Origin of the sequence: Allocoprobacillus halotolerans (assembly GCF_024399475.1) — a bacterium.
Taxonomy (GTDB): domain Bacteria; phylum Bacillota_I; class Bacilli_A; order Erysipelotrichales; family Coprobacillaceae; genus Allocoprobacillus; species Allocoprobacillus halotolerans.
Window position 1 is genome coordinate 1,436,373 of the sequence record NZ_CP101620.1, and the last position, 57,671, is coordinate 1,494,043.

Annotated in this window: 61 protein-coding genes, 2 pseudogenes and 1 other annotated feature (2 of these 64 cut by a window edge); of the genes and pseudogenes, 51 read left to right on the forward strand and 12 right to left on the reverse strand. The window is 30.7% G+C overall.

Features of this window, described 5'->3' with window-relative positions:
- The 3 genes from NMU03_RS08485 to NMU03_RS08495 all read left to right on the forward strand — a co-directional run.
- Positions 1-1,242, forward strand: the 3' portion of a protein-coding gene (locus NMU03_RS08485; RefSeq protein ID WP_290142230.1) for a DEAD/DEAH box helicase. It extends 1,083 nt beyond the left edge of the window; only the last 1,242 of its 2,325 coding nucleotides appear in the window; its start codon lies beyond the left edge, outside the window; it ends in the stop codon at positions 1,240-1,242.
- A 62-nt stretch (positions 1,243-1,304) separates the two neighbouring features.
- On the forward strand, positions 1,305-1,631 hold the full coding sequence (locus tag NMU03_RS08490; RefSeq protein ID WP_290142231.1) for a DUF5684 domain-containing protein: 327 nt from the start codon (positions 1,305-1,307) through the stop codon (positions 1,629-1,631).
- A 79-nt stretch (positions 1,632-1,710) separates the two neighbouring features.
- Positions 1,711-3,150 carry a glycoside hydrolase family 1 protein gene (locus NMU03_RS08495; protein WP_290142232.1) on the forward strand — a complete coding sequence of 480 codons (1,440 nt, stop codon included), beginning with the start codon at positions 1,711-1,713 and terminating at the stop codon, positions 3,148-3,150.
- Between the two features lie 73 nt (positions 3,151-3,223).
- Here NMU03_RS08495 and NMU03_RS08500 read toward each other — a convergent pair whose 3' ends face one another.
- Together NMU03_RS08500 and NMU03_RS08505 are read right to left on the reverse strand one after the other, a co-directional pair.
- On the reverse strand, positions 3,224-3,670 hold the full coding sequence (locus NMU03_RS08500) for a hypothetical protein (protein WP_290142233.1): 447 nt from the start codon (positions 3,668-3,670) through the stop codon (positions 3,224-3,226).
- 149 nt (positions 3,671-3,819) lie between these two features.
- On the reverse strand, positions 3,820-4,725 hold the full coding sequence (locus tag NMU03_RS08505; RefSeq protein ID WP_290142234.1) for a hypothetical protein: 906 nt from the start codon (positions 4,723-4,725) through the stop codon (positions 3,820-3,822).
- Positions 4,726-4,981: 256 nt separating this feature from the next.
- Here NMU03_RS08505 and NMU03_RS08510 point away from each other — a divergent pair, with 256 nt between their 5' ends.
- From NMU03_RS08510 to NMU03_RS08575, 14 genes are all read left to right on the forward strand, one after another.
- Complete coding sequence (locus NMU03_RS08510) at positions 4,982-5,473, forward strand: YfbM family protein (protein ID WP_290142235.1); 492 nt, start codon at positions 4,982-4,984, stop codon at positions 5,471-5,473.
- A gap of 168 nt (positions 5,474-5,641) precedes the next feature.
- Positions 5,642-6,469 carry a helix-turn-helix transcriptional regulator gene (locus NMU03_RS08515; RefSeq protein ID WP_290142236.1) on the forward strand — a complete coding sequence of 276 codons (828 nt, stop codon included), beginning with the start codon at positions 5,642-5,644 and terminating at the stop codon, positions 6,467-6,469.
- A gap of 70 nt (positions 6,470-6,539) precedes the next feature.
- The gene (locus NMU03_RS08520; RefSeq protein WP_290142237.1) at positions 6,540-7,241 is read left to right on the forward strand and encodes an alpha/beta hydrolase; all 702 of its coding nucleotides are present in this window, start codon (positions 6,540-6,542) and stop codon (positions 7,239-7,241) included.
- Positions 7,160-7,597, forward strand: coding sequence for an alpha/beta hydrolase fold domain-containing protein (locus NMU03_RS08525; protein ID WP_290142238.1), 438 nt, complete (start codon positions 7,160-7,162; stop codon positions 7,595-7,597). The genes NMU03_RS08520 and NMU03_RS08525 overlap by 82 nt, the downstream gene beginning before the upstream one ends.
- A 10-nt stretch (positions 7,598-7,607) precedes the next feature.
- The gene (locus NMU03_RS08530) at positions 7,608-7,943 is read left to right on the forward strand and encodes an ROK family protein (protein WP_290142239.1); all 336 of its coding nucleotides are present in this window, start codon (positions 7,608-7,610) and stop codon (positions 7,941-7,943) included.
- Complete coding sequence (locus NMU03_RS08535) at positions 7,943-8,806, forward strand: phosphatase PAP2 family protein (RefSeq protein ID WP_290142240.1); 864 nt, start codon at positions 7,943-7,945, stop codon at positions 8,804-8,806. The genes NMU03_RS08530 and NMU03_RS08535 overlap by 1 nt, the downstream gene beginning before the upstream one ends.
- Before the next feature lie 67 nt (positions 8,807-8,873).
- Complete coding sequence (locus NMU03_RS08540) at positions 8,874-9,293, forward strand: GNAT family N-acetyltransferase (protein ID WP_290142241.1); 420 nt, start codon at positions 8,874-8,876, stop codon at positions 9,291-9,293.
- Positions 9,294-9,566: 273 nt separating this feature from the next.
- A complete protein-coding gene (locus tag NMU03_RS08545; RefSeq protein ID WP_290142242.1) occupies positions 9,567-9,782 on the forward strand; it encodes a hypothetical protein in 216 nt (71 codons plus the stop codon).
- Positions 9,783-9,929: 147 nt separating this feature from the next.
- Positions 9,930-10,202 carry a hypothetical protein gene (locus NMU03_RS08550; protein ID WP_290142243.1) on the forward strand — a complete coding sequence of 91 codons (273 nt, stop codon included), beginning with the start codon at positions 9,930-9,932 and terminating at the stop codon, positions 10,200-10,202.
- Positions 10,203-10,225: 23 nt separating this feature from the next.
- Positions 10,226-10,537 (forward strand): response regulator, encoded by a 312-nt coding sequence (locus NMU03_RS08555; RefSeq protein ID WP_290142244.1) that lies wholly within the window; start codon positions 10,226-10,228, stop codon positions 10,535-10,537.
- A 107-nt stretch (positions 10,538-10,644) separates the two neighbouring features.
- The gene (locus NMU03_RS08560) at positions 10,645-11,016 is read left to right on the forward strand and encodes a GntR family transcriptional regulator (RefSeq protein ID WP_290142245.1); all 372 of its coding nucleotides are present in this window, start codon (positions 10,645-10,647) and stop codon (positions 11,014-11,016) included.
- Between the two features lie 2 nt (positions 11,017-11,018).
- Positions 11,019-11,864 carry an ABC transporter ATP-binding protein gene (locus NMU03_RS08565; RefSeq protein ID WP_290142246.1) on the forward strand — a complete coding sequence of 282 codons (846 nt, stop codon included), beginning with the start codon at positions 11,019-11,021 and terminating at the stop codon, positions 11,862-11,864.
- Between the two features lie 2 nt (positions 11,865-11,866).
- Positions 11,867-12,523, forward strand: a complete 657-nt coding sequence (locus tag NMU03_RS08570; RefSeq protein WP_290142247.1) for an ABC-2 transporter permease — start codon at positions 11,867-11,869, stop codon at positions 12,521-12,523.
- Positions 12,524-13,239: 716 nt separating this feature from the next.
- Complete coding sequence (locus NMU03_RS08575; protein WP_290142248.1) at positions 13,240-13,617, forward strand: SdpI family protein; 378 nt, start codon at positions 13,240-13,242, stop codon at positions 13,615-13,617.
- Positions 13,618-13,662: 45 nt separating this feature from the next.
- Here NMU03_RS08575 and NMU03_RS08580 read toward each other — a convergent pair whose 3' ends face one another.
- A complete protein-coding gene (locus NMU03_RS08580) occupies positions 13,663-14,319 on the reverse strand; it encodes an HAD family hydrolase (RefSeq protein WP_290142249.1) in 657 nt (218 codons plus the stop codon).
- A 135-nt stretch (positions 14,320-14,454) separates the two neighbouring features.
- Here NMU03_RS08580 and prfA point away from each other — a divergent pair, with 135 nt between their 5' ends.
- From prfA to NMU03_RS08660, 15 genes and pseudogenes are all read left to right on the forward strand, one after another.
- Complete coding sequence (gene prfA / locus NMU03_RS08585) at positions 14,455-15,531, forward strand: peptide chain release factor 1 (protein ID WP_290142250.1); 1,077 nt, start codon at positions 14,455-14,457, stop codon at positions 15,529-15,531.
- Positions 15,528-16,382 (forward strand): peptide chain release factor N(5)-glutamine methyltransferase, encoded by an 855-nt coding sequence (gene prmC, locus NMU03_RS08590; RefSeq protein ID WP_290142251.1) that lies wholly within the window; start codon positions 15,528-15,530, stop codon positions 16,380-16,382. Before prfA ends, prmC begins: the two co-directional genes overlap by 4 nt.
- A gap of 4 nt (positions 16,383-16,386) precedes the next feature.
- Positions 16,387-16,515, forward strand: coding sequence for a hypothetical protein (locus NMU03_RS08595; protein ID WP_290142252.1), 129 nt, complete (start codon positions 16,387-16,389; stop codon positions 16,513-16,515).
- Complete coding sequence (locus NMU03_RS08600; RefSeq protein WP_290142253.1) at positions 16,479-16,886, forward strand: GNAT family N-acetyltransferase; 408 nt, start codon at positions 16,479-16,481, stop codon at positions 16,884-16,886. The genes NMU03_RS08595 and NMU03_RS08600 overlap by 37 nt, the downstream gene beginning before the upstream one ends.
- Positions 16,887-16,983: 97 nt before the next feature.
- Positions 16,984-19,101, forward strand: coding sequence for an ATP-binding cassette domain-containing protein (locus tag NMU03_RS18230; RefSeq protein WP_353956669.1), 2,118 nt, complete (start codon positions 16,984-16,986; stop codon positions 19,099-19,101).
- Positions 19,102-19,184: 83 nt separating this feature from the next.
- A complete protein-coding gene (locus NMU03_RS08615; RefSeq protein WP_290142254.1) occupies positions 19,185-19,853 on the forward strand; it encodes a response regulator transcription factor in 669 nt (222 codons plus the stop codon).
- 3 nt (positions 19,854-19,856) lie between these two features.
- The gene (locus NMU03_RS08620) at positions 19,857-21,761 is read left to right on the forward strand and encodes a sensor histidine kinase (protein WP_290142255.1); all 1,905 of its coding nucleotides are present in this window, start codon (positions 19,857-19,859) and stop codon (positions 21,759-21,761) included.
- Between the two features lie 99 nt (positions 21,762-21,860).
- Positions 21,861-22,549: pseudogene (locus tag NMU03_RS08625) on the forward strand (N-acetylmannosamine-6-phosphate 2-epimerase).
- 302 nt (positions 22,550-22,851) lie between these two features.
- Positions 22,852-24,846, forward strand: coding sequence for a PP2C family serine/threonine-protein phosphatase (locus NMU03_RS08630; RefSeq protein WP_290142256.1), 1,995 nt, complete (start codon positions 22,852-22,854; stop codon positions 24,844-24,846).
- Between the two features lie 59 nt (positions 24,847-24,905).
- Positions 24,906-26,141 (forward strand): tRNA lysidine(34) synthetase TilS, encoded by a 1,236-nt coding sequence (gene tilS, locus NMU03_RS08635; RefSeq protein ID WP_290142257.1) that lies wholly within the window; start codon positions 24,906-24,908, stop codon positions 26,139-26,141.
- A 28-nt stretch (positions 26,142-26,169) separates the two neighbouring features.
- Complete coding sequence (hpt, locus tag NMU03_RS08640) at positions 26,170-26,700, forward strand: hypoxanthine phosphoribosyltransferase (RefSeq protein WP_290142258.1); 531 nt, start codon at positions 26,170-26,172, stop codon at positions 26,698-26,700.
- A gap of 15 nt (positions 26,701-26,715) precedes the next feature.
- A complete protein-coding gene (gene ftsH, locus NMU03_RS08645) occupies positions 26,716-28,674 on the forward strand; it encodes an ATP-dependent zinc metalloprotease FtsH (RefSeq protein WP_290142259.1) in 1,959 nt (652 codons plus the stop codon).
- Between the two features lie 130 nt (positions 28,675-28,804).
- Positions 28,805-29,677 carry an Hsp33 family molecular chaperone HslO gene (gene hslO / locus NMU03_RS08650; RefSeq protein WP_290142260.1) on the forward strand — a complete coding sequence of 291 codons (873 nt, stop codon included), beginning with the start codon at positions 28,805-28,807 and terminating at the stop codon, positions 29,675-29,677.
- A gap of 119 nt (positions 29,678-29,796) precedes the next feature.
- Positions 29,797-31,119 carry a PTS sugar transporter subunit IIC gene (locus NMU03_RS08655; RefSeq protein ID WP_290137668.1) on the forward strand — a complete coding sequence of 441 codons (1,323 nt, stop codon included), beginning with the start codon at positions 29,797-29,799 and terminating at the stop codon, positions 31,117-31,119.
- A 23-nt stretch (positions 31,120-31,142) separates the two neighbouring features.
- Positions 31,143-31,946, forward strand: a complete 804-nt coding sequence (locus NMU03_RS08660) for a Nif3-like dinuclear metal center hexameric protein (RefSeq protein ID WP_290137669.1) — start codon at positions 31,143-31,145, stop codon at positions 31,944-31,946.
- Positions 31,947-32,119: 173 nt separating this feature from the next.
- Here NMU03_RS08660 and NMU03_RS08665 read toward each other — a convergent pair whose 3' ends face one another.
- The 5 genes from NMU03_RS08665 to NMU03_RS08685 all read right to left on the reverse strand — a co-directional run bounded on the left by NMU03_RS08665 (position 32,120) and on the right by NMU03_RS08685 (position 36,753).
- Positions 32,120-33,403: a transposase gene (locus tag NMU03_RS08665; RefSeq protein WP_290137670.1), complete on the reverse strand. Its 1,284-nt coding sequence runs from the start codon at positions 33,401-33,403 to the stop codon at positions 32,120-32,122.
- Between the two features lie 38 nt (positions 33,404-33,441).
- A complete protein-coding gene (locus NMU03_RS08670) occupies positions 33,442-34,407 on the reverse strand; it encodes an IS3 family transposase (RefSeq protein ID WP_353956688.1) in 966 nt (321 codons plus the stop codon).
- On the reverse strand, positions 34,365-34,655 hold the full coding sequence (locus NMU03_RS08675) for a transposase (protein WP_290137672.1): 291 nt from the start codon (positions 34,653-34,655) through the stop codon (positions 34,365-34,367). The genes NMU03_RS08670 and NMU03_RS08675 overlap by 43 nt, the downstream gene beginning before the upstream one ends.
- 476 nt (positions 34,656-35,131) lie before the next feature.
- Entirely contained in the window at positions 35,132-35,935 is an 804-nt protein-coding gene (locus NMU03_RS08680) for a MurR/RpiR family transcriptional regulator (RefSeq protein WP_290137673.1), read from the reverse strand.
- A gap of 290 nt (positions 35,936-36,225) precedes the next feature.
- Positions 36,226-36,753, reverse strand: a complete 528-nt coding sequence (locus NMU03_RS08685; protein ID WP_290137675.1) for a biotin transporter BioY — start codon at positions 36,751-36,753, stop codon at positions 36,226-36,228.
- A 261-nt stretch (positions 36,754-37,014) separates the two neighbouring features.
- Here NMU03_RS08685 and dusB point away from each other — a divergent pair, with 261 nt between their 5' ends.
- The 5 genes from dusB to NMU03_RS08710 all read left to right on the forward strand — a co-directional run bounded on the left by dusB (position 37,015) and on the right by NMU03_RS08710 (position 41,352).
- Positions 37,015-38,010 carry a tRNA dihydrouridine synthase DusB gene (gene dusB, locus NMU03_RS08690; RefSeq protein WP_290137677.1) on the forward strand — a complete coding sequence of 332 codons (996 nt, stop codon included), beginning with the start codon at positions 37,015-37,017 and terminating at the stop codon, positions 38,008-38,010.
- A 364-nt stretch (positions 38,011-38,374) separates the two neighbouring features.
- Complete coding sequence (locus NMU03_RS08695) at positions 38,375-38,698, forward strand: helix-turn-helix domain-containing protein (RefSeq protein ID WP_290137678.1); 324 nt, start codon at positions 38,375-38,377, stop codon at positions 38,696-38,698.
- A 40-nt stretch (positions 38,699-38,738) separates the two neighbouring features.
- Positions 38,739-38,918: a hypothetical protein gene (locus NMU03_RS08700; RefSeq protein WP_290137680.1), complete on the forward strand. Its 180-nt coding sequence runs from the start codon at positions 38,739-38,741 to the stop codon at positions 38,916-38,918.
- 1,112 nt (positions 38,919-40,030) lie between these two features.
- The gene (locus NMU03_RS08705; protein ID WP_290137682.1) at positions 40,031-41,107 is read left to right on the forward strand and encodes an ISNCY family transposase; all 1,077 of its coding nucleotides are present in this window, start codon (positions 40,031-40,033) and stop codon (positions 41,105-41,107) included.
- Between the two features lie 71 nt (positions 41,108-41,178).
- Positions 41,179-41,352 carry a hypothetical protein gene (locus tag NMU03_RS08710; protein ID WP_290137684.1) on the forward strand — a complete coding sequence of 58 codons (174 nt, stop codon included), beginning with the start codon at positions 41,179-41,181 and terminating at the stop codon, positions 41,350-41,352.
- A gap of 409 nt (positions 41,353-41,761) precedes the next feature.
- Here NMU03_RS08710 and lysS read toward each other — a convergent pair whose 3' ends face one another.
- Positions 41,762-43,252, reverse strand: a complete 1,491-nt coding sequence (lysS, locus tag NMU03_RS08715; RefSeq protein WP_290137686.1) for a lysine--tRNA ligase — start codon at positions 43,250-43,252, stop codon at positions 41,762-41,764.
- Between the two features lie 38 nt (positions 43,253-43,290).
- Positions 43,291-43,523: a binding site (T-box leader), on the reverse strand.
- A 454-nt stretch (positions 43,524-43,977) separates the two neighbouring features.
- Here lysS and NMU03_RS08720 point away from each other — a divergent pair.
- From NMU03_RS08720 to NMU03_RS08775, 12 genes and pseudogenes are all read left to right on the forward strand, one after another.
- A complete protein-coding gene (locus tag NMU03_RS08720) occupies positions 43,978-44,820 on the forward strand; it encodes a PD-(D/E)XK nuclease family transposase (RefSeq protein WP_290137688.1) in 843 nt (280 codons plus the stop codon).
- 410 nt (positions 44,821-45,230) lie between these two features.
- A pseudogene (locus NMU03_RS08725) lies at positions 45,231-48,304 on the forward strand (ABC transporter ATP-binding protein/permease).
- Positions 48,305-48,431: 127 nt separating this feature from the next.
- The gene (locus tag NMU03_RS08730) at positions 48,432-49,019 is read left to right on the forward strand and encodes an HAD-IIB family hydrolase (protein WP_290137689.1); all 588 of its coding nucleotides are present in this window, start codon (positions 48,432-48,434) and stop codon (positions 49,017-49,019) included.
- A gap of 29 nt (positions 49,020-49,048) precedes the next feature.
- Entirely contained in the window at positions 49,049-49,240 is a 192-nt protein-coding gene (locus tag NMU03_RS08735; protein WP_290137690.1) for an HAD hydrolase family protein, read from the forward strand.
- On the forward strand, positions 49,241-50,185 hold the full coding sequence (locus tag NMU03_RS08740; RefSeq protein WP_290137692.1) for an AEC family transporter: 945 nt from the start codon (positions 49,241-49,243) through the stop codon (positions 50,183-50,185).
- A gap of 28 nt (positions 50,186-50,213) precedes the next feature.
- Positions 50,214-50,372, forward strand: coding sequence for an NUDIX hydrolase (locus NMU03_RS08745; RefSeq protein ID WP_290137694.1), 159 nt, complete (start codon positions 50,214-50,216; stop codon positions 50,370-50,372).
- A gap of 47 nt (positions 50,373-50,419) precedes the next feature.
- Complete coding sequence (locus tag NMU03_RS08750) at positions 50,420-50,773, forward strand: NUDIX domain-containing protein (RefSeq protein WP_290142305.1); 354 nt, start codon at positions 50,420-50,422, stop codon at positions 50,771-50,773.
- On the forward strand, positions 50,754-51,488 hold the full coding sequence (locus NMU03_RS08755; RefSeq protein ID WP_290137696.1) for an HAD family hydrolase: 735 nt from the start codon (positions 50,754-50,756) through the stop codon (positions 51,486-51,488). Before NMU03_RS08750 ends, NMU03_RS08755 begins: the two co-directional genes overlap by 20 nt.
- A gap of 360 nt (positions 51,489-51,848) precedes the next feature.
- Entirely contained in the window at positions 51,849-52,241 is a 393-nt protein-coding gene (locus NMU03_RS08760; protein ID WP_290137698.1) for a hypothetical protein, read from the forward strand.
- Positions 52,222-52,494 carry an ROK family protein gene (locus NMU03_RS08765; protein WP_290137700.1) on the forward strand — a complete coding sequence of 91 codons (273 nt, stop codon included), beginning with the start codon at positions 52,222-52,224 and terminating at the stop codon, positions 52,492-52,494. The genes NMU03_RS08760 and NMU03_RS08765 overlap by 20 nt, the downstream gene beginning before the upstream one ends.
- Positions 52,487-52,750 (forward strand): hypothetical protein, encoded by a 264-nt coding sequence (locus NMU03_RS08770; RefSeq protein WP_290137702.1) that lies wholly within the window; start codon positions 52,487-52,489, stop codon positions 52,748-52,750. Before NMU03_RS08765 ends, NMU03_RS08770 begins: the two co-directional genes overlap by 8 nt.
- Positions 52,751-52,763: 13 nt before the next feature.
- Complete coding sequence (locus NMU03_RS08775; RefSeq protein WP_290137704.1) at positions 52,764-53,300, forward strand: RbsD/FucU domain-containing protein; 537 nt, start codon at positions 52,764-52,766, stop codon at positions 53,298-53,300.
- Positions 53,301-53,449: 149 nt separating this feature from the next.
- Here the strand turns inward: NMU03_RS08775 and NMU03_RS08780 are convergent, their stop codons facing one another.
- Positions 53,450-54,853: an IS110 family RNA-guided transposase gene (locus NMU03_RS08780; protein ID WP_290137705.1), complete on the reverse strand. Its 1,404-nt coding sequence runs from the start codon at positions 54,851-54,853 to the stop codon at positions 53,450-53,452.
- 341 nt (positions 54,854-55,194) lie between these two features.
- Between NMU03_RS08780 and NMU03_RS08785 the strand changes: the two genes are divergently transcribed.
- Entirely contained in the window at positions 55,195-55,773 is a 579-nt protein-coding gene (locus tag NMU03_RS08785; protein WP_290137706.1) for a sugar O-acetyltransferase, read from the forward strand.
- 72 nt (positions 55,774-55,845) lie between these two features.
- Positions 55,846-57,168 (forward strand): putative ABC transporter permease, encoded by a 1,323-nt coding sequence (locus tag NMU03_RS08790; protein WP_290137708.1) that lies wholly within the window; start codon positions 55,846-55,848, stop codon positions 57,166-57,168.
- Here the strand turns inward: NMU03_RS08790 and NMU03_RS08795 are convergent.
- On the reverse strand, positions 57,165-57,293 hold the full coding sequence (locus tag NMU03_RS08795; RefSeq protein ID WP_290137710.1) for a hypothetical protein: 129 nt from the start codon (positions 57,291-57,293) through the stop codon (positions 57,165-57,167). The genes NMU03_RS08790 and NMU03_RS08795 overlap by 4 nt on opposite strands.
- Positions 57,294-57,307: 14 nt before the next feature.
- Positions 57,308-57,671 carry the end of a MocR-like pyridoxine biosynthesis transcription factor PdxR gene (gene pdxR / locus NMU03_RS08800; protein ID WP_290137711.1) on the reverse strand. 875 nt of this gene lie beyond the right edge of the window, so the window shows 364 of its 1,239 coding nt (coding positions 876-1,239); its start codon lies off the right edge, out of view; the stop codon is at positions 57,308-57,310.

Genomic DNA, 57,671 nt, shown 5'->3' on the forward strand with positions numbered 1-57,671 from the left:
CCATTGATTAATGACTATGTGAAAGTATCTATGAAAGGCAATCACCATGAAATCATTGAAGCTGTCAGTACTTTGTTTGAACAAGAGGATATTCAGGTGTTGATTGGAACAAAGTCTTTACTTGGGGAAGGTTGGGATTGTCCCTGTGTGAATACTTTAATTCTAGCAAGTTTTGTTGGTTCTTTTATGTTAAGCAATCAAATGCGAGGGAGGGCTATTCGTACATATCATCAAAATCCAAATAAAGTTAGTCATATTTGGCATCTTGTTTGTGTTCCTCCTGATAAAGGAATTATTAATCGTAACCAAGAGATTCAACAAACAGAAAGTGATTTTGAAAATTTGAAAAGAAGGATGGAACATTTTTTAGGACTTCATTATGAACAAGATTTTATTGAAAATGGAATTGAAAGATTAACAGCCATTCAATATCCCCTTAATCGTATACATATTAAACAAACCAATCAACGTATGTTACAACTCTCTTCAAAAAGAAATCAATTAAAAGAAAGATGGGATCGTTCATTAGCTATTTATGATAAGATTGAAGTTGTTGATGAACTGGAAACAGAAGATAAAAATATGACAGCTGTTTTATTATATGATGCTTTAAGACAAATGATTTTAACTTTTTTAAGTTTGATTTTTGCTTTCGTTTTTGTGTTGATTATCAGTGCTATTTTTCATATCCAAAGTCGTTATATGATTTATGTGATGTTTTGTTATGGCTTTGTAGCGATCATGAGTCTTTTATGGAAACTTAAAAAGGTGCTTACATGGAGAAATCCTTTAAGTCGTTTACAGGCTTTTGGTGATGGTATTTATCAAGCTATGTTACGTATGCATTTATTTGAGCTATTAAATTGTCGTGTACAAACAGAATCGCAGGCAGTGTTCTATTCAATATATTTAAGTGGTGGTACAGCTCATGATAAAGCATTGTTTGCAAAATGTGTAAGTGATTTTTTTGATGAAATAGATAATCAACGTTATATTCTGTATCATAAGCATAAAAGAAATAAAATGGATAGATATTTTGTTGTTCCTGATATTTTTTCTAAACGTAAAGAGGATGCAATGATTTTTGCTCAGTGCATGCAACCTTATATTGGTAGATATCAATTGATTTATACAAGAAATGAAGCAGGAAGAAAGATTTTATTACAAGGTAGAAAAGATGCTTTGGCGAATAGACAAAATCGAGTCATGACAAGAAAGAAAGTTAAGGGAGCTTTGGAATAGATGAAAAGTTTTTGATGAAATGATAAATAAAACATTGCTTAATGAAAGAGAGGATGATAAATATGCATATTATATTAGGATCGTATTATTCTTTATTTTCTATGATTGGATGGTGGGGTGTTTTTAAAAAAGCTGGGTATTCAGGCTGGTATGCACTCATTCCTTTTGTGAATTTGTATTTTATTTGTAAAGTTATTACAGGAAATGGATTAAACTTTTTATGGTTTTTGCTTCCAATTATTAATGTTTTTTATGCCTTTTATTTGATATTTCGTTTGTCCTATGTTTTTGGACATGGATTTATGTTTGGTTTAGGTTTGTTGTTCATTTATGGTTTGTTTATTGTGATATTAGGGTTTGGAAGTTCTAGGTATCGTGGATATAGATAAAATTTCTTTCAATGTTTGAAAATAAACAGAAATGATTTTAAAAATTGATTATAATATGGAAAAAGGAGGAATAAAAGAAATGAGTTTTCCAAGTGGATTTTATTGGGGTGGTGCAACTGCCGCAAATCAATTAGAAGGTGGTTGGCAAGAAGGCGGTAAAGGTATCTCTTGTCCAGATATTTGTACTGGTGGAACTGCTACAACAAGTAAAAGAATTACACCTGTTTTAGAAGAAGGAACTTTCTATCCTAGTCATGATGCAATTGATCACTATCATAGATATAAAGAAGATATTGCATTATTTGCTGAAATGGGATTTAAGATGTATCGTTTTTCTATTGCATGGACAAGGATTTTCCCAAATGGTGATGAAGAAACACCAAACGAAGAAGGATTAAAGTTTTATGAAGATTTAATTGATGAATGTTTAAAATATGGTATTGAACCAATGGTTACAATTTCTCACTATGAAGTACCTTTCCATTTAACACAAAAATGGAATTCATGGGCTGATCGTAGAATGATTGACTGTTATTTGAATTTCTGTAAGGCTATTTTTGAACGCTATAAAGGAAAAGTCAAATACTGGTTAACATTTAATGAAATCAATAGTGCAACAACACCTATGGGTGGATTCTTATCACAAGGAATTTTAAATGAAATCAAACCTATGGCATTTATGGAACAAGTCGATGTGCCTAATAATCGTTTCCAAGGTTTACATCATCAGTTTTTAGCAAGTGCTTTAGCAGTTAAAATGGCACATGAAATTGATTCAAATTATCAAGTAGGATGTATGCAAATTATGGCAACAAGTTATGCATTGACTTGTAACCCTGAAGATGAAATTGTTAATCAACAAAAGAATCATTTAATGAATTGGTTCTGTAGTGATGTGCAATGTCGTGGAAAATATCCTAACTATATGAAAAGATATTTTAAAGATAACAATATTACAGTTAATATGGAACCTGGTGATGATGAAATTTTAGCGACTGGACCAGTAGATTTCTATACATGTTCTTACTATATGTCAAATTGTCAAACTGCTGATACATCTAAAGGATCTGGTAAAGGAAATATCTTAGGTGGTGTTCCTAATCCGTATTTAAAAGCAAGTGATTGGGGATGGCAGATTGACCCAATTGGATTACGTTATTCATTAAATGAAATTTGGGATCGTTATCAAAAACCAATCTTTGTTGTGGAAAATGGTTTAGGTGCTTATGACAAGATTGATGATGATGGTAAAGTGCGTGATGGTTATCGTGTGGATTATTTAAGAAGTCACATTCAACAAATGCATGAAGCTGTTTTAGATGGTGTTGATTTAAAAGGTTATACACCTTGGGGATGTATTGATCTTGTTTCAGCATCAACTGGTGAAATGGCGAAACGTTATGGATTTATCTTTGTTGAAAGATATGATGATGGAACTGGTGATTTCTCTCGTAAAAGAAAAGAGTCATTCTATTGGTATCAAAAAGTCATTGAAACAAATGGGGAAGATTTAGGATAGGGAAACCTATCCTTTTATAATTGGATTATTAGAAAAAGAATTTCGCTAAATCTTAACGAAATTCTTATGTGCATTATTGAAGTATTTGATAAACATCATTTTCACTATGTATATCAAAAATACGTAATACAATGTTGTTCAATTCTTCTTCATTGCTTTCTTCGATTTTCAATGTCAATTCAGGTGTGAGTTTTCCTAGTGCATTTTTAAGTAGTGAAATGACTATTTGTAATAAGGTTTCCATCTTTCCTATTTGTTTTCCTTCTTCTCTATTTCGCTCCATTTTACAGGCTATGATATTTTTCTCTCGCTCTATGTCATAGCTTTTCAATAAGCCATCTTCATTTATCATATATTGTTGATGCATATTCATGACCTCCTTTACTAAATCACTTTCTTCACTGTTTCCATGTGGTTGATCATATGTAAATAAATATAATAATTGTTCCATTTCAGGCAAAGGATTTTCCATATCAAATTCCTCCTTCAATAGTTGTAATTGTAATAAAACTGTTTTCACTTTCTCCCCTCTGTATCTGATTCTTTTGTCAATATTACCTTTTTGTACCACAAGATAATAGCGAGGAAGATTGAAAATAGGACAGTTTATTTTTCAATGAATAAACGGGAAAAGAATTTCGCTAAATCTTAACGAAATTCTTATGTGCATTATTGAAGTATTTGATAAACATCATTTTCACTATGTATATCAAAAATACGTAATACAATGTTGTTCAATTCTTCTTCATTGCTTTCTTCGATTTTCAATGTCAATTCAGGTGTGAGTTTTCCTAGTGCATTTTTAAGTAGTGAAATGACTGTTTGTAATAAGGTTTCCATCTTTCCTATTTGTTTTCCTTCTTCTCTATTTCGCTCCATTTTACAGGCTATGATATTTCTCTCTCGCTCTATGTCATAACTTTTCAATAAGCCATCTTCATTTATCATATATTGTTGATGCATATTCATGACCTCCTTTACTAAATCACTTTCTTCACTGTTTGGATGTGGTTGATCATATGTAAATAAATATCCTAATTGTTCCATTTCTGGCAATGGCTTTTCCATATCAAATGCCTCCTTCAATAGTTGTAATTGTAATAAAACTGTTTTCACTTTCTCTCCGCTGTATCTGATTCTTTTGTCAATATCACCTTTTTGTATCACATGATAATAATGAGATAGATTTTGAATCGGCTTTCCAGTATATATAATAAGCTGATAGACATTCTTTAAATGTATGTACTCTACACCAACTTTTTCATGATAATCAATAAGACGTTCACTGTATCTTAAAAAACGAATCTGATCTTCCAATTGAATATCATAGTTATTCATTTCAAAATCATATAAACGTCCATGATCATCTTCCACTACGACATCAAGAATCAATTTTTTATTGAGATAAGAACCTTTGAATGTTTCACTGTTTTTCACATAAGTGTTCTGGATAGAATCATCTCCTGAAATATACTGACATAAAAAGCGTCTCATCTCATGGCTGTAAGTGAGAAGATAATGAAAGAAATAATCATACTTGAACTGACTAACAATCTCACGAATTTGTTCGTACATAAATAGTTTCCTCCTAATCAGTAGCTCCCTACTATTTATATACGCAAAAAATGAGTTGTTTTTCTTTTTTATTTTTCAAATTTCTACAATAATTATAACATTTCTTCAGATATTTACAATAAGCAAATATAACTTTAGCTGGCATATAAGAAGTCTATAATTATTTTCAATCAAACTGACTTGAAGGTTGATAGATTTGTCCATATGTTTGTGCTATACTTTTTTTAACATAGATGATTTATAGGAGGAAAAACAAATGGGAATGCTTGCGAATTATCAATCCATAAGTAATGATGAATTAGAAGAAGTAATGTGTCTAGATGATGTAGAAGAATTACAAGAAAATGTAGATGTAGAGATTTGTGATATAGATAAAATGTGGGATGCACTTCATTTTTTGTTAACTGGAAAATCTGCCAGTGAGCCCATTAAGGGTAATTTGGTAAGTGAAGCTATCGTTGGTCAAATTTCTATTTCAAAAGAAGATAGTGATGAATTTATATCTGGAATAAAAAAAGAAAGGGTTAAAGACATAGCAAGAGTATTACAAGAAATAGATTTTGAAAAATATATGGATCAATTTGATATGAGTCATTTTGCAAAACATAATATTTATCCTAATATTTGGAATTATCATGATGAAATCGATGAAATTAAAGATGATTTGAGAACTTCTTTTGAAAGTTTAAAAGCATTTTATATCAAAATGTCACAAAGAGGATGTGCTGCTTTGATTTCGATATATTGATAAAAATATTATAAACGAAAGGCTTAAGCATGAGTGTAAATTTGAATTAATAGAAAAATATCAAAACAATATTATTATGCTTTTTGTCAATAGAATTTAATAGGTTATTAAAAAACGAAATAAGCATTTTCTTCTTTATCTTTAAGAATATGATATACTTATGTTGAGGTGAAAAATATATCAACATATTACCATGAAAATGTTCAACATAAAAATAATATTCCAGCATTTATTGCTTTGTTAGATGGTGAAGATATTCAACGTTATTTTCCAACAGAGATTTTTGTACTTGCACACTGGCATCGCAGTTTGGAAATTTCCTTGATAGAAGGTGCGACAGTTATTTTACAGATTGGAAACAAAGAAAGTATCATTGAAAATGGTTTTACTTGTATCAATAGTGGAGTTGTTCATTCATTGTATGCCTCAGCGTTAGGAAATCATCCTCAAGCAATGATTGTTTTGATTTCTTACGATTTTATCAAACAGCACTATCCTGATATAGATCACATTATTTTTTATTTATCTTTACAAAAAGATCATCAGGAGTCACGTGTATTATACAATCGCTTAAAAGAACTTTACCTTCATCAAGATCACTATTCTTATGGATGTTTATTAGATATTTTAAGTTTATTATTAAGAAAATACCAAAGTCCAGCACCTAATCATAATCAACAACAAATCAAAGATATTTTAACCTATATCCATGTTCATTATCAGGAAGATTTATCGTCAAGCCATAAGGCTAAACAATTTCATATGAGTAAAGAATATTTTTCAAGACAATTTCATCATGAAATAGGGAAAACTTTTCGTGATTATTTAATGTTTTATCGTTTATATAAGGCATATGGTGTTGTTAATACGAATTCTACAATAGAAAATATTGCTAGAAAACATGGCTTTTCTAATACCCGTTCTTTTATTAAAGTGTTTCATGAAACATATCATGATACACCTTTGCAATATTGTAAGAAAATGTCAAGATATTGACATTTTTTTGTCAATAAAAAGCAACTATTATAAACGCTTACATGTATAATATGGGTAGGAAGATAAAATCATGGAAAGAAAATATAATCAAGATTTATTAGACAAAATCAAAGAAAGACAAACAGTGACAAAGATTCATGGAGTTGATGTGATTGTCAAGAATTTACCAGATTGTGATGAAAATGGAGCAATAGATCCACGTCTATATGAAGATAGTAAAAAGATGTTGAAAATGTTGAAGTTTATGCCTCAATCTATGTTGAAAATGGATACTTCAGCTAAAGGTATTGCAAAATTAAGAGAAATGTTTAATGGAATTAAATCCATTCCATGTGTTCAGGATGATATCCATATTGAAAGTTTAACGGTGAATAGTGATGATGGTTATGCTATTCCAGTTCGTGTTTATTGTTCACAAAACCCTATCATCAATGGACCGGTTTTATACTATGTTCATGGTGGTGGATTCTTTGGAGGAAGTATGGATGTTGTAGAAGAATCTATCAAGATGTTTGTTGCTCATTCAAACATTCCAGTTGTCTCATTAAATTATCGTTTAGCACCGGAAAATCCTTATCCAATTGGACATAGGGATTGTTATAGTGTGTTAGAATGGATTGCTGAAAATGCTGAAAAGTTAAATATTGATCGACATAAAATCTTTGTAGCAGGTGATAGTGCTGGGGAAATTTGGCACAATACTGTTCTAAACGCACTGATGAAAATGGTACAAATAGAGTCAAAGGACAACTTCTTTTATATCCAACATTAAATATGGCAGGTATTAAAGATGAATTTTTTGATCCAGAACATGAAGTTTTTGAAATGATTCCTTCACAGAAAAAAGGTTTATCAAAGATGTTAAAGATGTTTGCAGGAATGACAGGTGGTTTACAAAGTGTACTGGGAACAAGTGATGTACATAATGACTACTTAAATCCTTATACCAAAGATGCCACACATAATCCAGCGACTTTTTTAAGTGTAGGGGAACATGATTTTTTAAAAACTGAAACTTTGGGATATGCTGCCAAATTACACCAGGCAGGAGTTGATACAAGAGTCGTTTTATATAAAGACATGGGCTATGCAATCAAGTGCTACAGTTTTGATTATGAATGTTGCTAGATGAAAACAAATGGATTATCATGAATTAGATGGATTAAAAATCTTTGAGATGATTGAACAAGGTGATCAAGATGCTTGTGAGGCTTTGGATGAATTAGCAACCGCAAGAGGATTATATAATTTGCAATGTGTTTTAGATTATGAGAAAATTTTAATTGGTGGCGGTATTAGTCAACAACCATTATTGATTCAAAAAATACAAGCTGAATTAGATAAGATTTATCAGGCATTACCATTTGCTATTCCTCATGTTCAAGTGGAAACATGTCGTTATTATAATGATTCTAATTTAATAGGGGCTTTGTATAACTTTTTGATAATAAATAAAGAAATGGAGGATGAATGATGAATTGTCAAGTGTTTAAAAAGAAATATTGTTTATTCATAGCGTGTCTTTTATTCATCTGTATGGGAATTGGTTCTTTTTATGATTATCAAATATCATCAAAACTTTATGATAGTCAAAATCTTTTTGGTATTTTCTTTGCCAGTTATGGACAATTACCCGCAATGTTATGTTTATCAGTTAGTGGAACTTTATTGTTAAGAATGAAGGATAATACAACATCATTTAAAAAGGTTTTATGTTATATCTTTGCGGTGTTATTAAATGCTTTATCAATAATGGCAGTTGCGATAGATCCTTTGTTATATATCAAAAATATGTCACCATTAGTTAGTGTTATGATTGCGATAATTATTGTAGGTGGTATTGATGTCTGGGTTTATCGAGTAACTCAACAGACACCTTTACATCAGATTAAGAAATTTATTATTTTATTACTAGGGGTCATGTTTGTAGAATTGATTGTCATCAATGTGATAAAGATTTCATGGGGGAGACCACGTATGCGATTCATCAGTGAGTATTCAGTGGATCTTTTTCAACCGTGGTGGGTGATTGGCAGTCAAGCAAAAGAACATTTTATGGCATTAGGAATAGCATCAGAAGAATTTAAATCATTTCCATCAGGACATACTGCTAATGCAGCATGTGCAATGTTATTAGGGTGTTTACCACTCATGATTACAAAACTTAAAGGAAAAGAAGATATTCTCTTTTGGTTAGGTGCTTTATTCACTTTTATTGTTGCTTTTTCAAGGATTGTTGCTGGAGCACATTTTTTAACAGATGTAACAATAGGAATGGCTGTAACATTCATTATAGAAATCATCATTATTCGCTATTTGTGGAAAAAGGAACTTTAAACTTTACTCTTTTTGATTGGAGATTCTTTTTCAATATGCTAGAATAATATTTGAAAGTAGGGATAGTATGATTGAAAAAGCAAAATTAGAAGATTTAGAAGAAATCTATACACTGATGTGTATATTAGAAAATAAAGAATTAAATAAACAACATTTTACTGATGTTTTTCAACAAGGTTTACAAGATAAAGATGTAATTTATCTGGTTTTTAGACAAGAAAGAATATTAGGTTTTTTAAGTTTTACAATTCATCATTTCTTACATCATCATCAGGATACAGGAGAAATTGTGGAACTTGTTGTCCTACCAGAAAGTCGTGGACAAAAGATTGGAAAGCAATTACTTGAGGCTATTGAAAAACAGGCGAGACAATTACATTTAGAACAAATTGAATTATCAACATCTACTTATCGTAAACAGGCTCATCATTTTTATGAACAAAATGGATATGAGATGTTACATTACAATTATACAAAGAATTTATAAAGAAAATGGATAAAGGCTAAACGAGATAACTAAAAAGGTATTTCATTTAGCTTTTATTATGGATAAGAAATAAAAAATGAGAGTTTTTTATTAGTGATATGGTGATTGAAGATGGATAATATACGTGTCAAAGTAATAAGGGAGATGAATCTCATGGTAAAAATATTGAAAAAAGAATGAATAATTTTCTGTTGGTGAGTTTTTGCTTTTTGATTGTTTTATGTCTTTGTGTTTTTTACTGAATGACTTCAACAATGGTTAGTGAAAATACACATGCTATTTAATACACTTGTTAATTTGCGTTATCAACAAATCAATAATATTTTAGATGCTTTTCCACCTGAAGGAGTAGAAACATTAGATCAGGCAGCTTACGATCAATTAGAAAAATTAGGTAAAAATAGAGAATTTCTTTATATGTCTTTATACAATAAAGAAGGAGACGAATTTTTGATTTATGGAGATTCAGCAACGATTGTAAATAAATAAATTTTTATGGAATCTATGAACAATGGCGATTTGATGATAGGAACGGGGCAAACAGCAAATGATGAACTTTTATTAATGTATGGTATTTCGGTTGATTATCCTCATGAAAAAGGATAACCACTTCCAGATGGTAGTACATGTATAGCGTTGGTGGTAGGTTTACCGATTGAAAAATTAAATGATGCATTGTCTTTAAATGAAAATGATAGTATTGTTTTTTTACATATTGTGCGTAAAGATGGAAGTTTTGTAATTCAAAATGCTGAAACAAAAGAAGATAATTATTTTAATTGGTTAATGGAAAAAGGAGAATTTTCAAATCAAAATGGAGCACAAGCCATTGAAAATTTAAAGGATGCGATTATTAATCGTAAAACTTATTCAATGGAAGTGACAATTAGTGAAGAAAATCGTCATTAATTACAGTGATGACTTATGGTGATTTGAATAACGCTATTTCAACTTTAGCAAGTAGAATATTCTCAACAACTATTATTGGATGTACAATCATTCTTATAGCGACAATTATTATCTTTGCGATTTACTATGTGTTATCTCACAAGCAGATTAAAGAAATGGAAAAAGCACATAGTTATTATCAGATTATTTTAATGGATTTACGCATGCCAATCATGGATGACTATCAGGCAACTGAAACTATTCGACATTTAGATGATCGTCCTGATGGAAAAGACATTCCTATTCTAGCTATGACTGAGATGATTAAAAAAATTAAAAAGTATATTAATAAATAAGAAAGTATCAATGACTCTTTTGTTATTGATATTTTTATATAACAGTATATAACAGTTGACAACAGTTCTATACTGTTATATACTGTTTATGAACAGGAGGAAGAAAAATGAAAATAATAATTAATCATTCTTTAATGGTTCCTATTTATGAACAAGTGATGGACCAAATCAAAACAATGATAAGAAAAGAAGAACTTAAAGAAAATGATCAGTTGCCATCTGTTCGTACTCTATCGAAAGAGTTAAAAATTAGTGCTCTGACTGTCAAGAAAGCGTACGATAACTTGGAAGCAGAGGGATTTGTTATGACAGTTCATGGAAAAGGTACATATGTCTGTGCAAGTAATGGCGAACTGTTGTTGGAAGAACAAAGAAAGGAAATTGAAGCTGATTTAGAAATGGCCATTCTAAAAGGCAGAAGATGTGGAATAAGTGATGAAGAATTAAAAAGCTTATTTGAAATGATTCTGGAGGGTTAGTTATGTTAAAGGTTAATGGTTTACAAAAACAATATGGTACATTTTTATTGGATTGTTCTTTAGAAGTCAAACCAGGTTATGTAACTGGTTTTATAGGGCAAAATGGAGCTGGAAAGAGTACAACATTTAAAGCTATTTTAGGTTTGATTTTTAAAGATGGTGGAGATATTGAAGTTTTTGGTAAAAAGATTGAAGATTTGAATACATTGGATAAACAAAAGATTGGTGTTGTTTTATCTGATTCAGGTTTTAGTGAGTATTTAACCATTCAAAGTATTATACCTATATTAGATAATTTATATGAACAATTTGATAAAGGTTTATTTTTAGAATATATAGAAAGATTTCATTTACCTAAGAATAAGAAAATCAAAGAATTTTCAACCGGTATGAAAGCCAAATTAAAAGTTATAGTCGCCATCTCACATCATGCTAAATTATTGATTCTTGATGAACCAACAGCTGGATTAGATGTCATCGCTAGAGATGAACTTTTAGATATGTTAAGAGAGTTTATGGAAGAAGATGAGGAACATGCAATTTTGATGAGTTCACATATTTCTAGTGATTTAGAATCGTTATGTGATGATTTTTATATGATTGATGATGGACGTATTGTTTTACATGAAGATACAGATGTTTTATTGAGTGATTATGCGATATTAAAAGTAGATGAAAACAGTTTTTCTAATTTGGATCAACAATATATTTTAAAGTATAAGAAAGAATCTTTTGGATATAGCTGTTTAACTCATCAAAAACAATACTATATTGAAAATTATCCAAACATAAGTATTGAAAATGGTCGTATTGATGAATTGATGATGATTATGAATGGAGGAAAATAATCATGAAAGGATTATTAGTGAAAGATTTTGAGTTAGTGAAAGTACAGAAAAATTTCTTTATCATTATTATTATAGTGGCATTAGGTATTTTAATATTAGGAGATAATGTGACAATGCCAATTGGTTTTTTAACCTTTATTATGTCTTTATTTACTTTAAGTACAATCAGTTATGATGAATTTGATAATGGCAATGCCTTCTTATTTACATTACCAATCACAAGACAAAGCTATGTCTTAGAAAAGTATGGCTTTGGATTGATTTTAGGAGTGGGAGCTTGGTTTTGTATAACAGCTGTTTCAATGATTGTCATTTTAATAAAACAAAGTATGTTACCAATGGATTTATTAATGATGTCTTGTATGTTTTTACCATTTACCTTATTTTTACAAGCTTTCATGATACCTTTTCAAATCGAGTTTGGGAGTGAAAAAGGAAGAATTGCAATCTTAGGAATGTTTGGACTGATATTTATAGTAGGAATACTTATAAAACAAGTCGCTGAATCTATTTTTCACATTGATTTGCTTTATCTTTTAGATCATTTACCTCAATTAGATATGAGCATCATTATTGTTTCTATGATATTCATAGCAATGATTCTATTATGGATATCATCAAGGATAAGTATTGCGGTGATGAATAAAAAAGAATTTTAGGATGTGATCATATGGAAAGTCTATTATGTGTTGTTGGTTTGATTGTCTTTGCTTACTGGTATTTTATAAAACAACATCGTTGAAATGGAGTGATAGATATGGATTTAACGATTATTATTGTGGGATTGATATTGGGAGTAGGCATTCCTGTGAGAAATCAAGTGATTAAAAAATGGCGTAAAAGAAAAAAATAACTCATAAATTAATTAGATTTTAAAAGATAAAGAAGAGAGTATTCAAGAAGTTATTCATAGAAATAAAAGTTTATGAAGAAAGTGTTGATATTAGTGAATTTCAACCTATTATTGGAAAGTGGAATGATGATGAAAATTATAAAATAATTGCTCTCGAATGAAGAGAAGTGCTTGATATTGCAAGAAAGTATCGTGATGTATTAGATGCTTGTCATGTGATGAAATGGTTTATGAGTCGAGGTATAACAGATGATTTATGTCTTGATTCTCTTGTTTTATAAATGGAGATTTTTGCTTAGAAGATAAAATAAAAAATATCTTATCATAGTCAAAATAATATTATTTGGCATAATGGATCAACTACCAATTTTAATAGTTATATTGGATACAACTAAGATAAACAAGCAGGCGTTGTTGTTTTATCAAACTTATCAGCTCGTCATGGTGTTCATATGACTTTTATTGGAAATAAACTTTTACATGAATTATTGCCAAAATAAATATGATTGGAAAGGGGTATTTATGGGATTTTGGATTTTTATGATTATTATGAACTTGCTTATTCCATTGACAATGATTGTTTTTGGTAGATATTTTATGAAAAAAGCACCCAAGGAAATTAATGGTGTATTTGGGTATCGTACATCTATGTCGATGAAGAATATGGATACTTGGCAATTTGCTCATAAGTATTGTGGTAAGATATGGTATGTTTGTGGATTCATTACATTGATATTAACTGTTGTTTCCATGCTTTTGATTCTTGATAAGAATAAGGATATTATAGGAATTGTTGGAGGGGTTATAGTATGGGTGCAACTTATGTTTTTAGTAGGTTCAATTGTTCCAACAGAAATAGCATTAAGGAAGAATTTTGATAAAAATGGCAATAGACGATAATAAATAGAAGATATAACACAACATAAAAGGAAAAAGGATTATCCATTAAGACAATCCTTTTTCAATATAATCAATAACTTGATGTAAAGAATCAAGTATACATGTTGTTTTGTTTGCATATTGTTCTTCTGGTATTTTCATATCAGGAATACAAATCACTGATATTTTGGCATTATGAGCGGCTTGAATACCAGCCTCACTATCTTCTAAGACTAAGGCTTCTGCAGGCTCTACACCTAGTTTTTGACAAGCATTTAAGAAAACATCAGGTGCTGGTTTACCATGTTTCACTTCATCACCACAAATGACATCATCAAAATAATCTAAAATACCATTCTCTTTAAGTAAAGCATTGACTCTTTCACGACGACTAGAAGTCGCAATCATTGTTTTATAATGATGTTCCTTTAAATAAGTTAATAATTCAATCAAACCATCTTTTAATGGTACACCCTCTCTAGCAAACTGTTCATCCATCATTTGATGAACTTGATCAGCTGTTTCATGAATAGGAAAATCTTGTCCATATTCATCATACATGGCTTGTTCAGTGGCTTGCATTGTACGTCCTAATAAAGTTGTATAAAACGCTTTTGTCATATCTAAATTCATTGCTTGTAATACTTTTCTATAACATTGGTAAGTGACATTTTCAGTGTCAATCATTAATCCATCCATATCAAAAATAACCGCTTTTAACATATTTCATTCCTCCACTTTATAATGAGTATAAAAAAATGATCATCTTGTGTCAATGAAAAAACAAAGATTATGACAAGATTATTTTGCTTATTTTAGATGTTTATATTATAATGGTAACGGTTTGGAGGTTAGAGTATGAATAATATGATGGAAAGATTGGAAACAATCGCAAGAAGATATGAAGAATTAAATGAAATTTTAATGGATCCAAGTATTGCTAGTGATGTTCAAAAGATGACTGAAGCATCAAAGGAACAGGCGAGTTTAGAAAATGCTTATCAATTATATCAAGAGTATAAAAAGGTTTTAGATGGTATTGAAGAAGCTAAAGAATTATTAAAGGAAAATGATCCTGAAATTAAGGAAATAGCGGAATTAGAATTAAGTGAATTAGAAGAAAAGAAACCTCAATTAGAAGAAAAATTACATTTAGAATTAATTCCAAAAGATCCAAATGATAATAAAAATGTTATTGTGGAAATTCGTGGAGCTGCTGGTGGAGATGAAGGAAATATCTTTGCAGGTGATTTATATAGAATGTATATTAAATATGCGGAATCTCAAGGATGGAAGATTGAAATATTAGAAGCGCAAGATAGTGAGGCTGGAGGATATTCATTGATTTCTTTTATGATTAAAGGAGAAGGTGTTTATTCTAAGTTGAAGTTTGAATCAGGATCACATCGTGTACAACGTGTGCCTAAGACAGAAACACAGGGACGTGTGCATACTTCCACAGCAACGGTTCTTGTGATGCCAGAAGCTGAAGAAGTGGATTTTGAATTAAATCCAAATGATTTACGTATTGATACTTATCGTGCATCAGGAGCTGGAGGACAGCATATTAATAAAACAGATTCAGCTGTACGAATTACCCATATTCCTACAGGTGTTGTCACAACATCACAGGATGGACGTAGTCAACATGATAACAGAGATAAAGCGATGCGTACAATGCGTACAAAATTATATGAAATGAAATTACGTGAACAAGAAGAAGCAATTGGTAGTGAAAGACGTAGTAAGATTGGTAGTGGAGATCGTAGTGAAAAGATTAGAACTTATAACTACCCACAAAATCGTGTCACAGACCATCGTATTGGTTTAACAATTCAACAATTGGATCGTATCATGGAAGGAAAATTAGAAGATATTATTGAGGCTTTAGTTAATGAAGATCAAAGATTAAAATTATTAGGAGAACAACAATGATTTTAAGAGATTTGATTCGTCAAAGTGAAGCTATGCTAGATGAAAAAGATAAAGATTGTAATGTCGCAAAAGTTTTATTTTATCATTTAGCCAATAAAGAACCTCATCAATTATATTTAATGATGGATGAAGAAGTGGATGAAACTTTATTTCAACAATTTCAGGCAGGTATGGAAAGATATATGAATGGTGAACCAATTCAATATATCAATGGTAAAGAAAACTTTTTCTCAAGAGATTTTATTGTTAATGAAAATGTTTTGATTCCACGCTACGAAACAGAAGAATTAGTAGAAAATATTTTATATAAAATTGATGATTATTTTGAAGATTATGAATCTATTGATTTATGTGATGTTGGAACAGGTTCAGGAGCGATTGCGATTACATTAGCTTTAGAAGAACCAAAATTAAAAGTGATAGCGACTGATATTAGTCAAGAAGCATTGGAAGTGGCAAAAGAAAATGCAAAAGCATTAGGAGCTCATGTAACTTTCTATCAAGGAGATATGTTGCAACCATTAATTGAACGACAACAAAAGTTTGATATATTTGTATCTAATCCACCTTATATTCCTCAAAATCAGGATATTGAAAGTGTGGTTAAAGATAATGAACCACATGTGGCTTTATTTGGTGGTAATGATGGTTTATATTTCTATCGTAAGATTTTTCAAAATGTTCAAAAAGTCTTAAAAAATCGTGCTTTACTTGCTTTTGAAATGGGCTTTGATCAAAGAGAAATTATGTGTGAGGCTGTTGAGCATTATTTTCCAGATATCCCTTATGAAATTATCAAGGATATCAATGGAAAAGATCGTATGTTGTTTATTTATTATCATTTGAGTTAAGTTTATGGAAAAGATATTAGAAACATCAAGATTATATTTAAGACGTTTACAAAAAGATGATGCTTTACGTATGAGTGAGTATCGTCAAAAAAAGAAGTGGCTTATTATCAGTCATGGAAAAAATATTCTTTAAAAGATGCATCAAGACGTATTGAACAATGCTTAAAAATGACATCTTTAAATCTTCCTAAAACAAATTATCATTTGGCTGTTATTTTAAAAGAAGAAGATATGATGATTGGTGATTTATTTGTGGATGTAGCGAATGAAAAAGTCTTTGTTTTAGGATATACATTAGATAGTGATTATTGGTCAAAAGGTTATGGCAGTGAAATTGTTGATGCTTTTTGTCAGTATATGAAAAAAACATTTCAGTTTCAAAAAGTAATGTGTTATGTGTATAAGGATAATCAACGTTCTATTCATTTATTAAAGAAATTACAATTTCATAAATTTGATGAATCTTATTTCTATCATGATGAAGGTTATATCAAACATCTATAGGCAATGCTTAGACATTGCCTTTACTATTTTTTCACATAATATTTTGATTTTTGGTATGGATTTTTTCATAAACTTGTCTTGTAAAGGAGGAAAAAATATGCTCAAAACAGCATTATTAAGTATTAGAAAAAATATTGGGAGAAGTTTATTGTTGTTTTTATTGATGTTTTTAATTACAAACTTGATTATTGCAGGTTTATCGATTCAATCAGCTTCAAAGGAATCTATGGATCAAGTGCGTACATCTTTAGGGAGTGATGTAACGTTTTCATATTCTATGCAAAATATGATGAAGGATCGAGAAAAGGGAGAGGCTTTAGATCAAAGTATTCAAGATATAACAACTGATATGGCTAATCAGTTAAAAGATTTAGATTATGTGGAAAGCTATAACTATACTTTAAGTGTAGGTGTTAGCAGTGATGATATTGATCCTGTAGAAATGAGTTCTGATACAACAGAGTCATCTCAAAGTCAACAAAATGCACCTGGAATGGGAAACGATATGCCTAAAATGTTGGATGAAAATGATTTTACGATTGTTGGGAATACCACAATGGCTCATTTATCATCATTTGAAAATGAAAACTATGTTTTATCATCAGGAAGATTATTAACTGAAGAAGATGCCAAGACAACAAACTGTGTGATTGAAAGTACCCTTGCCAGTGATAATGATTTAGAGGTTGGTGATACCATTACTTTTTCAAGCAGTGATGAAGAAGTAGATGTTACATTAACAATCATTGGTATTTATACTGTGGAAACAACTGAACAGATGGGTAATATGATGAGTAATCGTCAAAACCCAATGAATCAGATTTATACAGATTTATCAGTAGCACAAACATTGAATCAGGATGAAACAAAGATTTCCAGTGCAACTTATTATTTAGATGATCCTGATCATATTGATGCTTTTATTGAATTAGCTCAGTCATCAACAGATATTGATTTTGATACGTATACATTGGACGCTAATGATCAAATTTATCAAAGAAGTATTTCTTCACTTGAAAGTATGGGACAATTTGCAACTTTATTTTTAATTGTTGTGATTGTTGCTGGAAGTGCCATTTTATGTTTAATCTTAGTTTTAACAATGCGTAGTCGTTTCTATGAATATGGAGTCTTTTTATCACTTGGACAATCTAAATTAAAAATTGTCTGTCAACAATTCTTAGAAATCTTTATGATTGCGATGGTGGCTTGGACTCTGTCTTTAGGAACTGGAAAAATGGTATCAAATGTGATTGGTCATATGTTGGAATCAACACAAAACAATCAATCTCAAATGATGATGGAAATGCCTGAAGGAGAAACTTCACAAGATAAAAATCAAGGTCAAAAGAAAATGAATTTATGGGATCAGACAATGCAAAGTCCAGAAAATCAGGAACTTGATGTTTCATTAACATCAACAACAATTATTTATCTTGCCGGCATTACAACGGGGATTTGTGTGATTTCTACCATTTTACCTTCGCTTTATATTTTAAGATTATCACCTCGAGAAATTTTAGGAAGAAGGAGTCATAATATGGATACAGTATTAACTTTTGAAAAAGTCAGTTATCATTATCAAGATGGATCAAAGATAGTCAATATTTTAAAAGATGCTAATTTTATATTTGAAAAAGGCAAGACATATGCGATTGTTGGTGCCAGTGGTAGTGGTAAAACTACAGCCTTAAGTTTAGCCAGTGGTTTGGACAAACCTAAAGAAGGACGTGTCTTATATAATGGTCAAGATATTGTCAAAAGAGGTTTAACAAACTATCGTCGTCATGATATTGCGATTGTCTTTCAAGCTTATAATTTAATTATGTATATGAATGCTATTCAAAATGTGGTCTGTGCAATGGATATTGCTCATATGAAGATGAAGAATAAACAAAAATATGCCCTGTCTATTTTAAAAGAACTTGGATTAAGTGAAGAAGAATGTCAGCGTGATATTCGTAAACTTTCAGGAGGACAACAACAAAGAGTAGCGATTGCTAGAGCAATTGCTAAAGATGTTGATTTTATCCTCTGTGATGAACCGACTGGAAATCTTGATGAGAAAACAACACGTGGGATTATTCAAATCTTTGTAGATTTAGCACATCAACAAAATAAATGTGTGATTGTTGTGACACACTCTAAAGAGTTGGCTGCTTGTATGGATGTACAATTAAAAATTGACAATCAACAATTAAAAATCATTGAATGAGGATTGAAAAATCCTCGTTTTTATCATTTTTCATTTTTTTCCATAAATTTATATTATAATGGAAGAAATGGAGGGACATGCTGATGAAGATTTTATTAATAGAGGATGAAAAATTAATCCGACAATTTATCGTTGAATATTTCCAAAAACAAGGAGAAGAAGTTATCGAAGCCAGTGATGGCTATGAAGGTTTATCGTTATTAGATGAAAGTTTTGATTTGGTTTTATTAGATATTATGATGCCAGGTATTGATGGTTATGAAGTTTGTAAACAAATTCGTCAAAAGAATGATATACCTATCTTATTTATTAGTGCATTAAGTGATGATGATAATAAATTAAAAGGATATGATGTAGGAGCTGATGATTTTATTTCTAAACCTTTTACACCTTCTTTATTGTATGCGAAATGTAATGCTTTATTAAAACGTTTTAAAAAAGATGAAGAACAGGCAACAACGATTGATGAAGGAATGATTCATATCAATGATGATACTCATGAAGTTTTTATTGATGGTGAAAAGACAGCTTTATCACATAAAGAATATCAAATGCTTATTTATTTTATAGATAATAAACGTAAGATTTTATCACGTGATCAATTGTTGGATCATATTTGGGGTTATGATTATTATGGTGATCAAAGAATTGTGGATACTTATGTAAAGAAATTAAGAAAAAAGTTAAAAGAGGCCGCACCATATATTCAAACGGTTGTTAAAATTGGGTATATGTTTGATGTGAAGGGGTAACATATGAAAAAATTAAACTTTAGTTTAATTATTAAAATTGCATGTATTATTTTATTGGCTTTCCTTGCGGTACTGGGCAATGAGATTCGTTTAGGAATAGAACGATATATTAAAAATACAGTTGAAACAGATGCTGAGATGACGATTCGTAACTTAGATAAATTTGCGAAAAATTATCTTGAGAAAATAGCTGTCAATCCAGTTGATTTATCCTCTCAACAGTTTTTAAGACTTTACCATCAAGCACTTTCAGGCGATTCAACAAAAGTCAAATGTCTGGTTGATAAAGATGGAAAGATTTTAGAAATGTCTAGAGATGGTATTATGAGTCCAACACTTTCTTTGATTGTCAGTGAGAATGAGACGAATTATGCAAAAAGTATTGATTTTTCATTATTGAATCAAAGTGAATTAGAGAGAGTAGAAAAAATGATTTTACAAAATCAAAATTCACAAATAGATGTATCACTTGATGTACATATTGGACATTATAATAAATTTAATGATGAGATACGTGATTTAACATTTCAAACAATAAAGATTAATGATCAAGTTGTTGTAGAAAATAAAATAAGTGGAGAAATCACACATATCGAAGGTGTTGCAAGTTCTTATATGAGTGCCAAAATGGAATTGATTTTTCCATATTCAATAGAAAAGTTATCAATGTCTTCATATTTAAGTCAAGAAGCTTTAGTGACGGATTATCATGATGCCTTTAAAGGACTACAACAACAAATTCAAAGACATTTTCAAACTTTCAAAGATTCAGGAAGAGAGTTTAATTCATCTATTTATGATTATACACAATATTATTTGATTAATCTCTATGAATATAATGGTAAATATTATTCGACTATCATGATGCGTTTAGAGGACTGGAATCAGTCTATAGAATTCGCACAAGGTGATGAAGAATTGACAATAGAAGATGCAACCATTGGCTATATTTTTGTAACACAGGAATATGATAATTTACCAATGGACTCTTTAAAAGATTTTATGTATGATAATTCTTCAACATATATTTTAGCCATTGGTTTAATTATTGTTATGTGTTTTGTGGTAGCTTATATGATTGTACGTCCTATTAAACAATTGGAATTAGCAGCATGGCGTATTTCTCGTAAACAATTTGATTATCCTATCGACACATCTCGTCACGATGAATTAGGAGATTTAGCAAGAGGTGTCGATAAAATGAGTAAAGAACTAGAAAAAACAATTAATGATCTTCATCAGGAAATTGAAAGAGTTCAACAATTAGAAATCGTAAGAAAAGAATTTGTATCTAATTTTACACATGAAATTAAAACACCGTTAGGAATTATTAATGGTTTTAGTGAGATGGTGGAATTAGAAAAAGATGAGAAAAAACGTAATGAATATATAGATATTATTCAACATGAAACTAAACGTATTAATGAACTTGTTTTAGCTATGTTGGACTTATCAAAATTAGAAACACAAAATATGTCTTTAGATCTTGAAGAATTAGATTTATTAGATATTGTTGATGAAATATTGCAATCAATGGCTTGTTTATTTGAAAGCCATCAAGTTCAAATCAAAACAGATTTAGACTCTAGTATTATTGAAGCAGATGCTTTTAAAATAGGAATGGTTGTGAGCAATTTTATTAGTAATGCTTTACATCATACAGAGGCAGGAGAAGAAGTGATTATTCACTTAGATGAGCATTGTTTTTCTGTTGAAAATACAGGTGCGCATATTCCAGAAGAAGATATTCATAAAATATGGTTATCTTTCCATAAGGTTGATAAAGCAAGAAATGAAGGTGGCACTGGATTAGGTCTTGCGATATGTAAAGCTATTTTGGAGTTACATCATTTTGAATATGGTGTTCAAAATACTGAACGTGGCGTTTTGTTTTATTTTCGATTTTAAAGAAAACCAGTAGTTAAGCTATTGGTTTTTTATATAAAGCATGAAAGTTTGTGGATAATGTATTTAAATAATAGAAGAGATAAAGAAAGATTGAAAAAAATGTTAGAAACAATAAAAAATCATTTAGTTGTGTCTTGTCAGGCATTAGAAAATGAACCATTACATTCATCATTTATTATGTCACGTATGGCATTGCCGGCGAAAGTTGGTGGGACTAAAGGAATTTGTGCTAATTCTGTTGAAGATATTCATGAAATCAAAAAAACAGTAGATTTACCTATTATTGGAATCATTAAAAAAGAATATGGAGATTGTCCTGTATTTATTACACCGACTTTAAAAGAAGTAGAAGCTTTGGTTCAAGAAGGTGTCGATATTATTGCGATGGATGCCATCCTAAGACCAAGACCTGAACATCAAAACTTGGATAGTTTCTTTTATGAGCTGAAACAAAGATTTCCTAATCAAAAATTTATGGCTGATTGTTCGACGGTTGAAGAAGCCTTGCATAAGGATGAACTAGGATTTGACTTTATTGGAACAACATTAGTTGGATATACAAAAGAAAGTGAAATCCTAAAGATTGAAGAAAATGATTTTGAAATTATTCGAACAATCTTAAAGAAAGTCAAACATCCAGTGATTGCAGAGGGGAACATTGATACACCTCAAAAAGCAAAAAAGTCATAGAAATGGGATGTTATAGTGTGGTGGTAGGATCTATTATGACACGACCACAAGTGATTACAAAAAGATTTACTGATATGATGAACGAAGATGAAAAGTAATCTTCGTTTTTTTTCTTTTTGATATATAAATTCTAAAGAACTTGATATGACTTTGAAAATATGACAAATAATTTATAAAGAACCGTCTATAATGGGTCTAGAGGTGGAAAAAATGGAACTGATTATCAATCCAAATCGTATAAAAAAATTAAATATCAATTCGTCATTTATATAACATTCATATCATTTTTAATATCCATTGTAAATATCTATTCATCATCCTTGTTATTTGCATTACCTTTTTTTATGTGTGTTTTATGTGTGGCTATCCAGCCCTGATTAGTTATCTGATAGGGATTAGCATGGGTATGATCTTTTTGCAAGTGCCTTATGATATTCTTTTGGTAAGTGTTATTGCATTTTTAATATTAGAATTCTGTTTATTGTTTCAATCTATGAAATCAAGGTATGTCCCTTATCTTCTAACATTAATAGGTGGTATTTATTATGCTTATATCCAAATAGATTTACTTTCAACGCTATTATTAACAATCTTAACTTATATCAATACAATGATTTTTACATCATTAACACCTTTATTTATTCATGGGGAATCTGATTTATTAACACATGAACGCATGAAATCTTTAACTGTGATTATTTTGATTTGTATGATGGGCTTAATACCTTATTCATTCATTTCAACAATGATTCTGATTCGTATATTTATTTTAATTATGATTTATCATGAATGTTTAGATGATTTATTACCAGGATTATTTTATGGTTCAATGTTGATGTTATTGATGAATTTAAATTATAAAGATGATATTTTATCTTTTTTATTACCGCTTTTCTTTTTCTATATGATTCAGTGTCATAAAAAGGCAACTATTGTTTCCTTGTATTTTGTATCACATTTGATTTTACCATTCTTTTTAGATTTTCAATATACATATCATGGTTTTATTGTTGTTGTGAGTGGGCTTATCTTTTTGATCTTACCTATTCGTAGCTATCAACCTGTGCTATCTTCAAGTTATCAAGAAATGACGTTTAAACAGCAATTATCTAAACAGGTTGATTCATTCTGTCGCCTATTTGAACAGATGACAGCCCTGTTTACAAAAGCTCCTGCTCCTAATCGTTCATTAGAATATGTTGGTTATATTTATGAAGATATGTGTCAAAACTGTTCAAGTCAAACAACATGCTTTCATAAAAAATATGGACCACATCGTTTAGTAAAACTCATGAACAAAGGTTTAAAAGATCATTATAGTGAGGCTGATGAAGATTTTATTCATCAATATTGTTTGAATCCTGAAAAATATCTGACTTTAGTTGAACAATATCGTAAAGATTATCGCAAAATTAGACGTGTTCAAGAAGAATATAAAGTGATGAAAAACGATTTATATCATCAATTTTCTTTATTAAATCATGTTTTTCATCAATTCTCACATCAATTAGAAATTGGACATATTGAAGAAAAGCATATCTTAGAACATATGGAGGGTTATCATTTTCAAGTAACACATCTTAAAAAATATTATGAATCGCAGTCTGTATATTATTTAGAGATTGGACTTTATGATACAACAAAAGAAGAAATTGAAAATGAATTTATTCCAATTTTAGAAGCATATTTAAATGAAACTTTGGACATAGAAGTCATGAAAACACCAATGCATCAACTTGGTTATGCATATCTTGTTTTAAAACATCATACACGTTATTTTGTACAATATGGCGTTTGTCAATGTGCTAAAGAAAGTATTGCTTGTGGCGATAGTTATATCATGTTTTCGATGAATGAAAATGATTATTTTGCTTTAAGTGATGGTATGGGACAAGGACAAAAAGCTAGTGATGATTCTAAATTGACATTGGATGTGATGAAACAGCTTATTATGAATGGCATTTCTTTAAATGATACAATCCAATCAGTGAATGCTTTGTTGAAGATTAAAAATCGTAATGATATGTTTACGACAATGGATATGATGGAAATTAATCTTGTTAGTGGTGTCACAACATTTATGAAATATGGGGCATGTCCTACTTTTATTTTAAGGGATCATGAAATTATTGAAGTGGAATCAAAGACATTACCAATGGGTATTGTTTCTCCATTAGAAACAATGATTCAAAAACAGACTTTAAGAGAAAATGATATGATTTTTATGGTTAGTGATGGTTTTTCAACTCATTTTTATGATTTTTTAAAGGAAAATGAATATTTAATTGGTGATGATCATCCTAAAGATATAGCTCATTTATTTATGTCTTTAGCGAATGATGAACAAAGAAATGATGATATGACAATTATGGTTTTAAAATTATGTAAGCAATAATCCCAAAGTATTGGGATTTTTGTTATTTCTTTGATATAATGTCCTCATGGAGTGATAATATGAATTTAGAATTATTAGATTGTTCAAAGTATTATGTCATTGGTGTATCAGGTGGTTGTGATTCAATGTATCTTTTAGATACATTAAGAAAACAGGAATATCATTTATTGGTTGCCCATGTGAATTACAATTATCGTCATGATAGTTATATAGACTATGAACTTGTCAGTGATTATTGTGCCACTTATGGCATACCTTTTTACTATAAAGAATACCATACTAAAGATTATCATCAAGGTAATTTCCAAAATCAGGCGAGAACTTTAAGATATAATTTTTATAAAGAAATTTATGATTTGTATCAGGTGGATGGTGTGATTTTAGGACATCATTTAGATGATCATATCGAAACGATTTATATGCAATTATCACATCATAATACGGTTCATTATTTAGGAATTAAACAGGAATCATATGTACAAAATATGCGTATTATTAGACCTTTGATGGATTTATATAAAGAAGATATTTTAAAAAGATGTCAACAATTAGGGATTCCTTATCATGATGATTATACAAATTTTGAAATTGATTTTGAAAGAGATAAAGTCCGTAATACAATCTTAAATCAATATACTTTATTACAAAAAGAAGAACTCATACAAAAAGCTAAAATTCATAATCAAAGAATCAAAGAATTAGAGTTTAAAGTCGAACCTTACTACCAACAATATAAAACAGATGGGATGATTTATTATTACTATATTCCTAAACAATTAAGAGAAATTTTCCTTTACTTGATTCTTCGAGATGTCATGCCAACACAGTTAATTTCATATGCTTTGATTCAAGAAATCAGACATCAAATTGATAGTGTCAAACCGAATATTCAAATGAATCTACCAGTTAATTATCTGTTCATAAAAGAATACGATAATATCTACATCATTGATAAAGATAAAACAAAAGGATATAGTTTTGAATTTCAACAATATATGCCTTTTGGTTGTGAATATTTCCATTTATTAGAGAGTGGACATATCAATGAAGGGGTTTTTCTTGCCCCAGAAGATTATCCCATTACTATCCGTACAATGAAAGAAGGCGATAGCATTATGACTTCTTCTGGCACAAAGAAGCTTTCACGTCTTTTTATCAATGCGAAAATTCCTGCTTTAAAAAGAAAAACATGGCCGATTGTCGTTAATCGTGAAGGAACCATAGTTTTAGTTCCACATATTGCAAAAAACATTGATTATTTGACTACAAAACCAAATGTATTTGTGATAAAATAGAGAGGCTTATTATAAGGAGTGGAGAAGTATGCATAAAGATGTTAAAGAAGTTTTATATACACAAGAAGAAATTATTGAAAAATGTAAGGAATTAGGACAATTAATCAGTGATGATTATGCTGGTAAAGAAGTGATTCTGGTTGGATTATTAAAAGGATCAGTTCCTTTTTTAGCAGAGTTATCTAAATATATAGAGTTAGATGTCACTTTTGATTATATGGATGTCAGCAGTTATGAAGGTGTTGAATCTCGTACGATTACCATAAAAAAAGACTTGGATCAGGATGTGAAAGGTAAAGATATTTTATTAGTAGAAGATATTTTAGATACTGGTAAAACTTTAACAACGGTCAAAGCGATGTTGGTTGAACGTGGGGCATCATCGGTGGAAATTGTGACAATGCTGGATAAAAAAGAAGGACGTACTTATCCAATTGAAGCTAAATATGTAGGATTTGAAATTCCTAATGCTTTTGTGATTGGATATGGATTGGATTTTAATGAGAAATATCGTCAATTACCTTATGTAGGTATTTTAAAAGAAGAATGTTATATGTAGTGAAAAGGAGATTATATGAATAATAAGAATAAGAGTTTAATCAAAGCGATATTACCTTGGATTATTGTCATTGTATTATTGAGTTCATTAGTTCCTTTATTGAATATGGGAAAAACCAATGAAGTTAACTATACAGAATTCACGGAAATTCTTAAAGAAGAAAAAGTAACTGAAATGTCAGTGATGCCGGGCGTTTATGTGACAAGTGTTGAAGGTCAATATACAAAAACAGAAGATGGTAAAGAAATTGAGTACACATTTAAAACAAATGTACCTCAAACCGATCAGGAATTAGATTCTTTAATCCAATTAATGGAAGATAAAGGTATTGCTGTTCAAATCAGAGATGCGAAAAGTGAAAATATGCTTGTTGATACTTTATTAGCTTTACTTCCATACATTTTATTGATTGGTGTGATGTTCTTTGTGATGAGAAGTATTGGTGGTGGCGGTGGAGCCAACGCGAAGGCTTTTGATTTTGGAAACTCACGTGCTAAATTAGAAAAAGACAGCAAGACAAGATTTAGTGATGTTGCGGGTGCTGATGAAGAAAAAGAAGAGTTAGAAGAATTAGTCGCTTTTTTAAAAAATCCAAAGAAATTTGCGAATATGGGTGCTAAAATTCCTCGTGGTGTCCTGCTTGTAGGGCCACCAGGAACAGGGAAAACATTACTAGCAAGAGCTGTAGCTGGTGAAGCCAATGTGCCTTTCTATTCGATTTCAGGTTCTGAATTCGTTGAAATGTTCGTTGGGGTTGGTGCTGGACGTGTGCGCGATATGTTTAAAAAAGCAAAACAAAATGCACCATGTATTATCTTTATAGATGAAATTGATGCTGTTGGACGTCAAAGAGGAACTGGTGTTGGTGGTGGACACGATGAACGTGAACAGACATTGAACCAGTTGTTAGTTGAAATGGATGGATTTAGTGGTAATGAAGGTATTATCATTTTAGCAGCGACAAACCGTGCTGATGTCTTAGACCCAGCTTTACTTCGTCCAGGACGTTTTGATAGACAAATTCAAGTGGCTAATCCTGATAAAAAAGCAAGAGCTGAAATTTTAAGAGTTCATGCACGTAATAAACAATTTACTGATGATGTGAATTTTGAAAATATTGCACAACGTACACCAGGATTCTCTGGGGCAGAACTTGCGAATGTGTTAAATGAAGCAGCATTGTTAGCTGTACGTTTAGGACATAAACGTATTACTTTGGATGATGTTGATGAAGCTATTGATCGTGTGATTGGTGGACCAGCTAAAAAATCACGTAAGTACACTGAAAAAGAAAGAAAATTAGTGGCTTATCATGAAGCTGGACATGCGATTATTGGATTGACTTTAGAGGATGCTAATAAAGTGCAAAAAGTCACAATCATTCCTAGAGGTCAAGCTGGTGGTTATAACTTAATGACACCAAAAGAAGAAACTTACTTCCAGACAAAATCACAGTTAATGGCAAGTATTACTGGATTTATGGGAGGACGTGTTGCTGAAGAAATTTTCTTTGGTGATGTATCTTCAGGTGCTCATAATGATATTGAACAGGCAACACGTATTGCGAGAATGATGGTTACTGAATTGGGTATGTCTGATCTTGGACCTATTAAATATGATTCAGGACATGATGCTGTATTCTTAGGTAGAGATTATTCTTCAACAAGCAATACGCATTCAGGGCAGATTGCTTATGAAATTGATCAACAGGTTCGTAAAATTATTGATGCTTGTTATAATCAATGTCGTCAAATCATCAATGAACAAAAAGATAAATTAATTACAATTGCTGATGCTTTATTAGAACATGAAACATTAAATAACGAACAAATCGAATCTTTATATAACACTGGACATATGCTTGAAATGGATAATGGTGTAGATGATCAAGATCATCATGATCAAATGCCACCCATTCAAGAAAAGAAAGAAACAGTGAATTTAGATGATGATCTATTAGATGAAATGAAATAAGCACTTATGTGCTTATTTTTGTAAGGGGAGAAAAATATGAAGAGAAGTACAATGAGTAAAATATTAGTAGTGATTTTAATTGCTTGTATGGTTATTCCATTAATTGGTTACTTCGCATTTGGAGGTTAAGATGAAAGATTATTTAGTAAGAGGACTTGTCGAATCAAAGAATTGTCGTGTTTTTGCTTGTACAACAAAACAGTTATTAGAAATAGCAAGACAAAAACATGATTTATGGCCAACAGCCTCAGCCACTTTAGGACGTTTTATGTCAGCTACCTTGATGTTAGGGGCAATGAATAAAAATCATGAGAAAATGACTGTCACAATGAATGGTGGAGGAACGATTGGAACAATCATGGCTTGTACAAATAGCGATGGAAAAATTAAAGCTTTTGTAGCCAATCCCCATGTGCATTATACATATGAAGATACTGGAAAATTAGGTGTTGGTATGGCAGTAGGTAATCAAGGAACACTACAAGTTATCAAAGACATGGGATTGAAAGAACCTTTTGTTGGAACAGTTCCTATTCAAACTGGTGAAATTGGTGAGGATTTTTCTTATTATTTTATGGTTTCTGAACAGATTCCATCGGTTGTATCATTAGGTGTTCTTGTTGATTCAACAAATGAAATTTTATCAAGCGGTGGATTTATTATTCAGTTATTACCTGAAGCAACAGATGTAGATATTTCTTATATTGAAGAAAAAATGAGAAATTTCCCAGCAATATCTTCGTTACTTCATGAAGGACATTCACCAGAAGAAATTTTAAAAATGATTTTTGATGATGTTGAAATCTTAGAAACGCAGGATTTATCTTTTGAATGTGATTGCTCAAAAGAAAAGATGAAAAATGCTTTGATGACAGTAGGAAAAGAGGAAATTCAAGCAATGATTGATGAAGATCATGGTTGTGAAATGACATGTCAGTTCTGTAATTCAAAATATACATTTAGTGAAGAAGAATTGAAAGAGTTATTAGAGAGTATCCAATAGGATATTCTTTTTTTATATATAAACAAGAAATTTCTCAAAATATAAAATATATATTGACACTATTTCTCAATATGGTTATAATAGCATTGTAATCGATTTCAAGAAGGGAGTATGAATTTATGGAAAGTATTAAATCGTTTTTTGAAAAATTTCAGATGACTATGGAGGAAAAAGTCGTACCTGTAGCTTCTCGTATTTCATCACAGAGACATTTGGCTGCATTAAGAGATGGACTAACAATTTTAATTCCTTTCACAGTCATTGGTGGTATTGCTTTAATGATAGCCAATCCACCGGTTGATTTAGAAACAATTCAACCTACTAATTTTTTCTTTCAATTTTTAATTGCATGGAAAAATTGGGCTACTGACTGGAGTGCATTATTATCTATACCTAATAATTTAACGATTGGAATTATTTCAATTTATGTTGTTTTAGGTGTTTCTTATCGTTTGTCAAAGACATATCATATGGAAGCATTTGCCAATTGTTTGACAGCATTATTTGTCTTTTTATGTGTTGCAGGTGTACCACAAAGTTTAAATGATGGAAACTATATCAATATTTCTGGCTTAGGTTCTACATCAATGTTTGCAGCAATTGTTGTAGGATTGGTTGTTATAGAGATTAATCATTTTCTGATTGTTAAAAATATTAAGATTTCAATGCCACAAAGTGTACCTCCAATGGTAGCTGGGCCATTTGAAGTTTTATTACCATTAGCAATTAATATGGTATTGTTTATTGGTTTGGATCAGTTTATTATATATTTAACAGGTAGTGGTTTTGTTAATTTAGTCTTTACGATTTTCTCACCACTTATTTCTGCAACATCATCATTACCATCTATGTTATTTATTGTATCATTAACAGTAATATTTTGGTTCTTTGGTATTCATGGTGATAATATGGTTAGTGCGATTACTACACCTATTTTTACAGGAAATTTAGTTATGAATCTTGAAGCATATAATGCCGGAAAAGATATTCCAAACATTATTGCAGGAAACTTTACATTTATTTTTGGGTTAGCTATTTGTTATTTGGCAATATTATTCCATATGAATTTTGTTTGCAAAAATAAAAGATTACGTTCGCTTGGACGTTTAGCTATTCCATCATCGTTGTTTAATATAAATGAACCATTGGTATTTGGAGTGCCAACAGTATTAAATATTTTAACATTTATTCCAAGTTTAGTATGTACAATATTTAATGTTGCTATAGCTTATGGAGCAACATATTATGGGTTAATGGGAAGAACATGTATGAGTGTTCCTTGGACATTACCAGCACCACTTTATGCATTTCTTTCTACAATGGATTGGAAAGCTATTATTGTATGGTTATTCTTGTTTGTTGTTAATGTTTTAATCTTCTTACCATTTATGCTAAGTTATGATAAGCAATTAGATTTAGAAGATTCATCAAATAAAGAGTAGTATTTTTTGATAGGGGGAATATTGTGAAAATTCAAGAAATTATAGATTGCCTAGAATCGCAAGGTGAGTGGGTTAATCGTCAATATACACGTGACCATGTTTTAGTTGGTAATGGGGATATGGAAATTGAGAAAGTTATAGTATGTTGGGTGGCAACTAATGAAGTAATTAGACAAGCTATTCAAGAACAATGTCATTTTATTATTACACATGAAAATCCATTTTATATGAGTGGAACATCTATACCAACGGAGATTTTATACTCACAAAGAGAAAAAATGGAATTGTTAAATAAACATCAGATAACTATTTATCGCTGTCATGATTTATGGGATTTATATCCACAAATAGGGGTAAGAGATCAATGGGCTCAGCTTCTAGATTTACCATTTAAAAATGCATCTTCAATGCATAGTTATATAAGAGTTTCACAACCATTTGATATGTCGGTACAAGAGTTAGCTCAACATATTATACGAAATATAGAAATGTATGATGAATTTGGAGTTGAAGTAATAGGAAACCTTCAACAAACAGTTCATTGTTTAGGTATAGGTACTGGAGCTTGTACAGATATTATTGAAATGTATCATGCCGGAGCAGATGTTTGTTTAGTAAGCGATGATGGTATCAATAACTGGGTACATACACAATGGGCAATGGATCATCAAATACCGTTGATTGTTGTTAATCATTTAACGAGTGAAGCAGCAGGGATTAGACGATTAAGTCAATATCTTTCATGTCAATTTCCAAATATTGAATTTCAGTTTATAAAGAATGATTATGGTATTCACCATATAGAAAAAGGGGCTGTAACGAAATAACTTTTTTAAAAGTTGATTCGTTCAGCTTTTTTCTTTTCTCAAAAATTTGACAATAAAAAAACATCTTCTTCTTTTTTTGATGCTCATCCTAGTATTTTTATGTCTTTTTTTCTGTTTTTGAGCGCAATATCCCTATCTGCACTTAAATCCGTTTTTGACATGTGCATAACTTTCTAATTGAAAAGCGATTTTTTCCTGTCCTCTTTCTCTTTTCTTAGGCGATAGTTGTGATATTTCCTCAAATTGTATCCCAAACATACAATGAGAAATTCCATTTTTGCATTTTTCAGTCCTCTTCTCGTAAATCTTACGAATCCCATGTCCTGCTTTATCACTCCAAATGCTCCCTCTACCTGTATGCTTCTTTGCCTCTTTAGCTCCTTCCCAAATTCTGTGGACAGGTTTTCATCAACCACTGCATAGAACTCGTCCAGCACCACATCTCTTGTTACTATCTTCCTGTGTTTCCTGCTCCTGCAGCACTCTTCCATATATGGACATCCTTCACAGCTTTCCTGACTTGTCATCCTTTGCTTTATTTTCAGGTATTCTCCTCGCTCATCGTATATATCTTCAATATTCTGATCAAAAACGAGTCCATTGGGACAGACCTTATATCCTTCTTCATTCTTCTTCCAATTATATGGATTGTATTTCTTTTTTCTGAATTTCGGTTCATTCTTCTTTGCATACATTGCATACTTCATGTACAGCTCCATCCCATGAGTCAGGCAGTACATATAATTATCTTCATTTCCATAGCCTGCATCCGCCATTGGATATGTTGGGTATTCTCCTGTGTACTGTTTATATCTTTCCATGAATGGTATGAATGTCTTTGCATCCGCTGGTCGCTGAAACAAATCTGCATTGACTATCAATCCATCACTGACTGCTATCTGTACATTGTAGCACGGTCTGCTTAATCCGGTTTTGCAGTAATAATCTATCTTTGCTGCACACATCGTGGCATCTAGATCAGTCTTTGAGCAGCTGTTTCTGTCTTTCCCTATGACAGAAAGCCAGTATTCATATTCATCAAGTTTCATGTAATATTCCAGAAATAGGTCATACCATCTCTGGATTTTGGTTTTCCTTTTTCCTCTTCCATAGACGGGCTCAATGCCATTGCTGACCATCACTTCCATAAAATACTGTGCAATGTAGCCAATTTCCTGTGCACAGTAAAAATAATGATATGAAAAGTCAAATCCTCTTTCCATGTTCATTTCAGTGATTGAATGTGTTATTTTAGAAAACAGCTTCATTCTTGCATTGAGTATCCTTGTCTTGTATACAAAAGAATATTTATTGGCGTTGGCTTCAATCTTGGTTCCATCAATATACTGAATGGACTTGTCCACATCCATGAGATGACAGATATTTTCAGTCACTTCAAAATAAATCTCATCAATGTCACAGATGAGATAATCATTCAATAGTCTTTCAAATGACATGAAGCTAGGCGTGGTACTATGTCAAGATTTCGGACAACTTAAATTGCAGAATTTGTAATAAAAGTTGTTTGATTTTTGTTAGTCACTGCTAACATATAGTTTTTCTCGTATTCGTTGGGTGACTGATACCCACAATGTGAATGAATCCTTATTGTATTGTAGAATCCCTCTATGTATTCAAATACAAGTTGATATGCTTCTTCATAATTCATTATCTTATAAAAATTCAACCACTCCCTTTTGATTAATGCATGAAATGATTCTATACAGGCATTATCCCATGGTGTTCCTTTTCTTGAGTAACTTGTTACAAATCCTTCTGTCATCTCCTGATATTTAGTTGATGTGAACTGCACGCCCCTGTCACTTTGCACCACTAATGGTTTTTCTACCTTCCTTCTTTCCTTTGCCTTTTCAATACTTTTTAGAACTTCATCTGTTTCCATCGTTTTTGTCAGCACCCATGATATGATTTTTCTTGAGTATAGGTCCATGACGCTTGTCAAATAGACAAAGCCTTCATCAACTGTTCTTATATAAGTTATATCTGTACACCAGGCACAATCAGGTCTTGATGGATTAAAATGTCTATTGAGCAGATTTTTAAGCCTTGAAGAGAAATCCTCACTTATTGTTGTTTGAACGTATGGCTTTACATATCTAGCCTTCCAGCTGTTTTCTCTCATGATGGAATAAATGTATCTTTGACTGACTTTTTCACCATTTTGATTGAGCATCTCTGTTATTTTTGGTGAGCCATATATTTCATGAGAATTTCTATAAATTTCCTCAACTTTCTTTGTAATTTTTTCTCTTCTTTGTTTTGTATAGCTTGGCTTTCTATTAATGTAATCATAATAACCTGATTTGCTGACATCTAACTGTTTTAGCACACTGGAAATCGAAATTGTTGAATCTTTCTTTTTTGATTCTTTAACACTTTCGTAGATGTCCTTTTGGTTTATTTTCCCAGTATGCCAATAGCCTTTTTTAGGATTTCTAATGCATCCTTTGTATCTTTAAGTTCTTTTCTTAATTTGGCTATTTCCTTAGCTTCATCACTTGAATAATTTCCACTTCCTCTTATAATCACTTCATCATTATTTTTCTTGTAACTTTTCATCCATCCACCAATCGTCGTATCATGAATTCCAAATCTTTTTGATACACTTACATATGATTCATCTGGATGATCTAAACAGTACTGAATCACTCCTTCTCTAAAATCTTTATCATAAGTATGTTTTGCCATATGTTTCTTCCTCTCATTCTGTTTGTTTTATAATTCATATGACATTGTACCATCAATGATTTTCTCTGTCATTTACCTTGTACAGTTTTTATTCTACCATCAATACATGAATCTGATGTCATGCCTGCATAGGGATTCCAAATCTCTAAGATGGCATTTTCCAATCATTCTTGCAAGTAAAACAGCCTTTAGAAGCAAGATGTTATCATATCCCTTTCTCCCTCGACACTCTTTTCTTTTCAGGTATTTATAAAGATTCACTCCTTCCAGTGCCTTTAAGAAAGAAACAACCTCATCATCAGGATCAATTTTTAATCCCAAATCTAGTGGCAAAGATAACTGAAATGCGTTATAATTGTTATTGTGATTAGATTGTGTAAATGTGGTGATTTCCATAATCTAATTATACCAAAAAGGACAATGTAAATCATTAACTGATTTCATTGCCCTTTTTGTTTTGACTGCATTTTTAATATTTATTTCGTTACAGCCCCTTTTTCTTCTAAGTATAAACCGTAGTAATAAGAAATAATTTCAGCAAAGAAATAAAGTGTTGTACGATTGTCTAATTGCTTTAAAACTGTTGATGAGGTTGTTGGGGCAATATTGGAAGGAAGGGTAAAAATCATATCAACTAATTGATTTATTGATGAATCATTATTCATAGTGATAAGAATAGTTTTTGCTCCGTTTGCCTTAGCCGTTTTTAAAAGTTTGTTATAAGTAATAGACGAAGCAGAAACACTAAAAATAATTAATAAGTATTGTGAATTAATACAATTTTCTAAATAGGTAAATTGTACATTATCCGTAATTCCCTCAATAAATTGATTGTGGGAATACAAAGAATATACCAACTGATTGGCACAAAAAGCTGAATTACCAATACCGATAGATTTAATATAGGGGTATTGATAGATATAGGCAGCTAATTGTTTAAGTTGTTCATCAAAATTCAATTGACCAATGGCTTGAATTGTTAAAGCAAATGAAGAAGAAATTTGATGTAAAACAGTTTCATTGTTTACAGTAGTTGGTACTTCCTGCGCATCTCTTTTTAGACTTTCTTCAATAGCGTATTTAAATTCACTATAACCACGATAACCTAATTTTTTAGCAAATCTCAACATTGCTGATTTAGATGTATGACAAAGATTTCCAGCTTCAATAATTGAATTTTCACTAATGATATTTGGATTATCCATAATCTGTGTATAAATACGTTTTTCAGTCGTTGTTAAAGATGTGTAATATATTGATATACGTTCTTTGAGGTTCATAAATATTCTCCTTTGTGCTTATTTTAGCATAGAGTATATAATATGAAAATATATAAAATTTACAAATAATGCATAATCTAATATAAAAAAGAAGGTACAAGGGAAGGTACCTTCTCTTTTTGGGGTTTACCAATATTAGGAATATAACTTTGATAACTTACATCTATTTTATAATGGGGAGGAAAAATAGAGGGGAAAGTGTAAGTTATCTGTATATATGTTTGACTAATATTTGAGTTTTATTCAATTATTTTAAAATTTTTATGGTAATACTTTTTCTAGTCTGTTGACTAAAAAAGAGCAATTCCAATCTTGATTAAATCAGGAATAATGTATGGAATGACACACCATCCTAAAACGATTGATAACTCAACAACACTAACAGTTTGCATATAAACTGCCATAAACCAAATTGTGCCAAAACCATAACATACAATTAAACCAATAACCATTGACATAGCAAGGACAAATAGACTTCTACCAAAGAATTTTTCAATCAACCACATCACTAAAGCAGAAAATAAAAATCCAACAATATAACCACCACTTGTTCCTAAGATAGCACCGATACCACCAGAGAAACCAGCAAAAACAGGAAGTCCGATTGCTCCAAGTAGGATATAGACTAACACAGCAAGTGTTCCTCTTTTACCACCTAAAAAGCCAATCGTGGTAAAAACAGCCATTGTTTGTAAAGTAAAAGGAACAGTGGCAGGAATTGCAATCCATGAACAGATTGCTATGAAAGCTGTAAAAATACTAATATATACAATATCGCATGTTTTATTTATTTGAGATACTTGTCTTATATTTTCCATAAATATACTATCCTTTTTCAAATTCGGGTTTAAGAATAACAGAGTTTATTATTATTGTCAAGTTATTTATAGTTTTAATTTTACAATAAAAGAAGATTCATTAGAATCTTCTTTGAACAATGTATTTTGAATGGGAGAGGGAAAATTTTACATTGTGACTAGGAAATTATTTTCTATATCGCCTCCTATGTTTTATACTATATCAAGTATTTATCTTTGTATTTTCAAGAAAGTATGTTATATTGTGTTATGGTGAAAAATATGAAAATTGGAAATATAGAAATTAAAAACAGAATTATTATGGCGCCAATGGCGGGGATTACAAATGTCGCCTTTAGAAAAATTATTAAGGAGTTTGGTGCAGGACTTGTTGTCAGTGAAATGGTGAGTGATAAAGCATTATGTTATGGCAATGTCAAGACTATTGATATGTTGACAGTTGATGAAGATGAACATCCAATGAGTATTCAAATCTTTGGTGGAGATGTTGATTCAATGGTCAAGGCAGCCAAGTTTGTAGATGAACATTCAAATTGTGATATTATTGATATTAATATGGGATGTCCAGTTCAAAAAGTATTAAAAGCTCATGCTGGAAGTTATTTATTACAATATCCTGATTTGGTATATGATATTGTGAAAAATGTAGTTGCAGCAGTGAGTAAACCCGTGACAGTCAAGATTCGTATTGGGTATGATTTTGATTCGATTAATTGTGTCGAAATTGCAAAGTTAATTGAAAAAGCAGGAGCAAGTGCTATTGCTGTACATGGGAGAACACGTTCGCAAATGTATGAAGGTCATGCCAGTTGGGATTATATCAGACAAGTTAAAGAAGCTGTTTCTATTCCAGTCATTGGTAATGGAGATGTTAAAACGGCTGAAGATGCTAAACGTATGTTGGATGAAACTGGTTGTGACGCAGTTATGGTTGGTAGAGCAGCATTAGGAAATCCTTGGGTTATCCAACAAATGGTGCAATATGTTGAACATGGTATACTTTTAGATGAACCAACAGTGGATGAAAAATTAGATCAATGTTTAGCTCATGCTAAAAGATTAATAAATGTTGAAGGCGAAAAAAATGCGATGCGACAAATGCGTGGTCATGCTCCTTGGTATATGAAAGGTTTAAAATCAGCGAGTGCTATTAAAAATCATCTATCCAAAGTCAATGCTTATCAGGAATTAGAAGAAATTATTGAGAATTATCGTTATTATTTACATACAGGTGATAAAACAGTTTTTGAAAAATAAGAAAGGAAAACAAGAACTTATTTAATGAATTAAAGATAAAGAAGATTATATATCAGTTTTGTTTATAAACATAAAAGAGAAATGCACAAACATTTCTCTTTTTATGATTAAATGCAGGATATATTGTTAATTCACAATATATTTATCCCATCATTCAAAATGAATCTATCGCTTTTTATCATATAGATGGAACATCATCATGGCATGTATCAATAATTCAATATCTTTAAAATATATATAAGTTATACCAAACAACTAAAGATGCATTGAATATATACATTGATCTATTACAAATATGGTCATTATTGTTTAAAAATTATTTTCAAACTTTCCATCACAAATACAAAGTTATGAATTAATGAGAATGAAAAAAATTATTACATATGTCAATGTTTATTATCAAGATAAAATCATATTAGATCAAATTGCTGATGAAGTGGGATTACCACCACATTATTTATGTCGTCATTTTAAACAACAAATGGACTGTACGTCGTTTAAATATATCTTAGATTTTAGATTACGCAAAAGTATAGAACTTTTAGAAAAAGATATTTCTATTACAGATATTTCTTATATGTGTGGATTTGGAGATGTTCATTTTTTTACAAAAAAGTTTAAAGAGAAAATGAATGTAACACCTTATGTTTATAAGAAGAATTTAAAAGAAAAGGATGTTCATATATGATATAATAAAGGAAATTATTTTAACTATTGGAGGAATTATGATGTCAAAAGCAAAGTTATATAAAGTATTTTTATTGGTGCATATTGTATTAGCAATCTTAACTATTGGTGTTTTATATATCACTTGGGATGAATCAATTAATTATGGATTGTGGATTGTTTTGTTAGGAAATATTATTTATGGAATTTATAATTTTTATAAGTATAAACAATTGAAATAAGATGTATTTTATTGATTCAATAAATAGCTTTTGTTAAAATGAATAACGATGAAAGGTGTATAGATAAAATGGTTTTATTATAGATTGTAAAATATCCTGCATTTGATATAATATGACTGTTATCGTTCCTCCTTTGAAAAGGGGGTGATACAATGTTGTTTAACTTAGTTTTATCTGTCGTGGCAGGTATAATTGCATATTATATTTGTAAATGGATAGACAGAAATATAAAGCGATAACTATCCTAGTGTTAAGTTCACTATAAAAACTAGAAAAGGTAAGGAGTAGCGTTCCTTACCTTTTTGCATTGATACAATGCTATTTAACTTACGAGTCAATTATAACATTAGCCTGACTCTATTTCAAGTATATAACAAATGAATCATATTTATACTCTGATTCAAATATGATAATGTCTTAATGTATCCCCGTCTTTAGAAGTTCTCACTATATTTTTTAGGAATACCTTTTTATATAATATCAAATTATGCTGATTTTATCAGTTTTTTTCTTTCTTCTCTATTTTTTTGTTTATTTTTTTGCATTGTATTTTATATAGTGATACTAGTGATATATACTCTGGAGATGCATTATGGCTTATTTTCTTAAAAAAACCATAATAAAGAGCATACTTATTCATCAATCATTGAAAGTGATTATTCCCCTCAAAAACGTTGTGGTGCACATCATACTTTTAAATCTCTTACTTCTGTTGAATCTTGGAAAGCCAATATATTAACGTCTAGACATCAAGTCAATTCATCAAAGATTTTTGAGAAGATGGCAAAATTATCATTAGCAAATTATTACCTGATAGAAAGATAAATAAGTCAAATATTCAATTATAAAATATAAAAGCCAGTAGAAATCATTTAAAAGATAAACACTTTCTTTTAATAAAACTCTCACTATATTTTAATGTTGGATACCAAAGTCAGGAATTATAACATTAGCCTGACTCTATTTCAAGTATATAACAAATGAATCATATTTATACTCTGATTCAAATATGATAATGTCTTAATGTATCCAAGTTGAATATGTCCTGCTAGCAGGACATATTCAAAAATTCATGTTATTATATAATCTCACTTTTGTTGGGAGGTTATTCTATGAGAAAGGTTGTTTTAAGAATGAATGAAGAAAATAAATATCTGACTATTAAAAAACTTGTTGAAACTAATGGTAATAAAAAGCGTGCTGCTGTTAAACTTAACTGCTCTGTCAGAACCATTAATAGATTGATCATTAAATATAAAACTTATGGAAAAGCTGGTTTCGTTCATGGCAATAGAGGTAGAGCTCCTGCTACTACCATCCCTCTTGATATTAAAAATCAGATCATTAAATTATATGTCGATTATTACTCTAATGCCAATTTTACTCATTTCTGTGAAATCGTTCATGATGATCTTAATGTCAAAATCAGTGATACTACCTTGAATAAATGGCTTAGAGAGGAAAATATTATTTCTCCTAAAGCTACCAAAAAAACTAGAAAAATCCTTAAAAATCAGCTGAAGGCTCAATTGAATAATACTTCTTCTAAAAAAATTCAAAATCAAATCAAAGAAGTCATTGCCTCTGTTGATGAAAATGATGCTCATCCTAGAAGACCTAGATGTAAATATAAGGGTGAGATGATTCAAATGGATGCATCCAGCTATGAGTGGATTCCTGGTCAAATTTGGCATCTTCACCTTGCTGTCGATGATGCTACCGGTGAGGTGGTTGGGGCTTGTTTTGATCATCAGGAAACATTAAATGGCTATTATCATGTCTTTTATCAAATTCTCACTAACTATGGAATCCCTGCCATGTTCTATACTGATCGCCGCACTGTGTTTGAATATAAAAGAAAAAACAACGCCTTTGATGACGAAGACACCTTTACACAGTTTTCCTATGCCTGTCATAATCTTGGCGTTGATATTAAAACAACGAGCATCGCTCAAGCCAAAGGCAGAATCGAACGATTGAATCAGACCTTTCAATCAAGATTGCCTGTCGAGCTTAAACGTGCTCATATCAAAGATATAGAGTCAGCCAATGAATTTTTAAACTCATACCTAAAAAATTCAATGACAGATTTGCTCTACACCTCAATAGTACCAAATCGGTCTTTGAAATGCAACCATCATTGGAGAAGATTAATCATACATTGGCGGTTCTTTCACCAAGAAAGATAGATGCAGGACACAGTATCAAATTCAAAAATAAGATATACATACCGGTGACATCAAACGGGACCCCATGCTATATGAAAAATAAGATGGATTGTATGGTCATAGAATCATTTGATGGAGGATTATATGTGAATATTCTTGATCAAATTTACCTGATGCAGGAAGTTCCGAAACACAGTCCATATTCTAAAGAATTTGATGAAGAAATAAAGCCAAAGAAAGAAAAAATAAATATATTCCACCAATGAGTCATCCATGGAAACAAGATTCTTATTTAAGGTATCTTGCAAAGCAAAAGCACCGAAATTGCGGTGTTAATGTTTAAAAATTTTTAGGACATTTTCAAAATTGCTTGACAGTATATAACAAATGAATCATATTTATACATTTAAATTAGATGCAGCCACTTACAAAAAAATGCGTCCATGTCTCATGATAATGTATGAAAACATATAAAAATGCATAAAAATTTAACATATTTTTCAAAAATGCATCCACTTACATATTTTCTATAAATTATCTAACTCTTTTATGGAATAAAAAAAGCATAACTTTATGATCAATAGTCATGAATTGTTTCGTATTATCATATCATAAATTTATGCTTATATTTATATTATTAATTCATTGATAATTCAAATTATCTTGATTTTATCACTATTTATTTCTTGGTCTCATCTGAGGGAAAAGAATGACTTCTTGGATACTTTCTTGTCCAGTCAATAACATCACAAGTCTATCAATACCCATACCCATTCCACCTGTTGGTGGTAATCCGTATTCCAAAGCCTCTACATAATCTAAATCCATTTCGTTGGCTTCATCATTACCAAGTTCTTTTTCTTTTAACTGATTTGCAAATCTTTCATATTGATCATCAGGATCATTTAATTCATTAAATGCATTAGCGTATTCATTACCACAAATAAATAATTCAAATCTTTGTGTAAAACGTGGATCTTCAGGATTCTTTCTTGCAAGTGGAGAAATTTCCACAGGATGTCCATAAACAAAAGTAGGTTCTACAATTGTTTCTTCTACATATTTTTCAAAGAATTCATTAATAATATGTCCATATTCATAATGTGGCTGTAACTCAATACCATGTTCTTTAGCTAATGCTTTCGCATCTTCAAAAGTCATATCACTAGCAAAATCAATACCTGTTTTTTCTTTAATCACATCAGTCATAGAAATACGTTTAAATCCTGGTGCTAAAGAAAGTTGATGCCCTTTATATTCAATATCATATGTTCCACATACTTCTTTAGCGGCATTAGAAATAATACCTTCTGTTAAATCCATCATACCTTCTAAATCACTAAATGCTTTATAAACTTCAATTGTTGTAAACTCAGGATTATGTGTTCTATCCATACCTTCATTTCTAAATAAACGACCAATTTCATACACAGCATCCATACCACCAACAATTAATCTTTTCAAAGATAATTCTGTTGCGATTCTTAAATAATAATTGATATCTAAAGTATTGTGATGAGTGATAAATGGACGAGCTGAAGCACCTCCTAAAATAGGATTGAGAACAGGTGTTTCTACTTCTGTATAACCAAGATTATCAAGATAATGTTGAATAGAACGAATAATTTTAGGTCTTGTAAAGGCAATTTTTCTTGCATCTTCATTCATAATTAAATCAACATATCTTCTTCTATATCTTTCTTCAATATCACTTAAACCATGATATTTTTCAGGTAAAGGACGTAAAGCTTTTGTTAAGTGGATGTATTGAGTTGCTTTTACAGACAATTCACCAGTATTTGTTACAAAAACAGTTCCAATAATACCAACGATATCACCAATATCACTTTTAATTAAAACTTCATAATTATCTTCACCAATTACATCTTTTCTGACATAAATTTGAATTTGTCCTTCTTTATCTTGAATATGCATAAAGCAGACTTTTCCTTTACGTCTTTTTGTCATAATTCTTCCAGCTACTTTGACTTCAATCGCTGCTTCTTCTAATTCTTCATGTGTTTTTCCTGCATATGTGTTTTTAATGTCTTGAGAAAAAGCAGTGACTTCAAATCTTTGTCCAAAAGGATCAATGCCTCTTTCTCTTAAAAAATCAAGTTTTTCACGTCTTACTAATTCTTGTTCACTAAATTGTCTTTCTTCCATGGTTGTTTTCTCCTTTCCAATAAAAAAACTCTCTCCCACAAAGGGACGAGAGTATATCGTGTTACCACCCTTATTCATTTATACATCACTGTATAAACCTTTTCAACTCCTATCAGAGTCTAGCCTGTAACGCGGCACACGTTATTTTATCACATACGATCCAAAATACGGCTCCTAGTCTTTTTTCATTGTTATTACTATCATCCATTTCCACCATCAGGACTCTCTGTTCATAAATCATAACAATTACTCTTCTATTCATCGCCTTTTTCTATACGGGTGTATTATATAAATAATCATATTTAATGTCAAGTCTTAATCTTTGACAAGATACGAAATTTTCGTTGTGTATTGAAATGAGACAGGAATAATAAATAGCCATCAAAGAAACTCTTGATTACAAAATTAAAGAGAACACCATTTTGATATTTTGATTAAATTCATTGGTTGAATGATTTTAAGAGCTTTTCTAAAAATCAGTTTAATAAAGGTTTTACATTGCTAAGAACTGAATATGAAAATATAGCATATTATTTACTTTAAGCAAATAATATGCTATATTTATCTTGAAAAGAAAGTTTTTTAAACTTTTTTATAGAAATAAAAAGAAAAATCGAAAATTTTTGCGTATATATATAATAGAAGGGTATTTTAATCCTGTTTATCATTCCTTAAATATGGAAAGTTTTGAAACTATAAAAATCTTAGAGAAGGAGTGATTAACTATGAATCAACAGTATTTGGAGATACTGGAAATACTTAGACCTATTGACAATGAGTTCATGAAAGTTCTATTCAAGAATCAAAATTGTGTTGAACTTCTTGTCAAAACAATCTTTGGTGATGATGTTTCCTTAATGAAGTTTGAAACTGAAGATGAACGTAAGAATCTTCAGGGCAGGTCCATAGGGATGGATATTGTCGCTACACTTAGTGATGGGAAAATCATCAACATCGAAATGGAAAAAAACGAGGAAAACGCCACACCACTAAGAGCAAGGTATCATGCAAGCATATTAGATTGTAGTGAATCATTTGCAGGTGAAGAATGGAATCAGATTGAAGAAATGTATGTTGTGTTTATATGTGAAGATGATTTCTTAAAAACAAACAAAATCATCAGTCATATTAACAGATACATAGATGAAGTTGGAAGATTGTTTAATGATAAGTTACATATCATCTATTTAAATGCCAGTATAGAAGATGAAAGCCCATTAGGGTTGTTGATGCATGATTTAATGTGCAGGGATCCAGATCAAATGCATTATGAAGTCTTGAAAACAAGAGCCAGTTATTTTAAAAAATCTGAAGGAGGAAAATACGAAATGTGCAAAGAATTAGAAAAAATTGTAGTAGAAAGAGAAAAACTTGGAGAAGAACGTGGTGAGAAACGTGGTATATTAAAAGGTAAAATTGAAACTCTTATGAAAATCTTAATTAAGAGATTTACGAATGAAAATCTTGAATGGATAAAAGACTGCAATGAAGAACAAATAGAAAAAATAGAAGATAACATTGATTTAGATATGAGTTATCATCAATTCTATCAGTTAGTTCATTCGTAATCATCTAAGATACTTTTGTATCTCTGATTTTTTAAAAGTGTTATATTACAAAAAAATATATAGAACATACTAGTGATTATTTCTTGAACATTGAATTAATTCATAATTGTTAAGAATAGAAAAATGCTCTTTTTGAAATTATATGATAATAAGAGTATTGTTAATATGTTTAGATATATTAAGCATGAATTTTAAAAAGAATAAAGAAACTTGATTTCTCTCACTTATAAGTAAAACTAAAAAATAAATAGAGAAAGTCAATGGATGTTTTTAAATAAAGAAATAAAATGCTTTTATTACCCGGGAAATATGTTGAAAAAAGTAAGAAATAGAAGGAAAAGAGAAATGTTCATTTTCAATTCAAATTAAAGATGTTTAATAATAGATATTTATAAAAAGGGGTTAGAAGCATGTTACAGATAAAAAATATACACAAGCAGTATAAAACTGGAAATCTTGTTCAAAAAGCACTTGATGGTGTGAGCTTGAATTTAAGAGATAATGAATTTGTGGCGATTCTGGGACCAAGTGGAAGTGGAAAAACAACACTTTTAAATATTATTGGTGGATTAGATCGTTATGATCAAGGTGATTTGATTATTAATGGTATATCGACAAAGAAATATAAAGATAGGGATTGGGATTCTTATCGTAATCATACAATTGGTTTTGTTTTTCAAAGTTATAATCTGATTCCTCATCAAACGGTATTAGCCAATGTTGAATTAGCATTAACAATATCAGGTATTTCTAAGACTGAGCGTAGAAATCGTGCTAAAAAAGCTTTAGAACAGGTTGGGCTAGGTAATCAAGGACATAAAAAACCTAATCAAATGTCAGGTGGACAGATGCAACGTGTGGCGATTGCTAGAGCGTTGGTGAATAATCCTGATATTTTATTGGCTGATGAACCAACAGGGGCATTGGACAGTGATACCAGTGTACAAGTCATGGAGTTATTAAAAGAAGTGGCTAAAGATCGATTGGTTGTGATGGTTACGCACAATCCTGAATTGGCTCAAGATTATGCGACACGTATTGTGGAATTAAAAGATGGAACAATTCGTAGTGATTCTGATCCATATTTGATTAGTGAAGATGAATTAGTAAAACCCCAACATAAAAATATGGGAAAATCTTCAATGTCTTTTTTAACAGCTTTATCATTGAGTTTTAATAACTTGCGCACTAAAAAAGCCAGAACATTTTTAACGTCTTTTGCGGTTCTATTGGAATTATTGGAATTGCACTGATTTTATCTCTTTCTAATGGTGTGAATACCTATATTCAATCAATTGAAGAAGAAACTTTATCAGAATATCCTTTACAGATTCAAAGTACAGGTTTTGATATGACTTCTATGATGGTAGATGTACAGGATAATCAAAGTGCAGACAATGAAAAAGGCGATATTCAAGTTTTACAAATGATTACAAACATGTTTTCTAAGATTGGTTCCAATGATTTGGCTTCTTTTAAACAATATTTAGATAGTGGAAAAACTAAGATTGAACAATATACGAATGCTGTTGAATATACTTATAATGTAGCACCACAAATTTATAATACAAGTACAGATAAAATCAGACAGGTTCATCCAGACCAATCTTTTCAATCTTTAGGCTTAGGATCATCAAGTAGTGGTAATAGCATGATGTCAACAATGATGAGTACGGATGTTTTTTATGAAATGCCTAGTGATGAAAGATTATATGTTGATCAATATGATATCAAAGCTGGACGTTGGCCTCAAAACTATAATGAATGTGTCCTTGTTTTAACAAAGAGTGGAAAGATTAATGATTTGATGTCTTATACACTTGGATTAAGAGATTTTTCTGAATTAGATGAGATGGTTAATAAGTTTGCTAAAGAGGAAGATGTAGAGGCACCTGAAAATAATCAATCTTATAGTTATGAAGATGTTTTAAATAAAGAATTTAAATTGGTGAATGCTTCTGATTATTATCAATATGATGAAAAATATGATCTTTATAAAGATAAAACAGAGGATAAAGATTATATGAAAAAATTGATTCAAAATGGTGGAACTATAAAAATTGTAGGCATTGTACAACCATCTGAAAGTTCTACAGCAACTATGTTGAAAACAGGAATTGGTTATCCTCACGCTTTAACAACACATGTTATTGAACAGGCACAAAATAGTGAAATTGTAAAAAAACAGTTAAAGAATAAAAATATTGATGTGTTTACTGGTAGAGATTTTGATGATAAAGAGAATAAAGATTTTGATATGAATTCATTATTTACCGTTGATGAAAAGAAATTAAAAAGTGCTTTTACAGTGGATGAAAGTCAATTGACAAAAGGAATGGGGCAACTTGACCTTAGTCAAATTCAATTAGATATGACCAATTTACCATCCATTGATATGAATGCAATTTTATCACAATTAGATGTTCAATTTTCAAGGGAACAAATAGAAAGTTTAAGTCAAGTCATTACAACTGATTTTCAACAGTATATGGTAGAAAATGGAATGCTTGATCCAACTCAAATGCAAACCTATTTTATGAGTTATATTGAAACACAACGTGCTAAGACATTGCTCCAACAACAGATAGTGACACTTTTACAGGAAAGTGGTTTGACAAAACAGTTTGAAACATTATTACAAAGCCAGATGCAAACAATTATGAGTCAGTATACTGCACAAATTTCTCAATCTTTGCAAACACAAATCAGTACTCAAATGACTCAACAAATGGGAACTTTAGCTAAAAACATGCAATCAGCAATTCGAATCAATCCTGAAGTTTTTGCTCAGTCTATTCAAATGAATATGAATGAAGAAGAATTATCAGAATTAATGATGTCTTTAATGACAACAGAAACTTCAACTTATGAAAATAATTTAAAAGCTTTAGGATATGCTGATTTTGATGAACCAAGTGGGATTAATATTTATCCAAAGGATTTTGAAACAAAAGAAAATGTGATTGATATTTTAGATGATTATAATGTGAAAATGGAACAAACAGATGAAGATAAAGTGATTTCCTATACAGATTATGTGGGAACATTAATGTCATCAGTAACAGATATTATTAATGTGATTAGTTATGTTTTAATTGCTTTTGTTGCTATTTCACTTGTTGTATCTTCTATTATGATAGGTGTTATCACTTATATTAGTGTTCTTGAACGTCAAAAAGAAATTGGAATCTTACGTGCAATTGGAGCATCTAAACGTAATATTTCACAAGTTTTCAATGCAGAAACATTCATTGTAGGTTTATTAGCGGGTGTTTTAGGTATAGGGATTACACTCTTGTTGTTGATACCTGGAAATATGCTTATCCACTCTATTGCAGGAAATGTCGATGTCAGTGCTACACTACCAGTCACTGGAGGTATTATATTAATTGTTTTGAGTGTTATTTTAACATTGATAGGCGGTATCATTCCTTCTAAGAAGGCTGCTAAGAGTGATCCTGTATCAGCATTACGTAGTGAATAAAGAATAGGATGAAATATCTTATTCTTTTTTTGAGTAACTTGCTAATAAAAAATTTTCTTTCAAACTAAGAAAAATAAGTCCTCAAAAATATATTTTTCTGTATAATAATTGTCATGGAGGAAGTATTATGAAATCTAAAATATTGTTTTTTGATGTTGATGGGACATTAATAGATAGCAGTCAAGGTATTCATGAAATTCCAGCAGGTGTAATCAATAAATTGAGAAGAATACAAAAATTAGGACATAAGATTTTTATTTCTTCAGGGAGACCTAAAGCAATGATGAACCAACATTTTTTAAGTATTGGTTTTGATGGTTTTGTTTTAGCTAATGGTGGGTATGTGGAAATTGATGGAACATCTATTTTTGAAGATCGCATGGATTATGATTTATGTGTCAAAACAATTCATATGTTAGAAGAATTAGAATGTGATTATATGATTGAAACAGCTGATTCAATTTATATTGATGAAAAGTATCAGGAACTTTATCAATTCTTTCGTGCTAAAGGAATAGCAGAAATGTTTCAACATGATTTTGATAAATATGAAGTCTTGAAAAAGACAATTAAAATAGAAGCGAATGTAAAAGATGTGGATAAAGCTCGTATAGAACAATATATTAAAGATAAATTTGGTTGTGTAATTCATCATGATGAACATGGAAGTGAGAATGCTTTTGAATTTTTTCACCAACGATTTCTAAAGCTGTAGGCATCCAAAAAGTTTTAGATTATTATCAGATGGATTGTCAAGATACATATGCTTTTGGAGATGGTATCAATGATTTGGAAATGTTTGATTATTGTGAAGTGGGTGTCGCTATGGGAAATGCAGTAGAATTATTAAAACAAAAGGCAGATTTAGTTTGTCGTTCAATTACAGATCAGGGATTAGAACGTATTTTAAAAATCTTGTTTCCTCAGGAGGATTAAATGGAAAATTTATTATTTAGTTTAAATGCGACAGTTCCTGTTTTCTTCATGATGGTTTTAGGAATGATTTTAAAAAAGATTGGATGGATCAGTGAAAGTTTTGCCTCACAACTCAATCGTTTTGTCTTTTTGATTCCTTTACCAGTTTTATTATTTCAAGATATTGCGACAGTTGATTTTGTAGAAGTATGGGATTTTTCTTTTGTGGTTTTTTGTTTTGTTGTGACATTATTGAGTATTACAATCGCAACCTTGATTTCTTGTTTCTTTAAAGAAAAAAGCATAAAGGGAGAGTTTATTCAAGCAACATATCGTAGTAGTGCTGCTTTATTAGGAGTAGCACTGATTCAAAATATTTATGGGCAATCCTCAATGGGGCCTTTAATGATTATTGGAAGTGTACCACTTTATAATATTTTTGCAGTCATTATTTTATCATTTTATCAACCTCAATCACAAAAAATAGATAAAGACTTAATAAAAAAGACTTGTAAAGGTGTCTTAACCAATCCTATTATTATAGGGATTGTAGCAGGTTTAATCTGGTCACTATGTCATTTACCGATGCCTGCGATTCTTTCAAAAAGTGTATCCTATGTTGCGAACACTGCAACACCACTAGGTTTAATGGCTATGGGTGCTTCTTTTGAATTTAAAAAGGCAGTCGATCAAATGAAACCTGCAGTTGGTGCATCTTTCTTTAAATTGTTTGGTTTTTGTGCCTTGTTTTTACCTTTAGCTATTGTTTGTGGATTTCATAATGAACAATTGATTGCGATTTTAGTAATGCTTGGTTCAGCTACGACAGTCACTTGTTATGTAATGGCTAAAAATATGGGACATGTTGGTGTTTTAAGCAGTAATGTTGTAATGATGACAACATTACTGAGTGGTTTTTCATTAACTTTTTGGATTTGGGTTTTAAAGACTTTGTCTTTTATATAAAAATAAATGTTAGAAGGCGTGATTAAATATGGAATATTTAGATATTGTCGATGAAAAAGGAAATCCAACAGGAGAAACAGTAGAAAGGGAATATGCCCATCGTCATGGTATTCGTCATCGTACCAGTCATGTTTGGATATTGAGAAAACGTGATGAAATTGAAATCCTACTCCAAAAAGAAGTCTGAACAAAGATTCCTATCCAGGATGCTATGATATTTCTAGTGCTGGTCATATACCAGCTGGAAGTGATTATAAGATTTCTGCTTTGCGTGAATTAAAAGAGGAATTAGGTATCGATGCCTCAATTAGTCAATTACATTATATTGGAACAAGCTATAGTGATAGTTTTCATATTTTCCATGAACAACCTTTTCATAACGTTCAGGTATCACGTGTCTATATCTTATGGTATGATGGTCCTATGACATTACAAAAAGAAGAAGTGGAAAATGTAAAATGGATGCCGTTTAGATTATGTCAACAAGCTGTTTTGGAAAATCAGATGCCACATTGTATCAAAAAAGAAGAATTAGAAATGATAGAAAATTATTTGGAGGAAGAAAAATATGAAAGCATTAGCCAGTGATTTTGATGGAACATTATATTTTGAAGATGGAGTGAGAGAGCATGATCAAAAAGCTATTTTGAACTTTCAAAAACATCATTTATTTGGATTGTGTACAGGAAGACCTTTTATTGGGGTTCAACATTATATTAAAGATATAATCCAACCTGATTTTTATATTGTGAGTAGTGGAGCTTGTATTTTGGATAAAGACGGTCAAGTTCTCTATGAACAGACACTTTCAAAAGATACCATGCAAGCTATATATCAACAATATCATCATCAGGCTGAAGTCTCGATTCAAGCAGATTTTCGCATTTACACATTACTTAAAGATTCAAAAATACCAATTGTTCAAACTTATGTTGAAACATTAGATGACGTTGGAAGTGAACATATTTTTGGTTTGTCTATAAATGCTAAAAATGAACAACAGGCAAAACAATGGACACAGGATTTAAATGAAACTTATGATGATATTGTTGCTTTTCAAAATAAAGAATATATTGATATTGTGAAAAAAGGTTGTTCTAAAGGTGCAGCTATTCAAAAATTGAAAGAATTATTACATTTGGATTATGTTTATGGAATAGGTGATTCTTATAATGATATACCGATGTTAGAAAGTGCTGATTGTTCTTTTACTTTTCATGACTCACCTGAAAGTGTTCAAAAGAAAGCAACCTATGTTGTTTCATCAATTAATGAAGCTATTCAAATGATAGAAGGTCAGTAAAATGTTTTGTCAATTAAGATCATTATATTTATGTGTTCAAGATATGCAACTTGCGATTGCTTTTTATGAAGATTTTTTATAACAAGACATAATATTTAAAGATGAAGTTTATAGTATTTTTGATATCAATGGCTTTCGTTTAGGTTTGTTTGCCTATCAAAAAGTGGAAGAAGAATATCATTTTGGTAATAATTGTTTGCCAAGTTTTGAATTTGAAACTATTGAAATCCTCAAAAAACAAATCGTTGGGAAAAAGATTCATTTTCCCTTAACACAAATTAAAAACAATTGAGTGGTTGAGATTATAGATAGTAAAGGAAATATGATTGAATGCACTGCCCCAGTAATAAGGAGTTTGTCATGACAAGAATTGGAATAGGAAAACTGAGACAACAAAATGACCATACAATTTTAAATGATTTTGTGAAACAAGGCATTGTTTTAGAAAGTGAAGCCTTGCAACTTGGAATGGGAAGACCTACTCAAAAATATGTAATACATCAAGATTTTTTTCATATCCTTGTTATTTCAATTCAAAGAAAAAAACAACAAAACTATTTATATTATGAAATTAAAGATGCTTTGGGTCAAAACATGAAACATGAAATCATTCAATTAGATTGTTTAGATCAACAAAAATTATTACAAATAATTATAGAACTTTACCAAAAGGATAGCTTTATTCGTATCATTGGCATAGGGGTTCCAGCAATAGTTTCTAATGGGGTTTTGATTGAATCTGATATTTTTTGAATTGAAAGGCTGGCATTTTAAACAGGAATTAGAAAAAGAGATATCGTGTCCTATCATTATTAAAAATGATAGGAATTATACCGCTTATGGTTATTATGCAACTCATCATTTGCAAGAAGATGTCTGTTTTTTAACTTATCCCAAAGATAGTGGACCAGGTTGTGGAAGTGTTATCAATGGACAATTATTGGAAGGAAGAAATGAAGTTGCTGGAGAAATTCTTTATTTACCTTTTTTTCACTTTTTTGAGTAAAAAACATATTCTTTATTCTGTTGAAAATGTAGCTTTATCACTTTGTTGTAATGCATCTCTTTTGAATCCATCAAAAGTGATTTTAACAGGTGAGGCTATTTATCCTGAGGATATTGAAAAGATTGAAAAAATTTGTTTGGAATATATTCCCCAAGAATTCATGCCACAAATTCAATATCAAAAAGAATATACAAAAGACTATATGCAAGGTATTTACTTATTGTCTTTAAAAATTTTTATTGAAGAACTTTTATAGGATTTATTTTTTTATGATATTAGGGCATAATACACTTATTAAAAGTCTTTTAATAAGTGAGGGTGTTTATGAAAAAAGAATTTTAAATGAATGTTTGGCTTCCATTGTCGCAAGTATGCGACATGGAGAAATGTTATTTATTGCTGATGCAGGAAGTGGGACATCACGTCATGCCATCTATCCATTGAGTGAAAATATAGAATATTTAGATTTAGGGGTTGTGACTGGTTATCCCTCATTTCAGGATGTTGTAGAAACATTGGTAGAATGTGGGGATTTTGAAGGTGCAATTGTAACAGAAGATATGCCTCAACAAAATCAGGAGGCTTATCAGGTTGTAGAGAAACTTTTTGATTCAAAAAATATTCATACAATGCATTATATTCCTGAATATTATCAAATGAGAGATCGTTGCAAAGCTGTTGTTCAAACAGATGATTATGGTATACATGCTCAAGCTATATTGATTGCTGGGTATCCAAGTGCTGACATAAGTATGGAATGGTTAAAAAATGGATTAAAAGACAAACTATTAAATGTCAATAATTAATTTAAAAAAATGATTTTAATAGTGTTTGTCCTGATTTAGAGGAGCAATCCGATGTTCTTTGATGTTTTTAGTGGATTTTTGGGTGCACTAAAAACAACTTCTCAAAACTCAGTGTTTGAAAGCTCTTACATTTTAGGTTTTCTTTGTTTTTAAGCTACTGATTCCGTTGCTTCGTTCCTATAAACAAAGCGATGGATTTCACCATTGATATCAGAATACTGATAAATCTGTTTTCTGGTATTCTTTGGAAAATCTAAAGATATTGAATTGAAGAACGTATTTCGGGTTTCTTCTGGTAATCGCATGATATTTTCATGCATGATTATAAAACTGCTTTCGTTTTTCATGATTGAATAGATATATCTGGCAATGCGATTGGCAACTGCAATGACCGCTAATTTATGACGCTTTTTATTTCCGTTCTTCACTCTTTCAAATAAGTGTTTAAGAACAGGATTATGTCGTCTGGCAAATTCGGCAATCATGTAAAGAGCGTGTCTCAGGTATTTTGAGCCTTTCTTGGAAATCTTGCCCATGATTTCCACAGACTTGCCAGAACGCTTGTTACGTGGTGATGAACCACTGTAAGAGACATAATGATCAGCATTTTTGAATCTGAAGATGTCTCCGGTTTCAGCGATGATAACAGCGGCAGTCAAAGGACCACAGCCAGTGATGGTCAACAGCAGACTGTAAACATTAAAAGTGGCAGCAAGCTTTCTGATATCTTTTTCAATCAGTTTCAATTGTGTACGAATATGGATGATGCTTTCAACAGTGTTGGAAATAACATATCTCATATGATCGGATACATGTGGAACCAGTGTATCCTGAGCATAATTGAAAAGCTTATCAATCTTATCCATACTGCAGCGATGTCTAGTTGCTTCGTAAACAAGATGAAACACTTCATTTTTGGAAGCATTTATGATATCATGCGAAGTAGGATATTGAGATAAGACAGCCAGGAAAGCAGCTGATTTAGGTTCAAAAACATACTGAAGTTCAGGGAAATAACAATCACAAAGGGCAATGAGACGGTTAGTTTCCTGAGAATAGAGTTTTTTAATCTGATAGTGTCTGTGAACGAGAGCCTTAAGATCTTGATATCCGTTTTTGTTTTCAAAAACAGAATCTGAAACATATTTGACCTGATCATCAGTACCGATAATGGAACAGATGGTTTGAGCATCCAAAGGATCAGATTTAGATATATTATGGCTTTCTCTCCATTTATTAACGAAATCCGTATTAAGCTGATGGATTTCTTCATCGCTATTACAGTTTTGTTTAATAAAGGTGTAGATATTAGTAGAATATATGCCAGTGACTTCCAAAGCAAAATAAGTGTGGAGACAGTACTGATCACTGGAATACTTTCTAACAGTATTTAAAAACTCAACAACTTCAGATTTAATAAACTTAAAAGATAATTTTTTTCTAAGGAAATGAGGTTTGACCGATCTTAATTCAGGGACAGCCAGAACAGCAGCATCAGCCTTGCCTTTAGAGACATCAATGCCAACATAAAGATTGTAATTGTAATTTTTCATAAAAAATGACCTTCTTTCTAAAGTATGTAAATGGTTTTGAATTGCACCTCTAAATCAAGACAAACGCAACCTCGTAAATGCGGAGACAAGTGAGAATACACTGCTGCAACAAACTCATTCGGGTATAAAGTACGCCTTGAACAGAGGATTAAGTCTTTTAGAAGCGGAACATAACAAGATGGCCGCAGGAGAAAAGAATAAAACCTTGATTCAAAACGAAACTATTATCTTAAAAAGAGAGTGTAGAAGCAAGGATTTTTTAAACAACTGAGATATCTCAGTTGTTTAAAAAGAGAAATCCTTAATTCAAACTTCTATACATATTATACGAGGAGAAAATTATGAGTAGTGAATTAGAAAAGATGTATCGTGGTGAATGGTATGATGCAAATAATGATCCACAAATAATAGAAATGCGTATTAAAGCTAAAGATTTATGCTTTGATTTGGATCATTTAAAACCAAGTGAGATGGAAAAAAGAAAAGATGTGATTACTCAGTTATTAGGTTATTATCCTGAAAATTTGGAGTTAATCAGTCCTTTTATATGTGATTATGGTCATTTGATTCATTTGGGGAAAAATGTTTTTATCAATAGTTTTTGTTATTTTATGGATGGTGGCAGTATAACTATTGGTAATGATGTCTTTATTGGACCATATTGTGGTTTTTATACTGCCAATCATGCAATGGATTATAAAGAAAGAAATAGTGGTATAGAAATTGCATTACCTATTCATGTTGGCAATAATGTCTGGTTTGGAGCGAATGTATCTGTGATGCCAGGTGTCACTATAGGCGATGATTGTGTGATTGGAGCAGGGAGTGTTGTGACTAAAGATATACCACCACATAGTTTAGCATGTGGTAATCCATGTCGTATCATCAAACAATGGGATGAAAATCAGAAATCTTTCTGATTTTTTCTTTTTTCTTCATAAATTATTCATATATGTACACTATAATATATACATTATAAATGGAGGAAAATGATGGAAAGTTTTATTTATGATCAGTTAGGGATATTTTTTGTTTATTCTTTTATAGGATGGTTATTAGGAACAATACTAGCGGCTTATCGTCGTCATAAATTTATTGATGTTGGTTTTTTATATGGACCTTATTGTCCGTCTTATGGAATTTGTGGAGTTTTGTTTACGATATTCTTACATGAACTCAAAGGACAATGGTTTTTTCTATTTTTAGGTGGAGCGATTATTGCTTTTGTCGTTGTTTATTTGACTGGTTTTATTTTACAACAGATTTTTCATTATAAATGGTGGGATTATTCACATAAAAGATTTCAGTTTGGAAGTTATGTTCATATGCCTTATACAATTCTTTGGGGGTTGATGGCTGTTATCTGTATTGAATTTGTTGAACCTATTTTATTAAGTGCTTTGCACCTCATACCTATATCAATAAGAGAAATCTTATTGATTATAGGGGTTGTTGTTATGATTATTGATGTTTTAGGAACATTAACAGGGATATTAAGTACACGTTCGCGTGTCAAGAAGGGGCTTGTTAAAGAAGTTTCTGAAAACATGCAAAAAACAGCAGATCGTTGGGGTATGAAAATATCAGAATGGACATTAAAACATTTTGTATCAGCTTATCCACATTTAGATAAAAAGAAATTCTTAATACCCCCTCAAAAAGATCAAATCTTTGCGAAAGGATGCTCTTTTTATAAACTTGTCTGGTTATTTTTTATAGGAGCTTTTCTTGGTGATATTGTGGAAACTATTTTCTGTTATATGACAACTGGGATTATCATGAGTCGTAGTAGTGTTGTTTATGGACCTTTTTCAGTTGTTTGGGGGCTAGGCTGTGCTGTATTGACTTTGCTTTTATATCAATATCGAAATAAAAGTGATCGCTTTATCTTTATGTTTGGAACACTTGTTGGTGGAGCTTATGAATATGCTTGTAGTGTTTTTACAGAAATTGTTTTTGGAACAGTTTTTTGGGATTATAGCCATTTGCCTTTTAATTTAGGAGGACGTATTAATTTATTATTCTGTTTTTTCTGGGGAATTGTCGCAGTTGTATGGATTAAGATGATTTATCCAGTTCTTTCTTCATGGATAGAAAAAATAACATATCGTAAAGGCGTAATCATCACATGGTGTTTTCTTGTTTTTATGACTTTAAATATGATTGTGTCAGGATTGGCTTTGACACGTTATTCACAAAGACAAAATGGGATTGTAGCCCAAAATGTTGTGGAAAGATATATTGATGAAAAATTTCCTAATGAACGAATGGAACGTATTTATCCTAATGCGAAATTTCAAGTCAAAGAACGTTAATATTTTTCATCTAATAACTGGCATAATAATTCCATAGCAATAGGAATATCTTCTAAAGCAAGTCCAGAGTAGTTAATAACAAGGGTATGTAAATCCTGGGGTTGATGATAAAACTGAGAAAGCATACTGATGTTTAAGCCTATCTCTTGGGCTTTTTTAATATTGTCTGATCACTATCAGCAAGTGAGTAATGTAATAAGAAATGAAGACCAGCATTTTCTTCTGTAATTTGTATTTTTGAAAAAACAGGACTTTGTGAAAGTTGTGATAAAAAAGCATCACGAATAGATTTGTAGTAGTTACGCATACGGTTGATATGTTTTTCAAAATGATGGTCTTCAATAAATTTAGCAAGAATGACTTGTTCTAGAAGCGATACACTGCAGGCATAGAAACCTAATTTTTGTTGGAATATTTCTACAAGATGAGCAGGTAAAATCATATAGCTGATACGAAATGATGGAGCTAATGTTTTAGAAAAAGTGTTCATATAGATGACACGT

What these genes read in the sequence shown, in the direction of transcription:
- NMU03_RS08795 (WP_290137710.1), bottom strand. Translation starts at nt 57,293, where the DNA reads ATGCTTTCTCAGTTTTATCATCAACCCCAGGATTTACATACCCTTGTT.
- dusB (WP_290137677.1), top strand. Translation starts at nt 37,015, where the DNA reads ATGAAAATTGGAAATATAGAAATTAAAAACAGAATTATTATGGCGCCA.
- NMU03_RS08710 (WP_290137684.1), top strand. Translation starts at nt 41,179, where the DNA reads ATGAAAAATAAGATGGATTGTATGGTCATAGAATCATTTGATGGAGGA.
- NMU03_RS08665 (WP_290137670.1), bottom strand. Translation starts at nt 33,403, where the DNA reads ATGTCATTTGAAAGACTATTGAATGATTATCTCATCTGTGACATTGAT.
- NMU03_RS08615 (WP_290142254.1), top strand. Translation starts at nt 19,185, where the DNA reads ATGAAGATTTTATTAATAGAGGATGAAAAATTAATCCGACAATTTATC.
- NMU03_RS08675 (WP_290137672.1), bottom strand. Translation starts at nt 34,655, where the DNA reads ATGGCAAAACATACTTATGATAAAGATTTTAGAGAAGGAGTGATTCAG.
- NMU03_RS08790 (WP_290137708.1), top strand. Translation starts at nt 55,846, where the DNA reads ATGGAAAGTTTTATTTATGATCAGTTAGGGATATTTTTTGTTTATTCT.
- NMU03_RS08685 (WP_290137675.1), bottom strand. Translation starts at nt 36,753, where the DNA reads ATGGAAAATATAAGACAAGTATCTCAAATAAATAAAACATGCGATATT.
- NMU03_RS08745 (WP_290137694.1), top strand. Translation starts at nt 50,214, where the DNA reads ATGGAATATTTAGATATTGTCGATGAAAAAGGAAATCCAACAGGAGAA.
- NMU03_RS08620 (WP_290142255.1), top strand. Translation starts at nt 19,857, where the DNA reads ATGAAAAAATTAAACTTTAGTTTAATTATTAAAATTGCATGTATTATT.
- NMU03_RS08520 (WP_290142237.1), top strand. Translation starts at nt 6,540, where the DNA reads ATGGAAAGAAAATATAATCAAGATTTATTAGACAAAATCAAAGAAAGA.
- NMU03_RS08510 (WP_290142235.1), top strand. Translation starts at nt 4,982, where the DNA reads ATGGGAATGCTTGCGAATTATCAATCCATAAGTAATGATGAATTAGAA.
- NMU03_RS08490 (WP_290142231.1), top strand. Translation starts at nt 1,305, where the DNA reads ATGCATATTATATTAGGATCGTATTATTCTTTATTTTCTATGATTGGA.
- NMU03_RS08760 (WP_290137698.1), top strand. Translation starts at nt 51,849, where the DNA reads ATGACAAGAATTGGAATAGGAAAACTGAGACAACAAAATGACCATACA.
- NMU03_RS08540 (WP_290142241.1), top strand. Translation starts at nt 8,874, where the DNA reads ATGATTGAAAAAGCAAAATTAGAAGATTTAGAAGAAATCTATACACTG.
- NMU03_RS08655 (WP_290137668.1), top strand. Translation starts at nt 29,797, where the DNA reads ATGGAAAGTATTAAATCGTTTTTTGAAAAATTTCAGATGACTATGGAG.
- ftsH (WP_290142259.1), top strand. Translation starts at nt 26,716, where the DNA reads ATGAATAATAAGAATAAGAGTTTAATCAAAGCGATATTACCTTGGATT.
- NMU03_RS08495 (WP_290142232.1), top strand. Translation starts at nt 1,711, where the DNA reads ATGAGTTTTCCAAGTGGATTTTATTGGGGTGGTGCAACTGCCGCAAAT.
- NMU03_RS08535 (WP_290142240.1), top strand. Translation starts at nt 7,943, where the DNA reads ATGAATTGTCAAGTGTTTAAAAAGAAATATTGTTTATTCATAGCGTGT.
- NMU03_RS08775 (WP_290137704.1), top strand. Translation starts at nt 52,764, where the DNA reads ATGATATTAGGGCATAATACACTTATTAAAAGTCTTTTAATAAGTGAG.
- NMU03_RS08565 (WP_290142246.1), top strand. Translation starts at nt 11,019, where the DNA reads ATGTTAAAGGTTAATGGTTTACAAAAACAATATGGTACATTTTTATTG.
- prfA (WP_290142250.1), top strand. Translation starts at nt 14,455, where the DNA reads ATGAATAATATGATGGAAAGATTGGAAACAATCGCAAGAAGATATGAA.
- NMU03_RS08740 (WP_290137692.1), top strand. Translation starts at nt 49,241, where the DNA reads ATGGAAAATTTATTATTTAGTTTAAATGCGACAGTTCCTGTTTTCTTC.
- NMU03_RS08785 (WP_290137706.1), top strand. Translation starts at nt 55,195, where the DNA reads ATGAGTAGTGAATTAGAAAAGATGTATCGTGGTGAATGGTATGATGCA.
- NMU03_RS08695 (WP_290137678.1), top strand. Translation starts at nt 38,375, where the DNA reads ATGAAAAAAATTATTACATATGTCAATGTTTATTATCAAGATAAAATC.
- NMU03_RS08575 (WP_290142248.1), top strand. Translation starts at nt 13,240, where the DNA reads ATGGGATTTTGGATTTTTATGATTATTATGAACTTGCTTATTCCATTG.
- NMU03_RS08570 (WP_290142247.1), top strand. Translation starts at nt 11,867, where the DNA reads ATGAAAGGATTATTAGTGAAAGATTTTGAGTTAGTGAAAGTACAGAAA.
- NMU03_RS08700 (WP_290137680.1), top strand. Translation starts at nt 38,739, where the DNA reads ATGTCAAAAGCAAAGTTATATAAAGTATTTTTATTGGTGCATATTGTA.
- NMU03_RS08680 (WP_290137673.1), bottom strand. Translation starts at nt 35,935, where the DNA reads ATGAACCTCAAAGAACGTATATCAATATATTACACATCTTTAACAACG.
- NMU03_RS08780 (WP_290137705.1), bottom strand. Translation starts at nt 54,853, where the DNA reads ATGAAAAATTACAATTACAATCTTTATGTTGGCATTGATGTCTCTAAA.
- NMU03_RS18230 (WP_353956669.1), top strand. Translation starts at nt 16,984, where the DNA reads ATGCTCAAAACAGCATTATTAAGTATTAGAAAAAATATTGGGAGAAGT.
- lysS (WP_290137686.1), bottom strand. Translation starts at nt 43,252, where the DNA reads ATGGAAGAAAGACAATTTAGTGAACAAGAATTAGTAAGACGTGAAAAA.
- NMU03_RS08755 (WP_290137696.1), top strand. Translation starts at nt 50,754, where the DNA reads ATGAAAGCATTAGCCAGTGATTTTGATGGAACATTATATTTTGAAGAT.
- NMU03_RS08720 (WP_290137688.1), top strand. Translation starts at nt 43,978, where the DNA reads ATGAATCAACAGTATTTGGAGATACTGGAAATACTTAGACCTATTGAC.
- hpt (WP_290142258.1), top strand. Translation starts at nt 26,170, where the DNA reads ATGCATAAAGATGTTAAAGAAGTTTTATATACACAAGAAGAAATTATT.
- NMU03_RS08630 (WP_290142256.1), top strand. Translation starts at nt 22,852, where the DNA reads ATGGGTATGATCTTTTTGCAAGTGCCTTATGATATTCTTTTGGTAAGT.
- NMU03_RS08530 (WP_290142239.1), top strand. Translation starts at nt 7,608, where the DNA reads ATGGATTATCATGAATTAGATGGATTAAAAATCTTTGAGATGATTGAA.
- tilS (WP_290142257.1), top strand. Translation starts at nt 24,906, where the DNA reads ATGAATTTAGAATTATTAGATTGTTCAAAGTATTATGTCATTGGTGTA.
- NMU03_RS08705 (WP_290137682.1), top strand. Translation starts at nt 40,031, where the DNA reads ATGAGAAAGGTTGTTTTAAGAATGAATGAAGAAAATAAATATCTGACT.
- NMU03_RS08560 (WP_290142245.1), top strand. Translation starts at nt 10,645, where the DNA reads ATGAAAATAATAATTAATCATTCTTTAATGGTTCCTATTTATGAACAA.
- NMU03_RS08505 (WP_290142234.1), bottom strand. Translation starts at nt 4,725, where the DNA reads ATGTACGAACAAATTCGTGAGATTGTTAGTCAGTTCAAGTATGATTAT.
- NMU03_RS08730 (WP_290137689.1), top strand. Translation starts at nt 48,432, where the DNA reads ATGAAATCTAAAATATTGTTTTTTGATGTTGATGGGACATTAATAGAT.
- NMU03_RS08735 (WP_290137690.1), top strand. Translation starts at nt 49,049, where the DNA reads ATGGATTGTCAAGATACATATGCTTTTGGAGATGGTATCAATGATTTG.
- NMU03_RS08545 (WP_290142242.1), top strand. Translation starts at nt 9,567, where the DNA reads ATGCTATTTAATACACTTGTTAATTTGCGTTATCAACAAATCAATAAT.
- NMU03_RS08595 (WP_290142252.1), top strand. Translation starts at nt 16,387, where the DNA reads ATGGAAAAGATATTAGAAACATCAAGATTATATTTAAGACGTTTACAA.
- NMU03_RS08580 (WP_290142249.1), bottom strand. Translation starts at nt 14,319, where the DNA reads ATGTTAAAAGCGGTTATTTTTGATATGGATGGATTAATGATTGACACT.
- prmC (WP_290142251.1), top strand. Translation starts at nt 15,528, where the DNA reads ATGATTTTAAGAGATTTGATTCGTCAAAGTGAAGCTATGCTAGATGAA.
- hslO (WP_290142260.1), top strand. Translation starts at nt 28,805, where the DNA reads ATGAAAGATTATTTAGTAAGAGGACTTGTCGAATCAAAGAATTGTCGT.